At 64.2% G+C, this 52,193-nt stretch carries 47 protein-coding genes and 1 tRNA gene; 24 read left to right on the forward strand and 24 right to left on the reverse strand.

Going from position 1 to position 52,193, the window contains the following annotated elements; genetic code table 11:
• Nucleotides 1–123 precede the first annotated feature (123 nt).
• Nucleotides 124–606 (forward strand): SsrA-binding protein SmpB, encoded by a 483-nt coding sequence (gene smpB, locus ABWP89_RS13985; protein ID WP_353230032.1) that lies wholly within the window; start codon nucleotides 124–126, stop codon nucleotides 604–606.
• A 135-nt stretch (nucleotides 607–741) separates the two neighbouring features.
• Here smpB and ABWP89_RS13990 read toward each other — a convergent pair whose 3' ends face one another.
• Both ABWP89_RS13990 and ABWP89_RS13995 read right to left on the reverse strand, forming a co-directional pair.
• Nucleotides 742–1,164, reverse strand: a complete 423-nt coding sequence (locus ABWP89_RS13990) for a GNAT family N-acetyltransferase (RefSeq protein WP_353230033.1) — start codon at nucleotides 1,162–1,164, stop codon at nucleotides 742–744.
• Between the two features lie 5 nt (nucleotides 1,165–1,169).
• Nucleotides 1,170–2,225, reverse strand: a complete 1,056-nt coding sequence (locus tag ABWP89_RS13995) for a fatty acid desaturase family protein (protein WP_353230089.1) — start codon at nucleotides 2,223–2,225, stop codon at nucleotides 1,170–1,172.
• Between the two features lie 394 nt (nucleotides 2,226–2,619).
• Here ABWP89_RS13995 and ABWP89_RS14000 point away from each other — a divergent pair, with 394 nt between their 5' ends.
• The 3 genes from ABWP89_RS14000 to recA all read left to right on the forward strand — a co-directional run bounded on the left by ABWP89_RS14000 (nucleotide 2,620) and on the right by recA (nucleotide 6,940).
• Nucleotides 2,620–3,156 (forward strand): DUF2062 domain-containing protein, encoded by a 537-nt coding sequence (locus ABWP89_RS14000; protein WP_353230034.1) that lies wholly within the window; start codon nucleotides 2,620–2,622, stop codon nucleotides 3,154–3,156.
• Nucleotides 3,153–5,582, forward strand: a complete 2,430-nt coding sequence (locus ABWP89_RS14005) for a hybrid sensor histidine kinase/response regulator (protein ID WP_353230035.1) — start codon at nucleotides 3,153–3,155, stop codon at nucleotides 5,580–5,582. Before ABWP89_RS14000 ends, ABWP89_RS14005 begins: the two co-directional genes overlap by 4 nt.
• A gap of 287 nt (nucleotides 5,583–5,869) precedes the next feature.
• The gene (gene recA, locus ABWP89_RS14010; protein ID WP_353230037.1) at nucleotides 5,870–6,940 is read left to right on the forward strand and encodes a recombinase RecA; all 1,071 of its coding nucleotides are present in this window, start codon (nucleotides 5,870–5,872) and stop codon (nucleotides 6,938–6,940) included.
• A 170-nt stretch (nucleotides 6,941–7,110) separates the two neighbouring features.
• Here recA and ABWP89_RS14015 read toward each other — a convergent pair whose 3' ends face one another.
• Nucleotides 7,111–7,569, reverse strand: a complete 459-nt coding sequence (locus ABWP89_RS14015) for an Lrp/AsnC family transcriptional regulator (RefSeq protein ID WP_353230038.1) — start codon at nucleotides 7,567–7,569, stop codon at nucleotides 7,111–7,113.
• Between the two features lie 100 nt (nucleotides 7,570–7,669).
• Between ABWP89_RS14015 and ABWP89_RS14020 the strand changes: the two genes are divergently transcribed.
• Nucleotides 7,670–8,854 carry an aminotransferase class I/II-fold pyridoxal phosphate-dependent enzyme gene (locus tag ABWP89_RS14020; protein WP_353230039.1) on the forward strand — a complete coding sequence of 395 codons (1,185 nt, stop codon included), beginning with the start codon at nucleotides 7,670–7,672 and terminating at the stop codon, nucleotides 8,852–8,854.
• Between the two features lie 27 nt (nucleotides 8,855–8,881).
• Here the strand turns inward: ABWP89_RS14020 and ABWP89_RS14025 are convergent, their stop codons facing one another.
• Nucleotides 8,882–9,061, reverse strand: coding sequence for a hypothetical protein (locus ABWP89_RS14025; RefSeq protein ID WP_353230040.1), 180 nt, complete (start codon nucleotides 9,059–9,061; stop codon nucleotides 8,882–8,884).
• A gap of 97 nt (nucleotides 9,062–9,158) precedes the next feature.
• Between ABWP89_RS14025 and ABWP89_RS14030 the strand changes: the two genes are divergently transcribed.
• The 9 genes from ABWP89_RS14030 (at nucleotide 9,159) to ABWP89_RS14070 (ending at nucleotide 18,965) form a co-directional block, all read left to right on the forward strand.
• Nucleotides 9,159–9,536: a DUF3592 domain-containing protein gene (locus tag ABWP89_RS14030; protein WP_353230042.1), complete on the forward strand. Its 378-nt coding sequence runs from the start codon at nucleotides 9,159–9,161 to the stop codon at nucleotides 9,534–9,536.
• Between the two features lie 122 nt (nucleotides 9,537–9,658).
• Nucleotides 9,659–9,781 (forward strand): hypothetical protein, encoded by a 123-nt coding sequence (locus ABWP89_RS14035; RefSeq protein ID WP_353230044.1) that lies wholly within the window; start codon nucleotides 9,659–9,661, stop codon nucleotides 9,779–9,781.
• 12 nt (nucleotides 9,782–9,793) lie between these two features.
• A complete protein-coding gene (gene rsgA, locus ABWP89_RS14040; protein ID WP_353230045.1) occupies nucleotides 9,794–10,810 on the forward strand; it encodes a ribosome small subunit-dependent GTPase A in 1,017 nt (338 codons plus the stop codon).
• An 11-nt stretch (nucleotides 10,811–10,821) separates the two neighbouring features.
• Nucleotides 10,822–10,977: a hypothetical protein gene (locus ABWP89_RS14045; protein ID WP_353230047.1), complete on the forward strand. Its 156-nt coding sequence runs from the start codon at nucleotides 10,822–10,824 to the stop codon at nucleotides 10,975–10,977.
• Between the two features lie 76 nt (nucleotides 10,978–11,053).
• A complete protein-coding gene (locus ABWP89_RS14050; RefSeq protein WP_353230048.1) occupies nucleotides 11,054–11,677 on the forward strand; it encodes a glutathione S-transferase family protein in 624 nt (207 codons plus the stop codon).
• Nucleotides 11,674–12,504 carry a class I SAM-dependent methyltransferase gene (locus tag ABWP89_RS14055; RefSeq protein WP_353230049.1) on the forward strand — a complete coding sequence of 277 codons (831 nt, stop codon included), beginning with the start codon at nucleotides 11,674–11,676 and terminating at the stop codon, nucleotides 12,502–12,504. Before ABWP89_RS14050 ends, ABWP89_RS14055 begins: the two co-directional genes overlap by 4 nt.
• 50 nt (nucleotides 12,505–12,554) lie before the next feature.
• The gene (alaS, locus tag ABWP89_RS14060) at nucleotides 12,555–15,212 is read left to right on the forward strand and encodes an alanine--tRNA ligase (protein WP_353230051.1); all 2,658 of its coding nucleotides are present in this window, start codon (nucleotides 12,555–12,557) and stop codon (nucleotides 15,210–15,212) included.
• Between the two features lie 86 nt (nucleotides 15,213–15,298).
• A complete protein-coding gene (locus tag ABWP89_RS14065; protein WP_353230052.1) occupies nucleotides 15,299–17,353 on the forward strand; it encodes a S9 family peptidase in 2,055 nt (684 codons plus the stop codon).
• 7 nt (nucleotides 17,354–17,360) lie between these two features.
• A complete protein-coding gene (locus ABWP89_RS14070) occupies nucleotides 17,361–18,965 on the forward strand; it encodes a tetratricopeptide repeat-containing sulfotransferase family protein (protein ID WP_353230053.1) in 1,605 nt (534 codons plus the stop codon).
• A gap of 41 nt (nucleotides 18,966–19,006) precedes the next feature.
• Here ABWP89_RS14070 and ABWP89_RS14075 read toward each other — a convergent pair whose 3' ends face one another.
• Complete coding sequence (locus tag ABWP89_RS14075) at nucleotides 19,007–21,505, reverse strand: TonB-dependent receptor (RefSeq protein ID WP_353230054.1); 2,499 nt, start codon at nucleotides 21,503–21,505, stop codon at nucleotides 19,007–19,009.
• Between the two features lie 338 nt (nucleotides 21,506–21,843).
• Nucleotides 21,844–23,067 carry an NADP-dependent isocitrate dehydrogenase gene (locus ABWP89_RS14080; protein ID WP_353230055.1) on the reverse strand — a complete coding sequence of 408 codons (1,224 nt, stop codon included), beginning with the start codon at nucleotides 23,065–23,067 and terminating at the stop codon, nucleotides 21,844–21,846.
• A 233-nt stretch (nucleotides 23,068–23,300) separates the two neighbouring features.
• Between ABWP89_RS14080 and ABWP89_RS14085 the strand changes: the two genes are divergently transcribed.
• On the forward strand, nucleotides 23,301–24,074 hold the full coding sequence (locus ABWP89_RS14085) for a crotonase/enoyl-CoA hydratase family protein (protein WP_353230056.1): 774 nt from the start codon (nucleotides 23,301–23,303) through the stop codon (nucleotides 24,072–24,074).
• Between the two features lie 104 nt (nucleotides 24,075–24,178).
• Here ABWP89_RS14085 and ABWP89_RS14090 read toward each other — a convergent pair.
• A tRNA-Val gene (locus ABWP89_RS14090) sits at nucleotides 24,179–24,253 on the reverse strand.
• Between the two features lie 144 nt (nucleotides 24,254–24,397).
• Entirely contained in the window at nucleotides 24,398–24,787 is a 390-nt protein-coding gene (gene cpdR / locus ABWP89_RS14095; RefSeq protein ID WP_353230057.1) for a cell cycle two-component system response regulator CpdR, read from the reverse strand.
• Nucleotides 24,788–24,985: 198 nt separating this feature from the next.
• Between cpdR and ABWP89_RS14100 the strand changes: the two genes are divergently transcribed.
• Entirely contained in the window at nucleotides 24,986–26,017 is a 1,032-nt protein-coding gene (locus ABWP89_RS14100; RefSeq protein WP_353230059.1) for an N-formylglutamate amidohydrolase, read from the forward strand.
• Nucleotides 26,018–26,310: 293 nt separating this feature from the next.
• On the opposite strand, the gene ABWP89_RS14105 is transcribed toward ABWP89_RS14100, so the two are convergent.
• From ABWP89_RS14105 to ABWP89_RS14115, 3 genes are all read right to left on the reverse strand, one after another.
• On the reverse strand, nucleotides 26,311–26,583 hold the full coding sequence (locus ABWP89_RS14105; protein WP_353230060.1) for a hypothetical protein: 273 nt from the start codon (nucleotides 26,581–26,583) through the stop codon (nucleotides 26,311–26,313).
• Nucleotides 26,584–26,756: 173 nt separating this feature from the next.
• A complete protein-coding gene (locus ABWP89_RS14110) occupies nucleotides 26,757–27,536 on the reverse strand; it encodes a SapC family protein (protein WP_353230061.1) in 780 nt (259 codons plus the stop codon).
• Between the two features lie 409 nt (nucleotides 27,537–27,945).
• On the reverse strand, nucleotides 27,946–29,406 hold the full coding sequence (locus ABWP89_RS14115) for an FAD-binding oxidoreductase (protein WP_353230062.1): 1,461 nt from the start codon (nucleotides 29,404–29,406) through the stop codon (nucleotides 27,946–27,948).
• Between the two features lie 248 nt (nucleotides 29,407–29,654).
• Here ABWP89_RS14115 and ABWP89_RS14120 point away from each other — a divergent pair, with 248 nt between their 5' ends.
• The 4 genes from ABWP89_RS14120 to ABWP89_RS14135 all read left to right on the forward strand — a co-directional run bounded on the left by ABWP89_RS14120 (nucleotide 29,655) and on the right by ABWP89_RS14135 (nucleotide 32,797).
• Entirely contained in the window at nucleotides 29,655–30,248 is a 594-nt protein-coding gene (locus tag ABWP89_RS14120) for a hypothetical protein (protein WP_353230063.1), read from the forward strand.
• A 278-nt stretch (nucleotides 30,249–30,526) separates the two neighbouring features.
• Nucleotides 30,527–32,095, forward strand: a complete 1,569-nt coding sequence (locus ABWP89_RS14125; RefSeq protein WP_353230064.1) for a DEAD/DEAH box helicase — start codon at nucleotides 30,527–30,529, stop codon at nucleotides 32,093–32,095.
• A gap of 169 nt (nucleotides 32,096–32,264) precedes the next feature.
• Complete coding sequence (locus ABWP89_RS14130) at nucleotides 32,265–32,459, forward strand: Flp family type IVb pilin (RefSeq protein WP_353230065.1); 195 nt, start codon at nucleotides 32,265–32,267, stop codon at nucleotides 32,457–32,459.
• A 143-nt stretch (nucleotides 32,460–32,602) separates the two neighbouring features.
• Nucleotides 32,603–32,797 carry a Flp family type IVb pilin gene (locus ABWP89_RS14135; protein WP_353230066.1) on the forward strand — a complete coding sequence of 65 codons (195 nt, stop codon included), beginning with the start codon at nucleotides 32,603–32,605 and terminating at the stop codon, nucleotides 32,795–32,797.
• A gap of 105 nt (nucleotides 32,798–32,902) precedes the next feature.
• Here ABWP89_RS14135 and ABWP89_RS14140 read toward each other — a convergent pair whose 3' ends face one another.
• Together ABWP89_RS14140 and ABWP89_RS14145 are read right to left on the reverse strand one after the other, a co-directional pair.
• Entirely contained in the window at nucleotides 32,903–35,164 is a 2,262-nt protein-coding gene (locus tag ABWP89_RS14140; protein WP_353230067.1) for an ATP-dependent helicase, read from the reverse strand.
• 92 nt (nucleotides 35,165–35,256) lie between these two features.
• On the reverse strand, nucleotides 35,257–36,654 hold the full coding sequence (locus ABWP89_RS14145) for a methyl-accepting chemotaxis protein (protein WP_353230068.1): 1,398 nt from the start codon (nucleotides 36,652–36,654) through the stop codon (nucleotides 35,257–35,259).
• Between the two features lie 175 nt (nucleotides 36,655–36,829).
• On the opposite strand from ABWP89_RS14145, the gene ABWP89_RS14150 reads away from it, so the two are divergent.
• Entirely contained in the window at nucleotides 36,830–38,104 is a 1,275-nt protein-coding gene (locus ABWP89_RS14150; RefSeq protein ID WP_353230070.1) for an MFS transporter, read from the forward strand.
• On the opposite strand, the gene rsmD is transcribed toward ABWP89_RS14150, so the two are convergent.
• On the reverse strand, nucleotides 38,105–38,650 hold the full coding sequence (gene rsmD / locus ABWP89_RS14155; protein ID WP_353230071.1) for a 16S rRNA (guanine(966)-N(2))-methyltransferase RsmD: 546 nt from the start codon (nucleotides 38,648–38,650) through the stop codon (nucleotides 38,105–38,107).
• Nucleotides 38,647–39,486 carry a pseudouridine synthase gene (locus ABWP89_RS14160; RefSeq protein ID WP_353230072.1) on the reverse strand — a complete coding sequence of 280 codons (840 nt, stop codon included), beginning with the start codon at nucleotides 39,484–39,486 and terminating at the stop codon, nucleotides 38,647–38,649. Before ABWP89_RS14160 ends, rsmD begins: the two co-directional genes overlap by 4 nt.
• Nucleotides 39,487–39,603: 117 nt before the next feature.
• Here ABWP89_RS14160 and ABWP89_RS14165 point away from each other — a divergent pair, with 117 nt between their 5' ends.
• Entirely contained in the window at nucleotides 39,604–41,271 is a 1,668-nt protein-coding gene (locus ABWP89_RS14165; RefSeq protein WP_353230073.1) for an AmpG family muropeptide MFS transporter, read from the forward strand.
• A gap of 98 nt (nucleotides 41,272–41,369) precedes the next feature.
• Here ABWP89_RS14165 and ABWP89_RS14170 read toward each other — a convergent pair whose 3' ends face one another.
• The 9 genes from ABWP89_RS14170 to purB form a co-directional block, all read right to left on the reverse strand.
• Nucleotides 41,370–42,677 carry a bifunctional folylpolyglutamate synthase/dihydrofolate synthase gene (locus ABWP89_RS14170; RefSeq protein WP_353230074.1) on the reverse strand — a complete coding sequence of 436 codons (1,308 nt, stop codon included), beginning with the start codon at nucleotides 42,675–42,677 and terminating at the stop codon, nucleotides 41,370–41,372.
• 16 nt (nucleotides 42,678–42,693) lie between these two features.
• The gene (gene accD, locus ABWP89_RS14175) at nucleotides 42,694–43,542 is read right to left on the reverse strand and encodes an acetyl-CoA carboxylase, carboxyltransferase subunit beta (RefSeq protein WP_353230075.1); all 849 of its coding nucleotides are present in this window, start codon (nucleotides 43,540–43,542) and stop codon (nucleotides 42,694–42,696) included.
• A complete protein-coding gene (gene trpA, locus ABWP89_RS14180) occupies nucleotides 43,539–44,342 on the reverse strand; it encodes a tryptophan synthase subunit alpha (RefSeq protein WP_353230076.1) in 804 nt (267 codons plus the stop codon). The genes accD and trpA overlap by 4 nt, the downstream gene beginning before the upstream one ends.
• Entirely contained in the window at nucleotides 44,339–45,553 is a 1,215-nt protein-coding gene (gene trpB / locus ABWP89_RS14185) for a tryptophan synthase subunit beta (protein ID WP_353230078.1), read from the reverse strand. The genes trpA and trpB overlap by 4 nt, the downstream gene beginning before the upstream one ends.
• 185 nt (nucleotides 45,554–45,738) lie before the next feature.
• Nucleotides 45,739–46,380: a phosphoribosylanthranilate isomerase gene (locus tag ABWP89_RS14190; RefSeq protein WP_353230079.1), complete on the reverse strand. Its 642-nt coding sequence runs from the start codon at nucleotides 46,378–46,380 to the stop codon at nucleotides 45,739–45,741.
• A gap of 8 nt (nucleotides 46,381–46,388) precedes the next feature.
• On the reverse strand, nucleotides 46,389–46,916 hold the full coding sequence (locus tag ABWP89_RS14195; protein WP_353230081.1) for a GNAT family N-acetyltransferase: 528 nt from the start codon (nucleotides 46,914–46,916) through the stop codon (nucleotides 46,389–46,391).
• Nucleotides 46,917–46,927: 11 nt separating this feature from the next.
• Nucleotides 46,928–47,602 carry an orotidine-5'-phosphate decarboxylase gene (gene pyrF, locus ABWP89_RS14200; protein WP_353230082.1) on the reverse strand — a complete coding sequence of 225 codons (675 nt, stop codon included), beginning with the start codon at nucleotides 47,600–47,602 and terminating at the stop codon, nucleotides 46,928–46,930.
• Between the two features lie 15 nt (nucleotides 47,603–47,617).
• Nucleotides 47,618–47,977: a LapA family protein gene (locus tag ABWP89_RS14205; RefSeq protein WP_353230083.1), complete on the reverse strand. Its 360-nt coding sequence runs from the start codon at nucleotides 47,975–47,977 to the stop codon at nucleotides 47,618–47,620.
• Between the two features lie 85 nt (nucleotides 47,978–48,062).
• Nucleotides 48,063–49,376 (reverse strand): adenylosuccinate lyase, encoded by a 1,314-nt coding sequence (gene purB, locus ABWP89_RS14210; RefSeq protein ID WP_353230084.1) that lies wholly within the window; start codon nucleotides 49,374–49,376, stop codon nucleotides 48,063–48,065.
• Nucleotides 49,377–49,527: 151 nt separating this feature from the next.
• Between purB and ABWP89_RS14215 the strand changes: the two genes are divergently transcribed.
• Together ABWP89_RS14215 and ABWP89_RS14220 are read left to right on the forward strand one after the other, a co-directional pair.
• A complete protein-coding gene (locus ABWP89_RS14215; RefSeq protein WP_502915297.1) occupies nucleotides 49,528–51,888 on the forward strand; it encodes a TonB-dependent receptor in 2,361 nt (786 codons plus the stop codon).
• A gap of 73 nt (nucleotides 51,889–51,961) precedes the next feature.
• Nucleotides 51,962–52,193, forward strand: a 232-nt coding sequence (locus ABWP89_RS14220) for a hypothetical protein (protein ID WP_353230087.1), incomplete at its 3' end; no start/stop codon positions are given.

The raw sequence follows: 52,193 nt of genomic DNA on the forward strand, positions 1-52,193 counted from the left end.
CGCCCATTCAAGGTATCCTGTGGGCGGATGGGCCGGGGGTGCGGGGCGGTGGGCGGCACTTTTCAAACAGACTCTCATGCACCTTTGCAATTGTGCGCGCATCACCCTACATGCGGCCAAACCATGGCGCGCCCCACTCCTCCCGAATTCGAAAAGACCAAGATCGTCGCCGAAAACCGGCGTGCGCGGTACGAATACTTTATCGACGATGTTTATGAGGCGGGGATCGCGCTGACCGGGACCGAGGTCAAATCGCTGCGGTTTGGCCAGGGGTCGATCGCCGAAAGCTATGCCGAGGTGAAAAACGGCGAAGTCTGGCTGGTGAATTCCAACATTCCCGAATTCAGCCACGGCAACCGGTACAACCACGAACCCAAACGCGTGCGTAAACTGCTGTTGAAAGAGCGCGAGATCGCCAAGTTTCACGGCGCGGTCGAACGCAAGGGCATGACGCTGGTGCCGCTGTCAGTCTATTTCAACAGCCGCGGCCGCGCCAAGGTCGAACTGGCATTGGCCAAGGGCAAAAACGCCGCCGACAAACGCGCCACCAGCAAAGACCGCGACTGGCAGCGCGACAAAGCGCGCATCATGCGCGAACACGGGTGATTGGGGTGGGTTGGAGCAGGCCCGCGTACTGACCCTGCCAGTTTATTGCCACATTATCCAGATCAGCTCAGCCTGAGCGGAGTTTTTTATATTTGAAATATTTAGTCGCTGGAAACAGGCCATCGAACCACCGCGCTACAACCGCTTCATCATGAAATAGCGGTGCTGCCCGGTCGGATAATCATCCAGCGTGCCGAACAGGCTGAACCCAAGCTTTTCGTAAAACCCGCGCGCCTGAAATTCGAACGTATCCAGCCACATGCCGTTGCACCCGGCATCGCGCGCGATCGTTTCGGCCTGCGCCATCAGCTGTCGGCCCAGCCCCTGGCCGCGCGCGTCTTCGGGCACCACCAGCAGTTCGACAAACATCCAGTCAAAACCAATGCGGCCCCACAGCCCGCCGGCGGTCGCGCCATGATCGTGATGCAGCAGGATCGCCACGGGCCGGATGCGCGGATCGCCCGCCTGCGCAATGTTGAATGCTCTTAACGGCGCCAGCACCGCTTCGCGGTCGGCGGTGTCGGGATGATCGGGAATGGTCAGGCGATAGGGTGGCATGGGTTTCACTGCGGACGCGCTGGCCCCTGCGCCCGCGCGGTCGTGCTGGCCCACAAACGCCCCAGCAACCCGCGCAAGGTGGGGTAATTGGCGCGCGCATAGGTCGAATGGGGTCCCATCGCCGCCACGATGCGGCGGTGCGCGGTGGGCAATGCGTGATAGGGCAGGCTGGGCAACAGGTGGTGCAGCGCGTGAAAGCGCAGGCCGACCGGCGCCCACAGCCACGGCAGAAACCCGTCGGGCACATTGGTGCTGTCCAGGAACTGGGCGGTTACTGTCAGCGGATCGCCTTCGTTTTCCCAGCGGTGCGCGACCAATGTGCGCGCCTGGTTCAACAGCGCGACGCCCGCGATGACTGCGCCATAGACCAGCAGCGCGTGCAGCGGCAGCAGACCGGTCACCGTGGCGCCGATAATCGATACCGCCACCACCGATGCGCCCAGTTCCTGCCAGAACCATTGGCGGGCAAATTCACCTTCGGGCGGGCGGCGGCGATAGAGCGGGTTCATCTGCAGCCCGGAAAACCGTTCCAGCACCACCCGACGCAGCGGCGGGATAACCACTGACAGCGGGCCCAGCACGCCAAACCGCACGATCAACCCGATCGGCATGAACACCGCGACGATGAAAAACAGTGGTAGCGACCATGGCTTCATCAGCGCCAGTGGCAGGTATTCGGGGTCTTCGGCGGTGCCATATTTCACGCGGGTGTGGTGCTGGGTATGGATGCCTTCGTACATGAATGAGGGCAGCATCGTCGGCACGCCGACCACGGCGTTCCATACCAACCGGAAACCGGGCAGTGCGGCGTGGTTCAGGTGGGTGATTTCGTGAATGAACAGGGTGGCGCGGTACAGCGCCAGCACCGCTACCAGCCCGCACGCCAGCGCGATCCACGGCGAATGCGCAAAAATCGCGCCGGCCACCATGGCATAGCCCAGCAGCGCCGACCCCAGGGCATCGGGCCAATAGATGCGCGGGTTCGGGCGTTGCAGATCGCGCGTCAGTTCGGCCGCGGTGCGCAGCAGATCACGGTCATCGGCCACGCCAGACAGCACGATGCGCGACGCCGGCGGCGGGGCACTGGCGGTGCCATTCGCGGGCTGACGCGGCAGAATCGTGGCAGGTGGCAAAACAAAATTCTCCGTATGTACGCGGGGATCGGTCCGGCGCGGCGCGTCACGCATTGGGCCTGACACACATTAACGGCGGCAATATGGCGAAGTGGTAGCCAAATTACAGCCGTGGCGAAGGCAAAATCAGCCCGATCGGGCCAAAATTGCGCAAAAGTACCCCCAAGGGCAGGGCGCGTGCGGTGCAGCGATGCGGGCGGTGACCGCGCAACGCACACGCTTTGCCGGTGATTGCACAGCGGGGGGCTGTACCTTTGCCCACCGATTGGCCTAACCGTGTGGGTTCATGAAAGATCGAATCCTTGTCCGGGCCAAAGCCCTCATGCCGAATCGTGACGGCCTGGCGCGTCACCGGCTGTTCGGTCCGATGTTCGCGCCGCTGGTCGCGCGCGGGCAATTGTGGCGGTTTACCCGCCGCACCGTGCCGCGTGGCGTGGCGGTGGGATTGTTTGTCGGCATCTTTGTGATGGTGCCGGGGCTGCAGGTGGTTGGCGCTGTGCTGTTGTGCGTGCCATTGCGCGCCAATATCCCGGTTGCCGCGGCCAGCACTTTTGTGGCGATCCCGCCGACCATCGTGTTCATGATCCTGCCGGCGGCGGCGATGATCGGCAACCGGTTCGGCTATCACGCTGACCTTGCCGCGATCACCGCGATGATCGACCGTGGCGCATCGCGGGCCGAATGGCTGGCGTGGATCGGCAGCGATGCCGCGCCTGCGCTGGGGCTGGGGTTGATCGTGCTGGCGGTGATCATGTCTGTGCTCGGCCATGTGGTGGCGGCGCGGTTGTGGCGCTGGCGCGTCGCGGTGCGGCGTCGGCAACGGCTGCATACCGGGCGTGCGCGGATTTCCGGCCAATGAGCGCTTTGCCCCGCGATGCCGATCCGGTGCGGCACCCGTGGCGCGATGGTGTGCTGATCGGGCTCTTGCTGTGCATCAGCGTGGCGACCGTGGGCCTGGTGGCGCACAGCATGCTGATCGCGGCGGGCTATGGCGGTGGCGTGGTGGTGCTGGGCGCGGTCATGGCCGCCGGGCTGGCGCTGCGGCCGCGGCCGGCGGTGGCCGAACTGGCCGGCCCCGACTGGTCGGTCACCCATGCCGCGCTGGACCATGACAGCGTGGGCGTGGCGATTACCGATCGCGCCGGGCGGCTGGTCTGTGCCAATGCGCGGTTTACCGAATGGTTTGGCACGGCGGCGCCGCCGCGCCTGCCGCTGGGCGCGGCGGACCCGGCCCGCGCGGATGAAGCGGCGCGTGTGGCCTGGCGCGATGGCGCCGCGCATGTCAACGCGGTGACCGCGGCCAGCGGCACGTTTTCACTGTCGGTGCTGCGCGCCGGGCGGGGCGAAGACCACCTGATCTGGCGGCTGGCCCCGGTCGTGCGCGCTGATCCGGTCGCCGATGCCATGGCCGCGATTGGGGGCAAGCCCGGCCGCGCGCTGGGCCGCGAAGGCATTCAGGCCGCAGTGGTCGCGCCCGATGGCCGCATTCTGATCGCCAACCGCGCCTTTGCCGCGCGTGCCACCGGCTCTGACGCCGGCGATCTGGCGGGCAGCGACTTTGTCGGTTATTTTGAGGCGGACGCCCAGCAGGACATCTATTTTGCGCAGGAACACGGCGCCGGGCTGCCGGTGCGGTTTCTGCACGTGCCGATTGCCGATCCCGATGCGGGCGAACCGGTCGACCCGGCCAAAGTGCCCTCGCTGTTCCTGATCATCGACAGCAACGCCGGGGTCGGCGATGCCCGCGCCGGATTGCCACAGATAGAAGCGCTGCTGTCACGGCTGCCACTGGGGCTGGCGATGGTCGATCGCGACGGGCGTTTTGTCTTTGCCAATTCGGCGTTCTTGCGCGTGGCCGGGCATGATGGCCCCACGCCGCCACCCTATCCATCGGATCTGGTGATCGGTGAGGACAAGGGGGCGCTGGCCGATGCAGTGCGGCGCCATACCCAGGGCGCGACCACGTCGGGCGATGTTGCGGTGCGGTTGCACGCCACCCCGGACGAACCGGTGCTGATGGGGCTGGCGGCGGTGCGCGGGCTGGGCGATTGCGCAGTGCTGCTCAGCCTGAAGGATTCGAGCGAGGAAACCCGGCTCAAACACCAGATCGCGCAGGCGTCGAAAATGCAGGCGGTCGGGCAATTGGCGGGCGGTGTTGCGCACGATTTCAACAACGTGCTGACCGCGATCATCGGCTATTGCGATCTGATGCTGATGCGCCACACCCCGGGTGACAGCGATTATGACGACATCCAGCAGGTCAAAGCCAATTCCAACCGTGCCGCCAGCCTGACCCGGCAATTGCTGGCCTTTTCGCGCCAGCAGACCTTGCGCCCGCAAGTGCTGCAATTGCCCGACGTGGTGGCAGAGGTTTCCACGTTGCTGAAACGTCTGATCGGCGAACGCATCACGCTGGAGGTGACGCATGATCGCGGGCTGGGCGCGGTGCGTGCCGATCCGGTGCAATTGGAACAGGTGCTGCTGAATCTGGCGGTCAACGCGCGCGATGCGATGGCCGACAGCAAAGTGCCCGGCGTGCTGAAACTGATCACCCGCCGCGTGACCGCCGACCAGGTGCGCGCGATGAAGAACGATGTCCTGCCGATCGGCGATTACACCGCGCTGATTGTGGAGGACACCGGCCACGGCATCCGGCCGGCGCAGATCGACAAGATCTTTGAACCGTTTTTCACCACCAAGGACCGCGGCAAGGGCACCGGCCTGGGCCTGTCGACGGTCTATGGCATCGTCAAACAATCGGGCGGGTTCATTTTCGTCACCAGCGAACCCGGGCAGTGGACCCGCTTTACCATTTACCTGCCGGTCCATGTCTCCAACGCGGCCGAACTGGCCGAGGCGGCGCGCGCGCAGTTGCCAGAGCCGCGCCGGCAGAAATGGACCCACGGCGGGCGCGTGCTGCTGGTGGAAGATGAAGACACCGTGCGCGCCGTCGCCGAACGCGCGCTGGTGCGGCAGGGGTTTGAAGTGGTGACCGCGTCCGATGGCGAAGAAGGGCTGGAAACGCTGGTCCGCACCTATGAAGCGGGCGGCAAGTTCGACATGATCGTGTCCGACGTGGTCATGCCGACGATGGATGGCCCGGCCATGGCCCGCGAAATCCGCGCGCGCCGCCCCGAATTGCCGTTCCTGTTCATGTCGGGTTATGCGGAGGAAACGCTGCGGCGCGAAATCAACATTCCCAACATGCATTTCCTGCCAAAACCGTTTTCGGTGCAACAGATCGTGACTGCGGTCGAAGACGTGCTGCGCGGCGTGGCGACATAGGATCACCGATTCGCGTGCCATGGGGGTGACCGGGCCGCATCCGGCGCATGGCAACGCTGCGTTGTGCAGGGCCAAAGCCCTGTTGCGGCTGCAACCTGCCGTCCAACCGCGTTGGCTGGATCTGCGGCGTGGCCATAAAAAGGCCATTGCTGCTAAGTGCTTGCGATCATTTGCCGCGAATTTGGCGAAAAATATTTGTTCCCCTCTTGTTCTAACGGAACGAAGCGGGTACAAAGCTGGTGTTGACGGTCCTAGTCGGCCAACTCTAGCAAGGGAAGTGCAAAGCCATGGCGGCCCAGCTCAAGCTCATTCAGGAAGGCAAAGACAAAACAATGGACCGGCAGAAGGCGCTCGATGCAGCGCTCGCCCAGATCGACCGGGCATTCGGCAAGGGCTCGGTGATGAAACTGGGCCAAAAGGAAACCATGCAGATCGAGGCGGTGTCCACCGGCTCGCTCGGGCTGGATATCGCGCTGGGCATCGGCGGTGTGCCGCGCGGGCGTATCGTCGAAATCTATGGCCCGGAAAGCTCGGGCAAAACCACGCTGGCGCTGCATTGCATTGCCGAGGCGCAGAAGATTGGCGGCACCGCCGCGTTCGTCGATGCCGAACACGCGCTTGACCCGGCCTATGCCAAAAAGCTGGGCGTCGATATCGACAACCTGATCGTGTCGCAGCCTGATACCGGTGAACAGGCGTTGGAAATCGTCGACACGCTGGTGCGGTCGAACGCGGTCGATGTGCTGGTGGTCGATTCGGTCGCCGCGCTGGTGCCACGCGCCGAAATCGAGGGCGAAATGGGCGACAGCCATGTCGGCCTGCAGGCGCGTTTGATGTCGCAGGCGCTGCGCAAGCTGACCGGCTCGATCAGCCGTTCGCGCTGCACGGTGATCTTTATCAACCAAGTGCGCATGAAAATCGGGGTGATGTATGGCAACCCCGAAACCACCACCGGCGGCAACGCGCTGAAATTCTACGCCTCGGTCCGGCTCGACATCCGTCGCATCGGCCAGATCAAGGATCGCGAAGAAATCGTCGGCAACACCACCCGCGTCAAAGTGGTCAAGAACAAGGTGGCCCCGCCGTTCAAACAGGTCGAATTCGACATCATGTATGGCGAAGGCATTTCCAAGATCGGTGAAATCCTCGATCTGGGGGTCAAGGCCGGCATTGTCGAAAAGTCCGGTTCGTGGTTCAGCTATGATTCGACGCGGATCGGCCAGGGCCGTGAAAACGCCAAGACCTTCCTGCGCAACAATCCCGAAATGTCCGACCGCCTCGAAGCTGCGATCCGCAGCCGCACCGATGTGGTCGCTGAAGGCATGATGGCCGGTCCGGACGCGGACGACGATTCATGACCTTCGGGCGGTGATCCCTCCCGATCTGCGGCGCTGACCCGGGACAATTGTCCCGGACCCATCGCCAATCACCGCCAGTCCAAAGACCGGCGCGTTCCCCGGAAGGAACGCGCCGGTTTCTTTTTGCTCAAGAGTGCGTGCCGATACAGTTCAGGTATTGCGCATCGCCATCACACTGCACTGTGCATGGTCGCGCGTTTTACGCAGCGCATTTCCACCATCGTTTCCACCCGTTGCACCGGCGAACCGCTGAACAACCGGTCCGACATCGCTTCATATTCCGCCATGCTGGCAACGCAGATCGTTGCCAGATAGTCCGCCGGCCCGGTCACATAGTGGCACGACAGCACTTCTGGAGCGGTGGCGACGATCGCCCGGAACGCACGGTGCGCCTCTGCCGCATCGCGGTCGAGCGTGACCAGCACATGCAGGGTGATGTTCAGGCCGATCTTGCCCGGATCGACAATCGCGACATCCGCCACGATCACACCTGCCTTGCGCAGCGCGGCCAGACGGCGGCGGCAGGATGACGGTGACAGGCCGACACGCGCACCCAGCGCCTCATGGGTGATCTGGTTGTCGCGCTGCACAACCTGCAGAATCGCGTGATCAAGCGCGTCGAGCAACAAATGAGACCTCCCCGGCGGATTTCGCCGCATCCCTGCCGGAAATAGGCGCCAAACGCCAGCCAGGGTTGTTAAACCGGCCGGACACAACCCGGAGATTCCCATGCTGCGCAACGAACTTGGCCTGTCGACCCTTGCCGCCTGGGGCGGCGAACAGCAGCCCCATGGTTATGGCGCAGCGCAAGTGCCGATCGTGCAGAGCGCGCCCTTTGCCTATCCCGATGTTGCCAGTTGGCGCGCCGTGATCGACGGTGATGCCAAGGGCGATATCTATAGCCGCAACACCAATCCAACCGTCGCGGTGTTTGAGGAAAAGTGCCGCCTGATGGAAGGTGGTGAGTCCGCGATCGCCTTTGCCAGCGGCATGGCAGCAATTTCCAACACCCTGTTTGCCGTGCTGCGTGCCGGTGATCACGTGGTGTCGATCAAGGATGCCTATGGCGCGACCAGCCGCATCTTTATGGAATTGCTGGAACCGATGGGTGTGACCGTCACGCTGGTGTCAACCGACGATGCCGATGCGCTTGAGGCTGCGGTGCGCGCGGGGTGCCGCCTGGTCTATGTTGAAACTCCGACCAATCCCACGCTGAAGGTGATCGATCTGCATCGCATGGCCGCCGCCGCGCGGTCGGTCGGCGCGCTTTTGATGGTGGACAACACCTTTGCTTCGCCGATCAACACGCGGCCGATCGCGCTGGGGGCCGATCTGGTCGTGCACAGCGCCACCAAATTCCTGGGCGGGCACGACGATGCGATTGGCGGCGTGCTGGTCGGGCGGCGCGATCTGGTCGATACCGTCTATCGCTATCGTGAAATCACCGGTGCGGCGCTGGCTCCGTTTGCGGCCTATTTGCTGTTGCGGGGCATGAAAACACTGGCGCTGCGGGTGGAACGCCAGAATGCGACCGCGCTGGCTGTGGCACAGCATCTGGAACGCGATCCGCGCGTGGCGGCGGTGTTCTATCCGGGTCTTGCCAGCCACCCGTCGCATCACGTGGCGGCCAAACAGATGAGCGGATTTGGCGGGGTGCTCAGCTTTGAAATGGTTGGCGGTGAGGCCGCGGCGATACGCCTGCTGGACGCGCTCAAACTGGTTCACCGCGCCGCCAGCCTTGGTTCGGTCAATACGCTGGCTGGTCTGCCGGGCATGACCAGCCATGTCGAGGTGACACCGCAGGACCGCGCCGCGCTTGGCATACCAGAAGCGCTGATCCGCTATTCCTGCGGGATTGAGGATGCCACCGACCTGATCGACGATCTTGATCGCGCGCTGGCATCGCTGGATTGATCCTACCGGTTGCCGATGAGCCGGGCGTCAGCGCAATTTGTTGATGCCCAGCTGATCGGCCTTGGCGCGCTCCTTTACCGATTCCTCGCTGCGGGTCAGCGCCTTGGCGATGGCCTTCAGCGCCATGCCCTTTTTGGCCAGGGTATGCAGCTTCTGGATTTCATCGGGGGTCCAGGCCTGGCGATGGCGTTCAAACGGTTTGGTCATAGGGCATTGGCCTAGCGGATGGGTCGTCGCTTATCCAGTGCCACCATCGGTGCGGTTCTCTCACCAATTCGCAACCATGCGCTGGTATCGCCGTGGCATGAGGCAGGCGATGGGCTGGATTGGCGTGGCGCTGGTGCTGTTTGCGCTGTGGGTTACCGCGCGGCGCGACTGGGTGCGGCTGACCCGTGCCAGCGTTCGCGTGCCGGCAAAGGTCGTTGGGCACAGCACCAGTTGGGACGATGGCCAGCGCGCCTATGCCGCACGGCTGGTGTTCGATCTGGATGGCCAGTCGATCGAAGTGGTCGATCAAGTGTTCAGCAGTCGGCCCAACCCGCCGATCGGTGCCGAATTATGGCTGAATTACCCGATCGGGCGGCCCGATCTGGCGCGTATACCGCGCCCCGTAACCTGGCTGTTGGTCTATGCCGCGCTGCTGACGATGCTGGTTTTGCTGGGCATGGTGCTGTGGGCGTGATTGCCCGGCGCGCGATCAGCGCTTGTCAGCCGCACCGGTTTATGACCAAGGGGTCGCACCCGCGCCGGTGTCATTCCGATTGGGCACGCGCAACCGCTGAAAATCAGCAGACAGGATACCCCATGCCCAATATCCGTTCGGTCAACCGTCGCCACAAGCGCGCCATCGTTTCCAATCTGGCCCGTGCCAAGGCCGCCGAACGCGCCGCACTCGCCCCCGTTGAGCCGGTCAAGGCGCCGGAATAACGCGCATTGCCCGTGGACACGATCGACCCCGCGCTTGCCGAACTGGGCTGGAAACCGTTTTTCAGCGCCCAGGTTTCGGCGGACGAGGGGCATACGTGCCTGCCGGTGCGGGTCATGACGGTGCATCGCGGCATGATCGCGGTCGCCGGCGCCGGGCTGGAATGCACGATCCCGTCGCATCTGCCCGCGTCCACTGGTGAAGAGGACCGCCCGACGGTCGGCGACTGGCTGCTGATCAGCCGCGACGCCCGCACACCTGTGCGCATCCTCACCCGCGCCAGCCTCTTCAAACGCCGCGCGCCCGGTGGTGACCATCGGTTGCAACTGGTGGCGGCGAATGTCGATACGCTGTTCGTGGTCGCGTCGTGCAACCAGGATTTCAACATTCCCCGGCTCGAACGTTATCTGGTGCTGGCGCGCGAGGTTGGCGTCACGCCGGTCGTGGTGCTGACCAAGATCGACCGCGCCGATGATCCGGAACACTATGCCGATCAGGCGCGCGCGCTGCAGCCGGGGTTGCAGGTTGAACTGGTCAACGCAAAAGACCCCGCCAGCGTGGCGCGGCTGGCCGCTTTGTGCGGACCCGGTGAAACGGTCGCGTTGCTGGGATCATCGGGCGTTGGCAAATCGACCATGGTCAACACCATGCGCGGGACCGACACCATCGCCACGCAGGCAGTGCGCGAACACGATGGCAAAGGCCGCCACACCACCACCGCACGCGAAATGCATAGGCTGGCGCGCGGCGGCTGGTTGATGGACACGCCGGGGATGCGTGAATTTCAGATTGTCGACGCTGCCGAAGGGCTGGCCGAAGTGTTTGACGATGTCGTCGCGCTGGCATTGGACTGCCGTTTCACCAATTGCAGCCATGAAACCGAGCCGGGGTGCGCGATCCGCGCGGCAATGGTACAAGGCACACTCACGCCCGAACGCCTCGCCCGCTGGCGCAAGCTGACGGCGGAAGACGACAGCAACACCGGCAGCCTGGCGCAGCGCTATGCGCGCAGCCGCAAGGCGCCGAAATAAGGACCCGCACCATGGCTGATCTCTATCTGAAAGCACTGGAGGCCGAACGCAAAAGTCTGTGGGCCGCCTGCCGCCTGAAAGGCCTGCCCAAAGGTACGCCCGAACGCATGCGGATCGACGAACTGGATGAACTGCTGGCCGCGCACAAGGCGAAGAAGGCCGGATAACGCGCTGGCCCACTTGACCACGCCGCCCGGTCGGGCTCTGTTGCGCGCCAACAGCGCATCGCGGGAGAGCAAGGTTATGGGTATCGTCGTCCACCATCTGAACAACAGCCGGTCGCAACGCGTGCTGTGGCTGTTGGAAGAGCTGGGTGTGCCGTATGAAATCGCACACTACCAGCGCGATGCGGTGACCAATCTGGCGCCACCCGAATTGAAGGCGGTGCACCCGCTGGGCAAATCGCCGCTGCTGGAAATCGATGGGCGCATGATCGAGGAATCGGGCGCGATCGTGCAAGTGCTGTGCGAACGCTATGGCGCGGATAGCTGGCTGCCGGCGCCGGGCAGCGATGATGCGCTGCGCCACCTGGAACTGATGCATTTTGCCGAAGGTTCGGCGATGACCCCGATCCTGCTCAACCTGTATGTTTCGCGGTTGGGGGAGGGCGGGGCACCGCTGCAGCCGCGCATCGATGAACAGCTGGCGGCGCATTTCGGCTACCTCGAATCGATCCTGCGCCCGTCGGGGCATTTTATCGGCGATGGCTGGACCGGCGCCGATGTCATGCTCAGCTTTCCGGCGGAAATTGCGGCGATGCAGGCGGCAGCGACGTATCCCAAATTGGCGGCCTTTGCCGCCGCCGTTCATGCTCGCCCGGCGTGGCAGCGCGCCCGCGAAAAGAGCGGGGTCTATTTCGGGTCATGACCGGCGGGGCGGAATGGCAGGGCCGCGTCGGGCGCGCCTGGGCGGATGAATGGCGGCGCACCGATCGCAGCTTTGCCGCGTTTACGCCGCATCTGCTGGCGGCGATCGCGGCACAGGCTGGCACCCGCGTGCTCGATATCGGCTGTGGCGCCGGTGATTTGAGCCTGGGTGTGGCCCGCGCGCGGCCCAACGCCCAGGTGACCGGCATCGATATCTCCAGCGATCTGATCGCCGCTGCCAGCCAGCGTGCGGCCGAAACCGGCGCGCGCCATGTGCGCTTTCGCCACGCCGATGCGGCGGAATATCGCGATGCCGATGGCGCGCCCGATCTGCTGGTCAGCCGCCACGGCGTGATGTTCTTTGCCGATCCGCCCGCGGTGTTCCGCCATCTGGCCGCGCAATCGGCACAGGGTGCGCACATGGTGTTCAGCTGTTTTCGCGGGCGCCAGCACAATCCGTGGGCCAATCTGTTTGATGGCGTGCTGCCGGCGGCAATTGCCGCGCCGGCTGATCCCCTGGGGCCGGGTCCTTTTGCCTTTGCCGATCCCGATCATGCACAGCGCTGTCTGGCAGGATGGGCCAACCTGACGTTCACGCCGGTGGATTTCACCTACGTGGCGGGCGCGGGCGATGATCCGGTGGCCGATGCGATCGGCTTTTTTGCACGGATCGGCCCGGCAGCGGCGCGCCTGGCCACAGTGGCGGGGGATGACCGGGCGCAGCTGCTGGCCGCGATGGCGGGCGTGCTGGAAACGCACCTCCACCACGGTCAGATCGCATTGCCGGCGTCGGCGTGGATCGTGACCGCGCAATCCGATCACGCATAACGCTGAAACCCGCTTGTTCCTGCGCGCCTGCTCGCCTAATCGACCATGCCATGACATCAACGAACGAAATCCGCCGGTCCTTTCTCGACTACTTTGGCGCACAGGGCCACGACATCGTGCCGTCGGCGCCGCTGGTGCCGTACAACGACCCCACGCTGATGTTCACCAATGCGGGCATGGTCCCGTTCAAGAACGTGTTTACGGGGCTGGAAACGCGGGCCACGCCGCGCGCCACGTCATCGCAGAAATGCGTGCGCGCCGGGGGCAAGCACAACGATCTGGACAATGTCGGCTATACCGCGCGGCACCACACGTTCTTTGAAATGCTGGGCAATTTTTCGTTCGGCGATTATTTCAAGGAACAGGCGATCACCCATGCGTGGACGCTGCTGACGCGGGAATGGGGCCTGCCCAAGGACAAGCTGCTGGTCACGGTCTATCACACCGATGATGAGGCGCACGCGCTGTGGCAGAAAATCGCCGGGATCAGCGAAGACCGCATCATCCGCATCGCCACCAAGGACAATTTCTGGGCGATGGGCGATGATGGCCCGTGCGGGCCGTGTTCCGAGATCTTTTACGACCACGGCGACCACATCTGGGGCGGCCCGCCGGGATCGCCCGAAGAAGACGGCGACCGCTTTATCGAGATATGGAATCTCGTGTTCATGCAGTTTGAACAGACGGCGGGCGAAATCACCGGCAGCCTGCCGCGCCCCAGCATCGATACCGGCATGGGGCTGGAACGCATCGCCGCGGTGATGCAGGGCCAGCATGACAATTACGACACCGACACCTTTCGCGCGCTGATCGCCGCCAGCGAAAGCCTGACCGGGGTGAAGGCAGAGGGTGAAAACCGCGCCAGCCACCGCGTGATTGCCGACCATCTGCGGTCGTGCAGTTTCCTGCTGGCGGACGGCGTGCTGCCATCGAACGAAGGGCGCGGCTATGTGCTGCGCCGGATCATGCGCCGCGCCATGCGCCATGCGCATCTGCTGGGTGCTGCGCAACCGCTGGTGCACCGGCTGGTGCCCGCGCTGATCACCGAAATGGGCGCCGCCTATCCCGAACTCGGCCGCGCCCGCGCGCTGATCGAAGAAGTGCTGGAGCGCGAAGAAACACGGTTCCGCCAGACCCTGGCCAACGGCATCCGCCTGCTCGACGATGCCACCACCGGGCTGACACAGGGCGACAAGCTGCCCGGCGAAACCGCGTTCAAACTGTATGACACGTTTGGTTTCCCCTATGACCTGACCGAGGACGCCCTGCGTGCGCGCGGTATCCATGTCGATCGCGCCGGGTTTGACGCGGCGATGGCGCAGCAAAAGGCTGCCGCGCGCGCCGCGTGGAAGGGCTCGGGGCAATCGGCCGACAGCGAAGTGTGGTTCGACATTGCCGAACGCACCGGCGCCACCGAATTTACCGGTTACACCGCCACCACGGGTGAGGCGCAGGTGGTCGCGCTGGTGCGCGATGGCCGCGAAGTGGACGAAGCCACCACCGGCGATACAGTCACCGTGCTGACCAACCAGACGCCATTCTATGGCGAATCCGGCGGGCAACAGGGCGATGCCGGCACGATTGCGGGCGCTACTGCCGCCGCCGGCCTGGTGATCGCTATCAGCGACACGCAAAAACCGCTGGGCAAACTGCACGCGCATGTGGGCGTGATTGCCAGCGGCACCGTGCGCACCGGCGATGTCGTGCGGCTGGCGATCGACACCACCCGCCGTGATGCGCTGCGTGCCAACCATTCGGCCACGCACCTGTTGCACCAGGCGCTGCGCAACCGGCTGGGCGGGCATGTCACGCAAAAGGGCAGCCTGGTTGCGGCCGAACGCCTGCGCTTTGACTTTTCGCAACCGGTCGCGCTGACGCCCGATGATATCGCGGTGATCGAGGCCGAAGTGAACGCGCAGATCCGCGCCAACACCCCGGTCACCACCCGGCTGATGACCCCCGACGAAGCGATCGAGGCCGGCGCGATGGCGCTGTTTGGCGAAAAGTATGGCGATGAAGTGCGCGTGCTTACGATGGGCACGACCGATGGTGATCACGCCTATTCGCTGGAATTGTGCGGCGGCACCCATGTGCGCGCGCTGGGCGATATCGGCGTGTTTCGCGTGATTTCTGAATCCGCGGTATCATCAGGTATCCGCCGGATCGAGGCGCTGACCGGCGAAGGCGCGCGGACCTGGCTGGTCGGGCGTGACGAAGCGTTGAAGCACACCGCCAGCCTGCTGCGCACCACCCCCGATGAGGTGGAGGCGCGCGTGGCTGCGCTGCTGGACGAACGGCGCAAGCTGGAACGCGAACTGGCCGAGGCGAAAAAGGCTTTGGCGCTGGGCGGCGGCACGTCCGGCGCGGGCACAGCGGATGAAACCGTCAATGGCGTGCAGTTCAGCGGCCAGGTGCTTGACGGGCTTGATCCCAAAGATCTGCGCGGGCTGCTCGATGCGGCCAAACAACGGCTGGGTTCGGGCGTGGCGGCGATTGTCGCGGTCAACGATGGCAAGGCCAGCATTGCCGCCGCGGTCACCGACGACCTGGTTGGCCGGGTCAGCGCGGTCGATCTGGTGCGCGCCGGCGTGGCCGCGCTGGGCGGCAAGGGCGGCGGTGGCCGGCCCGACATGGCGCAGGGCGGCGGGCCCGATGGTGGCAGTGCGGCGGCGGCGATTGCCGCGGTGCGCGCCGTGATCGCCGGCTGAACCCGCCAACCTTTTCGGGCACCCCCCTTGGCGGCACGCGCTACTGCCCGTAACCTGCTTTCATGCAACGAAAAGCGGGGGAAGCGATGCGTACCAGTAAACTGCGTAAATGGGCTGCTGCGGCGGTGGCTGTGGCCTTGCCCGGAATCGCGCTGGCAGGCGCCGGGGCGCCAGCGGCACGCCACGCGGTTACCCCCGATGATCTGATGGCGCTGGTCAGCGTGCATGGCCTGGCCTGTTCGGCCGATGGGCGCACCGCGGCCTGGGTGACCACCACCAGCGATCTGAAGGCCGACAAGCGCCGGTCACGCATCTGGCTGGCCGATCTTGCGGTTGGCGCGCCGCGCGCGATCACCGCTGCCGAAAGCGACGCCGGCAGCCCGCAGTTCAGCCCGGACGGGCGCAGCATCGCCTTTACCGCCACGCGCGGCAAGGATGAGCATGATCAGATCTGGCTGCTCGACCGGCAGGGGGGTGAGGCTGAACGCCTGACCGCGCTGGAGGGTGACATTTCGGCTTTTCGTTTTTCGCCCGATGGCAAACGGCTGGTGATTGCAATGACCGATGCGGCGCCCAAACCGCCGGCGGATGATCCCAAACGCCCGCTGCCGCTGGTGATCGATGATGTGCAGATCAAACAGGATACGGTCGGGTTTCTGACCGCGACCAGCCATGATCACTTGTGGCTGTTCGACATGACCACGCGCAAGCTCAGCCGCCTGACCGCGCCGGGGCCGTGGGACGAAAGCGCAATGGAATGGTCGCCCGATGGCCGCGAAATCGCGTTTGTGGCCAGCCACCGCACCGATCCCGCCGCGCCTGATACAGCTTGGCTGGAGGTCGTGGCAGCAGTTCCCGATGCCCAGACCTCCAATGTGCAACCGCGCGTGGTCGCGCGTTTCGGCAGCACCAGCGGGCAGGCGCTGGTGTGGTCGGCCGATGGCAGGCGGATTGTCCATACGGTCGGGCTGTCGACGCCAAAGACCAGCGATTACAGCCAGCCTTTGCTGTCCGAAACCGATCTGGCCACTGGTATCACGCGGTCGTTGCCGGCGGCGGTGGACAAGGAAATCGCCAATCCGGTACCCCTAGGCAAAGGGCTGGTCGGCGGCCTGCTGAGCGAGGATCGCCGGGAATTCGCGGTCACGATCGACCCCGCAACTGGTGCTTTTCAGCGGCTGAACACCCCGGTCGTGGCCATCGCTGACCAATGCGCAGCCACTGACGGCGGCAAGGGCCCGCGCGCGGTCATCGCCAGCGCCGATGGCAGCCCGAGCGAGGTCCACGTGCTGAACGGTGGCAAGCTGACGCGCCTGTCGGCGCACAACGTGGCAGTGTCCGACGCCGTGGCGTGGAGCGTGCCAGAAGATTTCAGCGCGCGCGCCAGCGATGGCAATGATGTGCACGGCATGCTGTTTCGCCCGGCCGGGTATCAGCCGGGCAAGCGCTATCCCACGGTGCTGTGGATTCACGGTGGCCCGACCGGGCAGGATGCGCACGATCTGGAACCGGGTGCCGAAAATTCGCTGCGGCAGATGCTGGCGGCGCAGGGCTATGCCGTGCTGGCGGTCAATTACCGCGGCAGTTCGGGGCGCGGGCAGGACTATTCCGCCACCATCGCCGCGGATTGGGGCAACAAAGAGGTGAAGGATCTGGATGCCGCTGTCGATTGGGCGGTGTCCAGTGGCATCGCCGATCCCGACCGGCTGATGGTTGGCGGGTGGAGCTATGGCGGCATCCTGACCGATTTTCTGATCGTGCGCGAACCCCGGTTCAAGGCGGCGATGAGCGGTGCGGGCGAAGGCAACATCCTGGCGTTGTTCGGCGTCGACCAGTATGTGCACCAGTACTGGCAGGAAATCGGCCTGCCGTGGCAAAACCCGGATCTGTGGCTGAAACTGTCTGAACCGCTGCTCCATGCCGACCGGGTCCGCACGCCAACGTTGTTCATGGGCGGCATGGCCGATGACAATGTGCCGTTGGTCGGTGGGCAGCAGATGTACCAGGCGCTGCGGCTGACCGGGGTGCCGACCCGGCTGGTGGCCTATCCGGGCGCCTTCCACGGCATCCACCGGCCCAGTTTCATGCGCGACCGGATGGATCGCATCATCGCGTGGTTTGCCGGCCATCAGCCCAAATGAGCCACCAATGAGTCAGGGCCCGAATGCGCCTGCGCTGGTCGCGGCACGTCTGGCGCTGGGCACCGGGGATTTTGCGCGGGCGGCGCAGATTGCGGAAGGCTTGGCGCGGGCCGATCCCGCACTGGCGGAGGCGCGGTTCGTGCTGGGGGTCGCGCTCGCGGAAACCGGGCATATGGTTCATGCCTTGGGGCAGGTGCAGCGCGCGGCCGATCTTGCGCCCGACAATGCCGAATACGCCGCCCAGCTGGCCCGGCTGCTGATCCAGTTGCAGCGGGATCAGGCGGCGCGTGATGCGGCGGTGCTGGCGATGGCGCTGCCGACCGATGATCCGCTGGTGCTGGATACGCTGGGCTGTGTGCTGGCGCGGCTGGGCGATCATGGCGATGCATTGCCGCTGTTTGCGCGCGCGGTCGGGGCCGAGCCGGACGTGCTGTCGTTTCGGTTCAACTATGCCAGCAGCCTGGGATTTTTTGGCGAGACCGAAGCGGCCGCTGTCCAGTATGAGGCGATGATCGCGCGCGATCCGGCCAATGGCGCGGCGCATTACGGGCTGGCCGGATTGGCGCGGCAAACGGCGCAGCATAACCATATTGCACGGATCGAGGCGGTTCTGCCCGCTGCGCGCGACCATGGCGAACGGGTGCGCCTGCACTATGCCGCCGCCAAAGAGCACGAGGATCTGGGCGCCAGTGACGCCGCGTTTGCGCATCTCGATGCCGCCAACCGCGCGCACAAGGCCCATATCGGCTATCGCGCCGATGCCGATGCGGCGGTCTTCGCTGCCTTGCAGGCCAGCTTTGCCGACCTTTCGTATTTCTCCGGGTCTGCAGGCGCGTCGGCGGGCAGCGCGCCGATCTTTATCGTGGGATTGCCACGGACGGGCACCACGCTGGTCGATCGCATTCTGGGGGCGCAACCGCTGGTGCACAGCCTGGGCGAATTGCAGGCGATGCCGCTGGCGATAAAGCGGCTGACGCAAACGCCGTCACGGCTGGTGCTGGATGACCAGACGATTGTGGCGGCAGGCACGGTTGAACCCGCCGCAGTCGCCGCTGCCTATATGGCGCAGGTGGCGACACAGGCCGGCGCGCAGGCGGCGATCGACCGGGGAGCGCACCTGGTCGACAAATTTCCGCTGAATTTTCTGTACGTTGGCTATATCGCGCGGGCGTTTCCCGATGCGCGGATCGTGTGTTTGCGGCGCGATCCGATGGACAGCGTGTGGAGCAATTTCAAACACCTGTTCGCGCTTGCCTCGCCCTATTACGGGTACAGCTATGATGTGGCTGATACGGCGCGCTATTATGCGGGGTTTGCGCGCCTGATGGCGTTCTGGCGCACGCAGTTTCCCGCATCCGTGATGGAACTGCGTTATGAAGACCTGCTGGCCGATCCGGAGGCGCAGACCCGCGCGCTGCTGGCGCATTGCGGGCTGCCGTGGGATGCTGCGTGCCTGGATTTTCACAAGTCCGGCGGCGCGGTCGCCACCCCCAGCGCGCAACAGGTGCGTCGCCCGATCAACAGCGATTCGCTGGGCCGGTGGAAACGCTATGCGGCGCACATGGCACCGGTGCGCGATGTGTTTCGCAAATGCGGGATTGCCGTCGATTGACTGGCACGGTGGCTGGCGTACCCGCCACCGCGCCGGCCCAATCAGAACGTCTTGGTCAATTCGATCCCGGCACGACGCGGGGTCAGCACGCTTTGGGTGTAAAAGCGTGAGGCAAAGCCGTTATCGATGATGCGGTTGCTGAGGTTGTTGCCAACCCCGGTCACCGCGTATTTGTTGAACAGGTTGTCGGCATAGAGCTTCACTTCAAAGTCCTGATCGACAAATTTGTAGCCGATTGATCCGCGGCTGGTAACATAGGCAGGCAATTTCTGGCCGAAACCCTGATTGCCCGGGCGTGTGAACACATCACCGTTATAAGTGGCCGACATGTTGAAGTTCAGGCGATTCATTCCCACTGGCACATCATAATCGACGGCCAGCGTGCCAGAATGCTTCGCCGAGCCTGGCAGGCGACCGCCCGCCAGTGCGTCTGTCGATGTCTTGCCACCATGGCCATAGTGGATCAGATTCGGCACGTTTGCAGTCAGATGGGCATCGTTATAGGAATAGTTGCCGCTAATCGTCAGGCCGTCTGTCGGCTTGGCGGCGAACGTCATTTCGATGCCCTTGGACACGGCCTTGCTTCCGTTGACAGTGATGCCGATCGCGCCGTTCACGGTCACTGTAGCCAATTGCGGCCCGTTCCACAGGATGGTGTAGGCCGCCAGCGCACCACGCAGTTTGCCACCAAAAAGCGAGTAACGGATTCCGATCTCCTTGTTGTACGTAATATCGGGGCCATAAATCAATTCGTTAGGCAATGCGCACAAGTTTTGCTTGTCGGGATCAAGCACGGGCGGGCACGGTGCGACATCGTTGATGCCGCCAAGCCGATAACCCTTTGAAAAGGTGAAATAAGCCAGAAAATCGCGGCTGAATTTGTATGAGGTATTCAACTTCCATACCGCGCCGCTTTTTGATGTCTCGCCCTGTGCACCTTCATAAGGGACATCGGGATAGGGCGCGTAAAGTGGTAATGTTGAACCACCGTTGATTATGGCCTTGTAATGGAAATAGCGAAGTCCGCCGGTGATCTGGAATTTCGGCGTGAAGTTTACGGTCGCTTCACCAAAGGCCGCCTTTTCTTCGTTGGAGCTGCGCACGAACGATGCATATTCCCATTCGTCGGGGCGATCGACGCCAGCAAAGGCCGGGAAACCCGGGACCACTTCGTGATAATTGCTGGCATAACTCATCTTGTTGTAAAAACCGCCCAGTGTCCAACTGATTGGGCCACCGTGTTTGGAAACCAGTCGAATTTCCTGATTGAACTGAATGCGGCTGGTGTTCTGAAGGTTGTAGCTGGTAAAATTTGGAAACTGTTCGTAGCCATAATTCAGGTCGAGCAACAGATCGGTGTTATCGCGCTGACGAAATGTTTTCTGTTTGGTCCACGCGGTGTCAGAAACCAGTTGCGCCAAATGGCCAATATCAGCCTCGATCTCGATCGCATAAAGATCGGCTGTGCGCTGTTCGGGCTCAATATAGCGCTTTGAAGCCTCATACCGACCGGTGCCAAGCACGCCGCCACTGTTGATCTGATCGCCGTTGGTGCGTGTCGTTTGATGCGCCCATGTCAGATAGGCGCGCAGGCCATCGACCGCAAAGATGCCCAGCGTGTGGCGCATCGAAAAGGTCTCTTCAAAATTGACGCCATTCACAGTGTGAACATTTGCCGCCATTTGCGCGGGCGTGGCGTTGTTGACGTTCCAGCCTACCGGCGCCGCACCAGTGACCGGGTCGGCGCCGACGATGACGCCCGGTGCTTCGGGGAAAGCGGCAGTCGACGTATAGGGACCACCAATCTGGCCACCGGGTTGTGGATTGGACACGCCGGGTTGGTTGACGATACCGACATAGTCGATGAAACCGGGATTGTTCCAATAACCAACCGATGACCGCAGCGCCAGTTTGCCCGCAATCAGCGGAATGTTGACCGTGCCATCGACATCGGCGCCGGGCGAATGCGCGTGGCTTTCGCCAAACATGCGCATGTTGACGCGGCCTTCCCACTTGTCGGGGTTGGGGCGGTTGGGCAGATAGCGGATCGCCCCGGCCAACGTGCCTTCGCCGTAGAGCGTGCCCTGCGGCCCCAGAAGAGTTTCGACCCGTGCGATGTCCATGAATTTAAAATCGGCATAAATCGGGGTTTCGCCAAGATAGATCGCCAGCGCATTGTCATAGTCGTTGCCCTGCGATGATGTGTCATTGGCAGATAGGCCGCGCATGATCACCGTACCGTTGCTGCTCGGCCCGGTGTCGCGGATTGTCAGCCCGGGTGTGATGGCCCCCAGATTGTGCACATCGTCGATATGCTGCGCCTGCAGCGCCTGCGACGAAACCGCGCTGATGTTGATCGGCACGTCCTGCAGCGAGGTGGAGCGGCGGGTGGCGGTTACCACAATGGTCTGTTCGTTCGTGTTGGTGGACGCGGCCGCGGCGTCGGGTGCCGCGTCGGCAGCACAGGCGGCAATTGGCCCCAGGCCGAACAGGGTGGTGGCGGACAGCAAAGCCCAGCGGATGGCAGTTCGATTGGTCATGCGGCCCTCATGGTCTTGTGTTCTTTTTCTATCCGGCAGGTTCCGTGGCGCTTGATCTGGCGCTGGTGCTTGCCGGTTACCGATTGCTGCTGCGGGTTTGGAAATGGCCGTCGCAGGTTTACTTTTGTTAATTTTGCCTATGGGAAACAACCGCTTCGCCGCCTATGCGTCATTTAACGTATGCGACGTGGGTGCCGCCGCCGCTGGCACCAAAGGGCAGGTCGGCAATGGCGGGCCGTGGGGGCCATCCGCAGAAAGCACAAAGAAAAGGGGGCCCCGGTCGCCGACCGGGGCCCCCTTTTTGAAAGATGTGCGGGCCCAGGCGGGCCGGCGCGCGGTCAGGCCGGTGTGGCCATCGCGGTACCCAGGTTTTCGACAATCGCGTCGAAAAACTTTTCGGTGGTCATCCATGGCTGATCGGGGCCGATCAGGATCGCCAGATCCTTGGTCATCTTGCCGCTTTCAACGGTTTCGATGCATACGCGTTCCAGCGTTTCGGCGAACGCCACCACATTGGGGGTGTCGTCAAAGCGGCCGCGGTAGATCAGCCCGCGGGTCCACGCAAAGATCGACGCGATCGGGTTGGTCGAGGTCTGCTTGCCCTGCTGGTGCTGGCGATAATGGCGGGTAACGGTGCCATGCGCCGCCTCCGCCTCGATCGTCTTGCCATCGGGGCTCATCAGTACAGAGGTCATCAGGCCCAGCGAGCCGAACCCCTGGGCAACCGTGTCTGACTGCACATCGCCGTCATAGTTCTTGCACGCCCAGACAAACTTGCCCGACCATTTCAGCGCCGATGCGACCATGTCGTCGATCAGGCGGTGCTGATATTCGATGCCGGCGGCGGCAAACTTTTCCTGGAATCCTTCGGTCTCAAAGACTTCCTGGAACAGGTCCTTGAACCGCCCGTCATAGGCCTTCAAAATGGTGTTCTTGGTCGACAGGTACACCGGCCAACCCAGGTTGAGACCATAGTTAAGGCTGGCGCGCGCGAAATCGCGGATCGAATCGTCCAGGTTGTACATCGCCATGGCGACGCCCGCGCTGGGGAAATCAAACACGTCGAGGTCGATTTTTTCGCCGTTGTCGCCATCCCACACCAGCCGCAGCTTGCCCGGGCCGGGGATCAGCGTGTCGGTGGCCTTGTACTGGTCGCCAAAGGCATGGCGGCCAACCACGATCGGGTCGGTCCAGCCCGGCACCAGCCGCGGCACGTTGCGGATCACGATCGGTTCGCGAAACACCACCCCGCCCAGAATGTTGCGAATCGTGCCGTTGGGCGATTTCCACATTTTCTTAAGGTGGAATTCTTCGACGCGCTGTTCATCGGGGGTGATCGTCGCGCATTTTACACCGACACCGTACTGCGCAATGGCATTGGCCGAATCGATGGTGATCTGGTCGTTGGTTTCGTCGCGTTTTTCGACCGACAGGTCATAATATTTCAGGTCGATATCGAGATACGGAAGAATGAGCCGTTCACGGATCCATTGCCAGATGATCCGGGTCATTTCATCGCCGTCGAGTTCGACGACCGGGTTTTTCACCTTGATCTTCGCCATGTCGGTGCTGTGCTTTCGTGCGTAGGGTGCGTGGGCTGGCTACCGGCCCCGCCAGCGCGGCAGATCCAGCGTCATCGCCCGTCCCTTAGCAGGTGCAACGCCCGGTGCAAGGCGCGGCGCGTGATGGTTTGCACCGGGTTTTCGATAAGGGTGCGGCCGGGTTTGGCACTGGACAGCGGTGGGGTTTGCCGCCTAAACCTTAATCAAGCGATTAACACTCTATGGAGGATGCGATGAGCGATACCCAGACCGCCGAAGTTCTGACGCATGTGGAGGGCAATGTCCTGATCGTCACGATCAACCGCCCAGAGGCCAAGAATGCCATGAACAAGGCCGCAGCCGAAGGCATCGCGGCGGCGATGGACCGGCTGGATGCGGACGTCGATCTGCGCTGCGCGATCCTGACCGGTGCCGGCGGCACGTTTTGTTCGGGCATGGATCTGAAAGGTTTCCTGCGCGGTGAATCGCCGCATGTGCCCGGGCGCGGGTTTGGCGGGCTGGCGCAATGGACGCCGAAAAAACCGATCATCGCCGCGGTTGATGGCTATGCACTGGCCGGCGGGATGGAACTGGCGCTGTCGTGCGACCTGATCGTGGCCAGCGCGTCGGCCAAATTCGGCATTCCCGAGGCCAAGCGGGGCCTGGCGGCGGCGGCCGGCGGGCTGATCAAACTGCCCCGCCAGATTCCCCCGCGCGTGGCGATGGAACTGGCGCTGACCGGCGATTTCATCACCGCCCAGCGTGCCTATGAACTGGGTTTCATCAACCAGATCAGCGAAGGCCCGTCGCTGGATGCGGCCAAGGCGCTGGCCGCACGCGTGGCGGAAAACGGCCCGCTGGCGCTGATTGCGTCAAAGGCGATCGTCCGCGAATCGCACGATTGGACCGAGGCCGACATGTGGGACAAGCAGTCTGCGCATATCCAGCCGGTGTTCAGTTCTGCCGATGCGCGCGAAGGTGCATCGGCCTTTGCCGAAAAGCGCAAGCCCAACTGGCAGGGGAAATAACCGCGGGACGCACCCGGCCCGGCCCTTTCCACAAGGGGCCGGGCCAGTGCCGGCCATGAAAAAACCCGCCTAAGCGCTTGGCTTGGCGGGGTTTTTTCGTGCGATGGTGGGCGTAGCAAGGATTGAACTTGCGACCCCTACGATGTCAACATAGTGCTCTACCACTGAGCTATACGCCCGACACCATCGGCAGAATTGCGGTTGCCTTGCGGCATCCGGGACCGGCGCTTTAGCCACGCTTTATCGGCCTTGCAAGGGGATATTGGCCAGCGGGATGGACCGTTGTCCCGTTACGCCAGCGGGTTCCCGCTGCCGGCGTCCGGTTACGACAGCGGGTTCCCGCTGCCGGCCAGCGGGTGATCGATGAACAGGCGTTCCACCTCCATCACCAGGTCCTTCAGGTGAAACGGTTTTGACAGCACGCGCGCCTGCGGTGCCTCACGGTTGGCCTTCAGTGTGACGGCGGCAAACCCGGTGATGAACATCACCTTGGTCGCCGGGCTGAGATCGGCACAGCATTGCGCCAGTTCGATGCCATCCATTTCGGGCATGACAATGTCCGACAGCAACAGATCAAACCGCTGGTGGGTCAGCAGCGGCACTGCCGCGGTGCCGCGATCGACCGCCACCACATCAAACCCGGCGTTTTCCAGCGCGCGCGCCAGATAGGTGCGCATGGCTTCGTCGTCTTCGGCCAGCAGGATGCGGATCATGGTCACCTTCTTTGTTTGCGACGGTCCCGGGGGTGCCGGCGGGGGATTTGGCCGACACCTGCGTCGCGATTCCTGTGGTTATAGAACGGCCCGGTTAAAATTGTGCCGACGAATCGCTCCGGATAATTGGTCGTGCGGCACGATTGGCCATACGTCGCAGCTTTGACACAATCGCCGTTCGGTTGCAGCCTGTGTTTCATGTCAGTGACACGCGATTTTGCCAACGATTCGCAAGGGCGATTCGCGCCGGGAGGCGTGGGTTCAACCACGGCTGCCCTGCGTGGCGGCCACATTCCCGGGCTGCCCGGTGCGCCGGCGTTTCGCGGGCGGATGGCCGACGCCGCGGCGATGCCGGTGGTGCTGGCCGCGCCACATGGTGGGCGCAGCTATCCCGGTGATGTGCTGGCGGCGTTGCGCGCACCCGAACATGTGTTGCTGCGGCTGGAAGACCGCCTGATCGACCGGTTGACCGACGCGGTCGCACACGAAACCGGTGCACCGTTTCTGGTGGCAGAGGCGCCGCGCGCGATGATCGACCTGAACCGCGCGGGTGAGGATATCGATTGGGACATGGTCGCCGATGGGCCCCGTCCCGATCAGCGGCATGATTTGCACCGGTCCACCACGCGCCATGGCACGCTGCTGTCCACCAGCCATTCGGTGCACCGCGCGCGCAACGGGCTGGGGCTGGTGCCGCGCCGGTTGCCTGGGGTGGGCGAACTGTGGCGCGGGCGGTTGCGGTATGATGACCTGCGGCAACGCATCAGCGGCATTCATCAGCCCTATCATGCCACGCTGGGCCAGATGCTGGCCGCGGTGCAGGCGCAATGGGGCGCCGCGCTGCTGATCGATCTGCATTCGATGCCGCCCTTGCCAGGCAATGGCGGGCCACCGCCGCAAATGGTGATTGGCGACCGGTTTGGCACAGCGTGCGATGGTGAACTGATCGCGGCGATGTTCGCGCACCTGTCCGCCGCGCGCTGCCCGTTTGCGCACAACCGGCCCTATGCTGGCGGTTTCGTGCTGGATCACCACGCTCGCCGCAGCGACGGCATCCATGCGGTGCAGATCGAGATCGATCGCACCGCCTATCTTGACGCGGGGCTGGCCAATCCCGGGCCGGGGTTCGATGCGGTGGTGGCGTTGCTGGTGGCGATGGTGCGGCAAATGGCCGGCCATGTCGCCGACCTTGGCCGTGACCGCCTGCGCTGGCGCACCGCGGCCGAATAGCGCCGTAGCACCTAAAAAAACCACCTGGAGCGAAGCTCCAGGTGGCCAAGGTTCAGGGAGGAGGTGCGTCCGAAAACGCACCAGTCGCACCGGGCCATGAGGGGAGCACCGGCACAACACAGCAAATATACGCAAGCACATGCCATAGCGCAAGATTTTTTGCATGAACGGCGCGAAACGTGGTGTTCATCCGGGGGCAAGGTTTGTCGCGTTGGGTCGCGTGACATCATGTCAAAGTTCACGGACGTGAACGCATGCCGCCCGCCCCGGACGCCGTGGCAGGTGATGTCGTGTCAGGTAAAGCGGTTCGACCCTGGCGGATCGCTCGCGGGATAGCTTTCATCGCTGGCCTGATCCACCTTGTCCCAATGCGGCTGGTCACCCGCCATGGCGTCCGGCCCGGCATTGCGGACGTTCACCGCGCCGGGGGTCGATTCGCCGGTTGCAAACGCGGATGGCGGCGGTGCGGCATCTGCCCCGCGTCGGAACGTGACACAGCGATACAGCCCATAGGCAGCCGCAGCGGCGACGCTGATTGTCAGCAGGGGCGTCTTTAACAGGATCATGGCGGCTCTTTCGGTGCGAGGCATGCCTGTTCAATGCTTGTGGCGGCGATTGGGTTCGTCGGCCTGCGCGAAAAAATGCCTGCACCCGCTATGGGCGCCCGGGCCGCGATCCAACAGAAAAGGGGCCGCCGGTCACCCCGGCGGCCCCCATCAATCGGTATGTCGGTCTGAAATCAGAACGTCGGCAGCGGCGGCGTGGGTGCCTGCGGGCCTTTGCCCTGCGCCGCCTGCAGCGCAAACACGCTGCTGATCAGTTCCAGCGAAAAGATATGGGCATACAGCAGCGGCAGCAGGCCGCTTTGCGCCCAGCCGCGCAGGATATCGCCGCGCATATTGCGCAGCTTTTCCTGATCGACCATTTGGAACCCGCGATAAACGAACGGGGGCGTGCCTTCCGCGCCCTGGATCGACACTTCGCCTTCCATCAGCAATTCGTGCTTTTTCAGCTCTTCGATAAAGGCCTGCGTGCGCTGGCCAGCCTGTTCGAACTGTTCGCAGAAATTCAGCGCGGCCTGTGTGGCGGCGGAGGGCGCTTCACCGTCGAACAGCGGGTTGCCATCGGCAAAATCGCCGATCAGGCCCGATGTCGGGTCAAAACACAGCGACAATTCTTCCGAAGTCGGCTGCAGCTTGGCCAGCATGAACGGATAACGGCGGCCATAGGCGGGCAGATAGACGTTGTTGATAACCGTGCCATCGTCTTCGACAAACACGTTCACGCCTTCGTTCAGCCCCATCAGCGCCAGCGGCACGGTGTTTTCGCCGCTGGCGAATACGATCGGGAAATGGCGGCCAGCCTGCGGAAATTCTTCGACCGTCAGCGGCACGGCATGCTGGTTGACCAGCCAGGCGGCCTTGTCCACGTTGCGCGCGCGCCAGGTGGCGTGGTCGCGCGTGTTCAGCGGGACCAGATCGTTGTAAAACAGGGGCAGGTTGGCAGGCGCGCTGGCCATCGGTCACTCTCCGTCAATCGCTGTGCACTTGCAGTGGCAAAGCTGGGTCTGATGCTGATCCGGGCACCCGCGCCCCCCAGCGAACGAGCGCCGTTTAGGATAGGCGCGATAGGCGCGCAAGGCCACCTGCAACACCCCTGTCACATTGCCGCAAAATAGATTTGTGTGCGATGCAGGCGGGTGTCACGCGTTCCTATGCGAACCGTCCAACGCGATGACGTATTGAGGTGACCCCGCCGTCAATAGAATTCGTCATTCCCGACGGGATCGGGAATCCAGCAAACATCAGACGCGGCAGCGTCTTTGCCGCATGGGAATCTGCCAAACGGCTGGAATGCTAACGCATTCAATGTTTGCTGGATTCCCGATCCCGTCGGGAATGACGAGTCAAAGCAAATGACGACTGGTATTACACCAGTTTCCCCGGATTAAGCAGGCCGCGCGGGTCAAGCGCCGCTTTAACCGCGCGCAGCATGTGCATCGCGGCCGGGTCGCCCAGCCGGTCCAGTTCATCACGTTTCAGCTGGCCAATCCCGTGTTCGGCCGAAATCGATCCGCCCCATTCGGTTACCAGATCGTGCACCCGGCGGCTGATCGCCTTGCCGGCGGTGGCCGACCATGCTTCGCCATCGACGCCGGCCGGGGCCAGGATGTGGAAATGGATGTTGCCATCACCCAGATGGCCAAATCCGACTGCGCTGGTGCCGGGAAATTCGCGTTCCATCAGCGGCGCGGCATAATCGATGAAATCGGCCATGCGGTCGACCGGCACGCTGATGTCGTGTTGCATCGCCGCGCCCTTTGCGCGTTCGGCCGGCGCGACCGAATCGCGCAACCACCAGAACGCTTCGGCCTGCGCCTCGTTGGCGGCGATCGTGGCGTCGGCCACCAGCCCCGCCTCAAACGCGCTGACCAGCAGCGTTTCGGCCAGCGCGGGCAGGGCGTCTGCCGCGGCGGCATCGGCCACCAGTTCGATCAGCACGTGCCAGGCATGGTCGCCCTCCAACGGTGCGCGTGCGGTGGGAAGATAGTCGAGCACGGCGTGCAAGGCATGGGCCGGGATCACCTCAAACCCTTCGAGCGCAGGCCCCGCCTGGTCCTGCGCATGCAGCAGCAGCGCACGCGCGGCCTGTACCGTGGGCACCCCGGCCCACAGCACTGCGCGCGCCGCAACCGCCGGTTCCAGCGCCAGCGTGGCGGCGGTGATAATCCCCAGTGTGCCTTCGGATCCGATGAACACCTGTTTCAGATCAAACCCGCGGTTGTCCTTTTTCAGCGGAACCAGCTGGTTGAACACCGATCCATCGGCGAGCACCGCCTCCAGCCCCAGCACTTGCGCGCGCATGCTGCCATGGCGCAGCACTTGCGTGCCGCCGGCATTGGTGGAGATCAGCCCGCCGACCGTGGCCGATCCTTTGCCGCCCAGCGTTAATGGAAAGCGCAAGCCCTGGCGTTCAACCGCCTCGTGCAGTGTCTGCAGGATCACGCCGGCTTCGCATTCCACCTGGCGCCCGGTCGCATCGATCCGGCGGATCGCATCCATCCGGCGCATGTTGATCAGCAGTGCATGGCCGCTGTCATCGGGGGTGGCGCCGCCGCACATGCCGCTGTTGCCCCCCTGCGGCACGATCGGCACGCCATGGCGCGCGCACAGTTGCACCACACTGGCGACTTCGGCAGTGGTGGCGGGCGTTGCCAGACCCAGTGCGCGCCCGGTATAGCGGCCACGCCAGTCGGTCAGCCACGGGCCGATCACATCGGGATCGGTGGTAAAGCCGCGTGGCCCGAGCAGGTCCATCGCCGCGGCGATAAACGCCGCAGGCGCTGCATCGGGGGTGGTGGTGGCGGTGTCGGTTACAAGTGTGGTCATCGGCAAACGGCTACCGCCGGGGCGATGGCCGGGCAATATATTTTTGCTTGGGCTTTTGTCGGCAGGGTTCTTAATTGGCGCTGGGTTAAGCGGTCATTCAATTGGCGCGGGGCATTCACCATCCCGTGGCCCGGCAAACGACCGACCGATGGCCAGAGGATAGTAACAAGCGTCAGCATGATGGGTCACACAAACACGATCGGGCAAGGCCACTGCAACCGCGCAGCAGCATCGCGTGCAGCGCCGTGGTGCGGCAGGTTGCTGGCTGGTGCGCGGCCTGCACCGGCCGGGCTGGCGCGTTGATCCATCGCCGCATCTGGATGGTGGCCGCAGCGCTGCTGGCGCTGGCCGGGGCGTTTGACGGGTTTCCGGCAGCGGCGGTGGACGCGGGCAGGCTGCTGGTGCCCGGGTTTGCCGGTCCGGCCGGCAGCGCGCAGAACCTGGCGCGCGGGCTGGCTGATCGGGATTGGCGCCAGGTGCGGATTGAACAACAGCTGATCATTCGCATCACCCCGGGTGAGCCGGATCGCGAATTGCCACCGCCCATCCCGCTACCGCCGCCCGAACGCATGCGCGAACGGCGCATTCCCCCTTGTGTGCCGGTCGCGGCGATTGCCGGGGTGCGGCCGCTGGCCAACAACCGGCTGGTACTGTTCATGCACAACCGCCGGATGATTGCCGCGGATCTGGCGCGCAATTGCAGCGCGCGCGATTTTTATCTGGGATTTTATGTCAGCCCGACTGCCGATGGGTTGCTGTGCGCGGTGCGCGACACCATCCATTCGCGCGCCGGGGCGACCTGCATGATTGCCGAGGTGCACGAACTGGTGCCCCGCAACTGACCGACGGGTCTTTCCCGTCACCCCTGCGCCGGCCGTACCCGTGATTACCACTGGCATGCGGCTTTTGTTGACTTTCGCGGGATATTCGGCATAGCGCAGGCAGGTTTTTCACAGGCGCGCCTGCTATCCGCGGGGCATCGGTGATGCGGGCTTGTTCTGCCGGGTTTTGCACACCCTACGGGGCTGATCGTCCGCACCTGAACATCCTCAACTGCCCCAGGGGGCGGCCAGTCCGCCCGAAATTTTCAATCCGTTCGTTACAGGATAACCGTTTCCTTATGAAGTTCGCCGATCTCGGCCTGTCTGACCAGTTGCTCCAGTCGGTGCTTGATGCCGGCTATGATGAGCCGACACCCATTCAGGCGCAGGCGATCCCGTCGGTGCTGATGATGCGCGACATCATCGGCATCGCCCAGACCGGTACCGGCAAGACCGCCGGGTTCGTGCTGCCGATGATTGACATTCTGGCGCATGGCCGCCGACGCGCGCTGATGCCGCGGTCGCTGATCCTGGAACCGACTCGCGAATTGGCCGCGCAGGTTGCGGAAAATTTTGAAAAATACGGCAAGAACCACGATCTGAAGATGGCGCTGCTGATCGGCGGCGTGCAGATGGGCGACCAGGTCAAGGCGCTTTCGGATGGCGTGGACGTGCTGATCGCCACCCCGGGCCGGTTGATGGACCTGTTCGAACGCGGCAAGATCCTGCTGACAGGTTGTGAATTGCTGGTGATCGACGAAGCCGATCGCATGCTCGACATGGGGTTCATCCCCGATATCGAAACGATCTGCGCCAAATTGCCGACCACGCGTCAGACGCTGCTGTTTTCCGCAACGATGCCGCCGCCGATCAAGAAACTGGCCGACCGGTTCCTGTCGAATCCCAAATATATCGAGGTCGCGCGCCCTGCCAGCGCCAACATCAACATCGCGCAGTACAAACTGCGCGTGCCGGCCCGCAACAAGCGCGATGCCTTGCGCGAAATTCTACAGGCGGATGATGTGACCAACGCCATCATCTTTGCCAACCGCAAGACCACGGTGCGCGACCTGGCCACCACCCTGAAACGCGCCGGGTTTGCCGCGGGCGAAATCCACGGTGACATGGACCAACCCGCGCGCAATGCCGAATTGCAGCGGTTCAAGGACGGGGTGATCACCATCCTGTGCGCATCCGACGTGGCCGCGCGCGGGCTCGACATCAAGGGTGTCAGCCATGTGATCAATTTTGACACGCCCTGGCATCCCGATGACTATATTCACCGCATCGGCCGTACCGGTCGCGGCGGGGCCAGCGGCCGCGCCTATACGCTGGTGTCGGATGAAGACCTGGAAGCGATCGGCAATGTCGAAAAGCTGACCGGGATGACCATTCCCGAAATGACCCTGCCCAGCAGCGCGGCGCGTGGTGCACAACCTGCCACGGTCGATGACAGCGCGCGGCCGGTTCGCGATGATGCGGCTGCCAGCGATCAGCCGGCGGGTGAACGGCGGGGACGCCGGCGCAGCAGGGACCGCGCCAAACCGCAGGATGCCCAGACCGCCCGCGCCGAAACCGCGCCAGAATCAGCGCCAGAATCCGCGCCCGCAACCGCCCCCGAACCCGGTGCGAAGCCAAAGCGCGAATCGCATAAGGCGGAATCCCGCGCGCCCGCGGAAAAGCGCGTTACGCCGGCTGCCCCCGAACGCTCGACGGCCGATCGTGATGGTCCGGTCCAGGCCGTCACCGCACCGGCGCCGCGCGCACAGCGGGCCGCCGCAGCATCCGCATCTGCCGATGATCTGGGCGTGTGGAACGGCCCGATCCCCGGTTTCCTGCAGGTTTCGGCCTTGTCCGAAGCGGCCTGAACCAGCGCAATCGTCACAGGTTTGGCCCCCGCCTACCCCTGGGGGTGCGCGGGGGCTTTGCATGACGGGCGACATTCCGACAAACTTGGCTGACCGTTAATGAACTTTTCGTAATGTTATGCGAATCCCCCAGCATGGTCGAACGGGACATCGATCAGGGGAACGTACGATGCGAAATGGGAAACAGCTTCTGAGCGCGCTGGCCGGCGATGAAACCGGCGCCACCGCGATCGAATATGGGCTGATCGCGGCGCTGATCGCGGTCGCGGCAATCACAGCGATGGGGTCGCTGGGCAATGCGCTGTCCAACACCTTCACGATGGTCAGCGGCAAAATGGTGAGCGCGCAGTCGGGTAAGCTGTAACCAGGGCGGAGCGAATGTTGCGGGGCCAGATTACACTGGGGAAAGCTGGGCCTGGCAACATGACCAATGTTTAATCAAATCTTCGGTTTCTCATGCGACATCCACGTTCGGGGACTATCAGGGTTACGAACGAGGACGATATGATGAAGGGCTGCCAAAACTTTTTCCGCGCCTTGGGCCGCGATACTGCCGGTGCGACTGCCATTGAATATGGCCTGATGGGCGCGCTGATCTCGGTCGCCGCGATCACCGCGATGGGTGCACTGGGCAATTCGCTGGTCAACACCTTCAACTATGTATCGGCGCAGGAAACCGCAGCCCAGGCCGGCAAGCTCTAAGCCGAAGCCGCGCTGCAGCGCAGTCGTGGCGACCCGCCTGGCAACGCCGGGCGGGACAACGTTTTGTTCGGCAGTTCATGCGCGTGCGCAGCGCGTTCGCGCGCGTCAGGCCGGCCTGACGAAACTGTCGAGCACGCGTTTGCGCCCGCCGCTGTCAAAATCGATTTCCAGCTTGTTGCCATCCTGCCCGGCAATTTCGCCATAGCCGAACTTGTCGTGAAACACGCGCCGCCCGGGGCCCAGATCGGTGCGCGGGCGCGCGGCAAAGCTGGCTGCGCTGCGCGTCGGTTCGGCAATGCGGCGCGGGGTCACATCGATCGGCGCGGCGGCGGCGCGCTGCCAGCCGGGGCCGCGGCTGGCCACCTTTGACGGGTTGGTGCGCACTGCATCGGCAAACGGATCGGCATGTTCGGACCAATGCGCGCGCCACAGCGATGCGCCGCCGGTCATCGTGGTTTCTTCCTCAACATGGTCGGCCGGCAATTCGCCGACAAACCGCGACGGGATCGAACTGGTCCACTGGCCATAGATGCGGCGGTTGGCCGCGTGCAGGATGGTACAGCGTTTGCGCGCGCGGGTGATCGCGACATAGGCCAGCCGCCGTTCCTCTTCCAGGCTGGCCAGCCCGCCTTCATCCAGCGATCGTTGCGACGGGAATACGCCTTCTTCCCACCCGGGCAGGAACACCTGGTCGAATTCCAGGCCCTTGGCGGCGTGCATGGTCATCAGTGTGACCTTGGCGTCGCTGGTATTGGCATCGTTGTCCATCACCAGGCTGACATGTTCCAGAAAATCAGACAGCGTCGCGTATTCTTCCATCGCGCGCACCAGTTCGGACAGGTTTTCCAGCCGTCCGCTCGCCTCGGCACTGTGTTCGTTCTGCAACGCGGCGGTATAGCCGCATTCGTCCAGCACCGTGCGCGCCAGTTCCGCCGGGGTCAGCGTGGCCGCGCTGTCACGCCAGCGCGCAAAATCACGCACCAGCGTCGCCAGCGTGGTGCGCGCCCGCGCGGGCAATTCATCGGTATCGATCATGTCATGCGCCGCGCGCAACAGCGGCACGCCCTGCGCGCGGGCAAACCGGTGCAGTTTTTCCAGCGTTTTTTCGCCCAAACCACGTTTGGGCGTGTTCCAGATCCGTTCAAACGCCAGGTCATCCGACGGTGATCCGACCAGCCGCAGATAGGCCAGCGCGTCGCGCACCTCTGCACGTTCGTAAAAGCGGAAACCGCCAACGATGCGATAGGCCAGGCCAATCGACAGAAACCGTTCTTCAAATTCGCGGGTCTGGAATTGCGCGCGCACCAGGATGGCGATGGCGTCCAGCGGGCAGCCTTCGCGTTCCAGCCGTTCAATTTCTTCACCCACGCGCCGCGCTTCTTCGGGGCCATCCCACACCCCGATCACGCGCACCTGGTCACCGCCAGCGGCCTGCGTCCACAAAGTCTTGCCCAGCCGTTCGGAATTTTCGGCAATCAGCCCCGATGCGGCGGCCAGAATGTGCGGCGTGGAACGGTAATTCTGTTCCAGCCGGATCACCGCCGCGCCAGGAAAATCCTTTTCAAACCGCAGGATATTGGCGACTTCTGCACCGCGCCAGGAATAGATTGACTGGTCATCATCACCCACCACGCATATGTTGCGGCGGACTTGCGCGATCAGCCGCAGCCACAAATACTGCACCGCGTTGGTGTCCTGGTATTCGTCGACCATCACATAGCGAAAGCGCTGCTGCCACGATTCCAGCACATCACGGTGGGTGCGAAAAATGTTGAGCATGTGCAGCAGCAGATCGCCAAAGTCGCACGCGTTGATGGCGCGCAGGCGGTCCTGATACAGCTGGTAAAACCGCTGGCCTTTGCCATTGGCCCAGGATTCATTCTCCATCGCATCGAGATCGGCGGGGTTGAGCCCGCGATTTTTCCAGCGGTCGATCAATCCGGCCAGCACTTTGGCGGTCCAGCGCTTGTCGTCCAGCCCGTCGGCCTGGATCAGCTGTTTGATCACCCGCAACTGGTCATCGGTGTCGATGATCGTGAACGTCGCTGTCAGGCCCACCAGTTCGGCATGGCGGCGCAACATCTTGGCCGCGATCGAATGAAACGTGCCCAGCCACGGCATGCCCTCGACCGCGGGGCCGATCAGCGCGCCCACGCGTTCACGCATTTCGCGCGCGGCACGGTTGGTAAAGGTCACGCACAGGATTTCGCTGGGCCAGGCCAGCCGCTGGCGCAGCAGCCAGCCCAGCCGTGCGGTCAGCGCTGCGGTCTTGCCAGTGCCCGCGCCCGCCAGCATCAGCACCGGGCCGTCGGTCGTCAGCACCGCCTCTCGCTGCGGCGGATTGAGCCGGTCGAGCCAGTCGGGCACAGCGGTGGAATCAGTGCGGGCAGGGGGGGCGGGGGATGTCGTCACCCGGAACAAGTAGGGAACTTGGCCGGGCTAGGCAACCGTCAGCGCGGTTAAAACTCGCTCCAGTCGTCTTGCGGCAGCGATTTTATGGCCAGATTGCCGCGGTTGATGGCTGGCGCTCTGGTAGGCCGCTGGGGTGCAGCACTGGCCGGTTGTGCGGGGCGATGGCTGCGGCCGTCGTTCAGTTGGAATCGCGTGACATTGCCGGCCAAACGACCGGCTTCGTCGGCCAGGCTTTGCGCGGCGGCATTGCTCTGTTCGACCATTGCCGCGTTCTGCTGCGTCATGGTGTCCATCTGCTGTACCGTGGTCGATACCCCTGCCAGCATTTCCACTTGTTCCTGCGCGGCCTGGGCGATGCTCTGGATCAGGTCCGATACTTCGCCAACACGCGTCACGATCTGGCCCAGCGCCTTGCCGGTGGCGCCCACCAGCTCCACGCCCTGGCCAACATGCTGCCCGCTGGTGTTGATCAGGTTTTTGATTTCGCGCGCGGCATCGGCGCTGCGCTGCGCCAGCGCGCGCACTTCGTTGGCCACCACGGCAAAGCCCCGGCCCGATTCGCCGGCGCGCGCCGCCTCCACCCCGGCGTTGAGCGCCAGCAAGTTGGTCTGAAACGCGATGGCGTCGATCACGTTGATGATCTGGCTGATTTCCTGCGATGAAGTCTGGATCTTGGTCATCGCCGCAACCGCGTCTTCGACAATTTGCCCGCCGTTCGTGGCCTCACGATGCGCGGCGGCGATCGACTGGTTCACCTCGGTCACGCTGGCAGCGTTGCGCGCGACCAGCCCGGATACATTGCCCATGGCGCGGCTGGCATCCTGGATCGATGTCGCCTGCGCCTCGGTCCGGTTGGCCAGATCGTGCGAGGCGGAGCGGATTTCACCCGAAGCATTGGCGATCGATTGCGACGAATGCGAAACGACCGTCAGCGTATCCGCCAGTGAGGCAATCGCGCTGCTGAAATGGTCGCGCAACGGTTCGGCGCGGGCCGGCAAAGGTTCAGCCAGCACGGTGGTCAGGTCGCCATCGGCCAGCCGTGCCAGCGCGCTGGCCAGCGCGGTGACAACCTGTTCCTGGTCCAGAGCGGCAGCGTGGACAGCCTGCGCATTGGCGCGAAACACCATCATCGCCTGGGTCATGCGTCCCACACAGTCGGTATGGTCGGCAAACCGGATCGGACTTTCCAGATCACCCCGCGCCAATGCCTCCATCCGCACCACCGTCGCCACATAGGGGTCACAGATTTGCTGGCCGCTGGTCGCCACCGTCACCAGCACGCCCAGCAAAGCCGCGCCCGCGATCAGGCCGGGATAGAACGCCCCGCCACCCAGCCCGGCCCAGAGCGTCGCGGCCAGCGCGACCCCGGCCCATCCGCCGTGCACCACCATCAAAACCCGGAATTTCACCCGGATCGGGGCATATTGCCTGAACCATTCGATCATTGTTACGGGCCTTGTCCATGGCGCATGCGTTGGCGTTTTTTGCGCGTTGGGTCCGGCTTAGCCGCTGCAGGGTTGCAACTTTCAACCGCGCTCTTGCGCAAATTTACGGATGACTTAACGCTGATGATCGCAAATCCGGCGCCATAGCGTTTTCGGCAGAGGGTAGTGGGGGATCATGATCGCGCGGCAAATCCATCCGGTGCGTCAGCACGCGCGCATCCTGGCCGCCAGCCTGGTCGGCACGGCGGTCGAGTTTTATGATTTCTACATTTACGCGACCGCGGCCGCGCTGGTGATCGGGCCGCTGTTTTTCCCGGCGCAATCGCCCGCCGCGCGCACGCTGCTGGCGTTCATGACGTTTGGCCTGGCGTTTGTCGCACGCCCGGTCGGGGCGGTGGCGTTCGGGCATTTCGGTGATCGGGTCGGGCGCAAATCGACGCTGGTGGCATCGCTGCTGCTGATGGGCGCATCGACCTTTGCCATCGCCTTTCTGCCGACATACGCCATGGCCGGGCCGCTCGCGCCGGCGCTGTTGTGCCTGTTGCGGTTTGGCCAGGGTTTTGGCCTGGGCGGCGAATGGGGCGGGGCCAGCCTGCTGGCGGTGGAAAACGCGCCGCCCGGGTGGCAGGCGCGGTTTGGCGCCGCGCCGCAACTGGGCGCGCCGGTCGGTTTCCTGTTTGCCAACGGGCTGTTCCTGATCCTGTCGCTGACGCTGCCACCTGCTGCTTTTGCCGCGTGGGGCTGGCGCGTGCCGTTTCTGGCCAGCGCGCTGCTGGTCGGGGTCGGGCTGTGGGTGCGGCTGAAAATCGGGGAAACCGCGGTGTTTCGTGCCGCGATCGCGCATGTGCCGCCGCCGCGTGTGCCGATCGGGCAATTGCTGCGCTATCATGCCGGGGCGGTGGTGGCGGGCACCGCCGGGGTGGTCGCCTGCTTTGCGATCTTTTACCTTTCCACCACATTTGCGCTGTCATTCGCCACCAGCCACCTGGGCTATACCATGCAGGGTTTTCTGGCGGTGCAACTGGTCGCCAATTTTGCGCTGGCCGTGGGCATCGTGCTGGCCGGCTATTGGGCCGACCAGACCAGCCCGGCGCGCGTGCTGGCGATCGGTGCCGCGCTGACCATGGTGGTCGGGCTGGTGTTCGGCAGCGGGCTGGCATCGGGATCGGTGCCGCTGGTGCTGGCCACGCTGGCGGGCGCGCTGCTGGTGATGGGGCTGGCCTATGGCCCGCTGGGCGCCTGGCTGCCGACGCTGTATCCGACCGGCGTGCGCTATACCGGTATATCCATCGCGTTCAATTGCGGCGGCATCCTGGGCGGGGCATGCGCACCGTTCGTGGCCAGCTGGCTGGCGCTCGCGGGCGGGGTTGCCTATGTCGGGCTGTTCCTGACGCTGGCGGGCGCAGTGACGCTGACAGGGGTGCTGCTCGCCCCCAAACAACGCATGTGATCAGGGTGTTACACGCAGTAGCGTGATTTTTGCCTTGCCCACCTTGCGTTCCACATCGATCGTGCAACCGGTGATCTCGATCGCTTCGTCCAGTGCGGTTTCCAGGCTGATCCAGGTTGCCGGGCCGATCCAGCCCAACCGGGTCAGCTTGTCGATCGCCACCACGCCCGCGCCGCTGCGATAGGGCGGGTCCATCAGCACCAGATCAAACGCGCTGCGCGCCGGCCCCAGCGCCAGCACCGATCCTGCGCGCACCGTGGCGCGCGCACCGGCATCCAGACTGGTGATATTGGTGCGGATCGCGGCCAGTGCTTTCGCGTCGCTTTCCACCAGCAGCGCGCTGCCCGCGCCGCGCGACAGGGCCTCCAGCCCCAGCGCGCCCGACCCGGCAAACAGATCGCCCACCGCCAGCCCGGAAAAATCGCCCAGCCGGCTGACCAGCATCGAAAACAGCGTTTCGCGGGTGCGATCGGCGGTGGGCCGGGTGGTATCGCCGACCGGCGCAATCAGCTTTCGGCCGCGCCAGTCGCCGGCAATGATCCTCATAGTTTCAGCGCTTTGCGGAAGGTTTCGACATCGTTCTGGCGCACTTCGACCGCGGCCCCGCGTGGCAGGTCGCCCAGCGGAAATGGGCCATAGGCGGTGCGGATCAGCCGCGACACTTGCAGCCCCAGGTGTTCCAGCACGCGGCGCACTTCGCGGTTCTTGCCCTCGGTCAGCGTCATTTCCACCCACTGGTTGCGCCCGGTACGGCGTTCCATGTTGGCGTTGATCGAACCATAGCGCACGCCCTCGATCTCGATCCCTTCGCTCAGGTCCTCCAGCCGCGACTGGCTGATGTCGCCAAAGGTGCGCGCACGATAGGTGCGCGGGATGCCCGATGCCGGCAGTTCCATCGCCCGTTTCAATTCGCCATCGTTGGTCAGCAACAGCAGGCCTTCGGTGCTGAGGTCTAGCCGCCCGACCGGCATCATCCGCGGCGTGCCCTTTGGCAGGGCGTTGACCAGCGCGTTATAGATCGTCGGTCGTCCGGCCGGATCGCGCTCGGCGGTGATCAGACCTTCGGGCTTGTGAAAGCGGAACAGTCGCGCCGGGGCGGCGGCGGCCACCATCTTGCCATCGACGCTGACCCCGCGCAGGTTTTTCAGCACGGTGGCGGGCGTGGTCACCACTTCATCGTTCAGCCGCACGCGGCCTTCGCCGATCAGGCGTTCCACCTCTCGCCGGCTGGCGATCCCGGCGCGCGCCAGCAGCTTGGCGATGCGTTCGCCTTCACGCGGGGGCGCATCCGGATTGACGGTGACGGGCGTGGTGGCACGCGGGGCATGGATAGCGGCGGGCCGTCGCGGCGGGCTGCTACCGGGTTTCAAAGGGCGAGACATCGCGCGCCCATACGCTGATCGCGGGCTTGCGTCACCCCCTTCATCAATTGGGGCTGGCACCCGCCCCGATCGCGGTTAGGGATGGACCGCAGCATTCGCACAACGCACAAGGTGGCCATGGTCCAGCAACAGAGCATTCCGGCGGCAAAGCCCGTGCAACATCCGCGCGGGTTGCGCGTGCTGGGCGTGGCGCTGCGCAGCCGCAAGGCGGGAACGATGCTGGCGCTGGGGTTTTCATCGGGGCTGCCTTATGCGCTGCTGATCGGCACGCTGAATGCGTGGCTGGGTGATCGCCATGTGGCGATGGCGACGATCGGCGTGCTGGCCTGGATTGGCCTGGCGTACAGTTTCAAATTCCTGTGGTCGCCCGTGGTGGACCGGCTCAGCCTGCCGGTGATCGGCGCGCTGGGGCGGCGCAAGGGATGGATTCTGGCGTGCCAGATCACGCTGGTAGGGGCCTTGGCGGGGTTGGCGCTGACCGACCCGGTCGCGGCGCTGGGCCGGTTTGCGCTGATCGCGCTGATCGCGGCGCTGGCATCGGCGACGCAGGACGTGGCGATCGACGCGTGGCGGATCGACGTGGCGGATGAGGTGGTGCCGGTCGAATTGCTGTCGTCGCTGTACCAGTTCGGTTACCGTCTGGCGGCGCTGATTGGCGGCGCGTTTGCGCTGATCCTGGCGGCGCGGCTGCCCTGGCCTACGGTCTATGGCATTATGGCCGGGCTGATCGCGGTGGTGGCGCTGATCACGCTGGGCGCGCCCGACACGCCGCGCCCGTCCAGCGCGGCCGACGATGCCATGGTCGATCAGCCCGCTCCGCTGCTGCGCGCCGGGGCGCTGGTGGTGGTCGCATTGGGCTGGGGCTGGGCGATCGGCAGCATCGGCCTGTTCATGGCGGCGATGCTGTCACCCGCGATGCCGGGCGTAACGCGGCCATCGGTGGGCGATTTTACCCGCAGCCACGCGCCCTTGATCGTGCTGGCCACCGTTGGCCTGCCGCTGCTGGTTGCCGCGCTGACCAACCGCGCACGCCGGCATGACGGGGCATCGCACAAAGGCCCGGTGCTGGCGATTGATCACCTGTGGCTGGCGCTGGTCGCGCCGCTGGCAGAACTGTCGGCGCGGCTGGGCTGGCGCGTGCTGGTGATGATCGGGATGATCCTGACGTATACCCTGTGCTACAATGTCTGGGGCAGTTTTGCCCTGCCGTTCTATCTGGATTTCCTGCATTATTCAAAGGACCAGGTGGGGGTCGCCTCAAAGATTTTTGGCATTTTCATGACCATGGCGGGCATTGCGCTGGGCGGTGTGCTGTTCGTGCGGCTGGGGCGCATGCCGACCATCCTGATCGGTGCGGTGCTGCCGATGCTGGGCAATTTCGTCTATGCCGATCTGGCCGACGGGGCGGCGCATATCGACGCCTTTGCCAATGCCACCGGGCTGTCGGTGGTGGGTGCCACGGTCGGTATCGATGCGCACCTGCTGCGGTTGTATGTCGTCATCAGCGTTGAAAACATCGCCACCGGCATCGCCGGGGCGGCGTTCGTCGCCTATCTGTCGGGCCAGGTCAGTCGCAGCCATACGGCGGTGCAATATGCGCTGCTGTCGTCGATGACTTTCCTGATCGGATCGCTGGGCAAGGGCATTGCCGGCGAAACGATTGACCATCTGGGCTATGCCACCATGTTCCGCTGGACCGCTGCGGCCGGGCTGGTGGCGGTCGGCTTCGTCCTGCTGGAATGGGCCACGATGCGGCGCGCAGCGCCACAGATTCGGCAGGAATAAAACTTTACACAATGTCCGTTCGTGCTGAGCCTGTCGAAGCACAAACGGACATTGGGCATGGTTGCGCTGGTAAATTGGGCACTGCGGCCGAACAGGCCTTAGTCGGGAATTTCGTCATTCCGGCTTAGCACATCGCCGGCCAGATAGAGCGAACCGGTGATCAGCACATCGCCGCCCGGTGGCAACGCCGCCAGCGCGGCGGCCACATCGGGCGCGGCTGATACCGGCACCGCGCTGAACGGGGCAAAGGCATCGGCGTGGTGCGCAGCGTGGCCGGGGGCGGGCACGATGGTGACTGACAGCACGCCATTGCCCAGCGGGCGCAGGATCGCGCCAGGGTCTTTGCTGGTCAGCATGCCGATGATCACGTGCACCGGCGGCTGACCGGCCAGGTGCTGTGCGATCGCCAGGCCGGCATCGGGGTTGTGCCCGCCATCCAGCCAAACGGTGCGCGGGCCGGCCAGCATGGTCAGCGGGCCGGGTGCCAGCCGTTGCAGCCGCGCGGGCCAGCGCGCGGCGACAATTCCGCGCGCCATCGCCTCGGGCGAAACCGTAACTGTGTTCTGATGCCGCAGCATCGCCACCGCCAGCGCGGCATTGTCGGCCTGGTGCGTGCCGGGCAGCGTGGGCAGGGGCAGCGTCAGCGTTCCACGCCCGTCGTGATAGGCAATGGTGTCGGTCATAGTGGCGTGCCATTGGTGGCCGCGCATGACCAGCGGCGCCCCGCGCGTGGCGGCTGTGGCGATGACTGCGGCGGCCGCCACGTCGGGATAAGCCTGCGTCACCAGCGGTACGCCCGGTTTGCCGATCGACGCCTTTTCAAACGCGATGCGCGCCAGCGGCGCCTGCGGCACGTTGTCTTCGGGTACCAGCAGAAACGCCTCGTGATCGATGCCCAGCGTGGCGATGCCGCAGACCGCGGGCGCGCCCAGCACATTGGTGGCATCGTGCCGCCCGCCCAGCCCGGTTTCGATCACGCAGGCGTCGGCCGGCACGCGGGCAAAACCCATGAACATCGCCGCCGTGGTCACTTCGAAAAAGCTGGGGGCCAGGTCTTCGCCCGCATCCAGCGCCTCGGCCAGCAGCGCGGCCAGCAGGGCATCGTCGATCAGCCGTCCGGCCAGCCGGATGCGTTCGTTGTACCGCACCAGATGCGGCTTGGTGGCGGTGTGCACGATCAGGCCCTGCGCCTCCAGCATGGCGCGCAGAAAGGTGCAGGTCGATCCCTTGCCATTGGTGCCCGCGACATGGAACACCGGCGGCATGTGGTCATGCGGATTGCCCAGCCGCGCCAGCAGCGTGCGCACGGTGTCCAGCCCCAGCCGGCCTTGCGGCACTGACAACTGCCCCAGCCGGTCAAGCTGTGCCTGCACCGCCGGGTCATCGGAAATGGCAAAGTCCTTCACGCCCGAAACCGTCGGTTCAGGCGGCCCGCGCGGCGGTCAGGTAATCGATCAGGTTGGCCAGCGTCGCCTTCATTTCGTGGCGGTGGACAACCATGTCGATCATGCCGTGGTCATACAGGTATTCCGCGCGCTGGAACCCGGGGGGCAGCTTTTCACGGATGGTGTCCTGGATCACGCGTTGCCCGGCAAAACCGATCAGCGCGCCCGGTTCGGCAATCTGGATATCGCCCAGCATGGCATAGCTGGCGGTTACCCCGCCGGTGGTCGGATCGGTCAGCAGCACGATATAAGGAAGCCCCGCCGCGTGCAGCCGGCTGATCGCCACGGTGGTGCGCGGCATCTGCATCAGCGACAGGATGCCTTCCTGCATGCGCGCGCCGCCGGCCGCGGTTACCGCGACATAGGCACACTTTTCGCGGATCGCGAGTTCAACCCCGGCGACAAAGGCATTGCCCACCGCCATGCCCATCGATCCGCCCATGAACCCGAAATCCTGCACACCGACCACCGCCGGCTTGCCATCGATCGTGCCATAGGCATTGGTATAGGCATCGTTGTGCTGGTTGGCGCTGCGCGCCGCCCTGATGCGGTCGGCATAGCGTTTGGTATCGCGGAATTTCAGCGGGTCTTCGCGCACCACCGGCGCGGGCATCAGCGCATACCCTGCGTCCATCAACTGATCCAGCCGCACATCGGTGCCGATCCGGCCATGGTGTCCACAGCGCGGACAGACCGACAGATTGTCGGTATAATCCTTGATGAACAGCATTTCGCTGCACCCCGGGCATTTGATCCACAGGGTGTCGGTGGTGTCGCGCTTTTGAATGAACGACAGCGAATTGCGAACCTTTGACAGCCAGCTCATGCCGGAACACTCCGCGCTTCATGGACGGCCTGCGCCAATTGCGCGACCAGCGCACGCACCGGTTCGGCCGCAGCCGCGCCGTGGGTGGCAACCAGGTCGACAATCGCCGATCCCACCACCACGCCATCGGCGACGCGCGCGATCGGCCCGGCCTGTTCGGGGGTGCGCACGCCAAACCCGACCGCGATCGGCAGATCGGTGGTGGCCTTCAACCGCGCGACCGCGTTCTCGATCGAGGTCAGCGCCGCCGATTGTTTGCCGGTGATGCCCGCCACTGACACATAATACACGAACCCCGATGAACCGTTCAGCACCACCGGCAGCCGCGCGGCATCGGTGGTCGGCGTCGCCAGCCGGATCAGGCTAAGGCCATGCGCACGCAGGGCGGGGCCCAGCTCGGCATCCTCTTCGGGTGGAATATCGACACAGATCACGCCATCGACGCCCGCAGCGGCGGCGGCATCGGCAAACCATTCGGGGCCACGGATGGTCATCGGGTTGGCATAGCCCATCAGCACCAGCGGCACTTGCGGATGGCGCGCACGAAACCCGGTGGCAATGTTCAGGATCGCCGCGGTGGTCGTGCCCGCACCCAGGCTGCGCAGATTGGCGGCCTGGATCGCCGGGCCGTCGGCCATCGGATCGGTAAACGGCATGCCCAGTTCGATCACATCGGCGCCGCCCGCCACCAGCGCGTCCAGGATCGCCGGGGTGGCCGCAGGCGTGGGATCGCCGGCGGTCACAAAGCACACCAGCGCCGGATGCCCTTTGGCAAAGGCGGCTGCCAGCCGCGCGCTCACAGGGTCACCCCCAGGTGTCCGGCGACGGTAAAAATGTCCTTGTCACCACGCCCGCACAGATTGGCCAGGATGATGGTATCCTTTGGCAATGTCGGCGCGATTTTCTGCACGGCGGCAATCGCGTGCGCGGGTTCCAGCGCGGGAATGATCCCTTCGGTCCGGCACAGCAGCTGAAATGCGCCCAGCGCCTCATCATCGGTCACCGAGGTGTAATCGACCCGGCCGTTTTCCTTCAGCCAGGCGTGTTCGGGGCCGATACCGGGGTAATCCAGCCCGGCGCTGATCGAATGGCCTTCGATGATCTGGCCATCGGCGTCCTGCAACAGATAGGTCTTGTTGCCGTGTAGAATGCCCGGGCGTCCGCCCGCCAGGCTGGCCGCGTGATCCTTGTCCAGGCCATACCCTGCGGCCTCAACCCCCAGCATCTTCACCGATGGATCATCCAGGAACGGGTGGAACAGCCCGATCGCGTTTGATCCGCCGCCAATCGCCGCCACCAGCAGATCGGGCAGGCGGCCGGTGCGCGACAGCATCTGCGCGCGCGCTTCACGCCCGATCACGCTTTGAAAATCGCGCACCAGTTCGGGATAGGGGTGCGGGCCGGCGGCGGTGCCGATAATGTAGAACGTGTCTTCGACATTGGCGACCCAGTCGCGCAGCGCCTCGTTCATCGCGTCTTTCAGCGTTTTGGCGCCAGCCTGCACCGGGATCACCTCTGCGCCCAGCAGTTTCATGCGGAACACGTTGGGCGCCTGCCGCTCAACATCGGTCGCGCCCATATAGATCACGCAAGGCAGGCCGAATCGCGCGCAAACGGTGGCGGTGGCCACGCCGTGCTGGCCCGCGCCGGTTTCGGCAATGATGCGGGTCTTGCCCATGCGCATCGCCAGCAGGATCTGCCCGATGCAATTGTTGATCTTGTGCGCGCCGGTATGATTCAGCTCGTCGCGCTTGAACCAGATCTGCGCGCCACCCAGCTCTTCGGTCAGGCGCGGCGCGAAATAGAGCGGGCTGGGGCGGCCGACATAATGTTCGAGCAGATCGTCGAATTCGGCCTGGAATGCCGGATCTTCCTTGGCGCGGCGATACTCCGCCTCAAGATCCAGCACCAGTGGCATCAGCGTTTCGGCGACATAGCGCCCGCCAAACTGACCGAAATGGCCGCGTTCATCGGGTTGGTTGCGGAAACTGTTGGGGTTTTGAGTGGTCATGCGCTGATGCTTTACTGAAGCCCGGCAAATTGTCCAGATGGCCGCAAACGGCATGCCCCATTAGCCGCCAGACCGCTTCAGGAGCGCGCCGGTCGGCCCATTCAGCTCCGCGAAAGCAGCAACTGCCTAGGCGGAGTCTGCCACGTCGTGAAGGCGGCTCCGTTTCGGCGGGGCCGCCTTTATCGTTATCCGCGCGCGGCCGCGCAGAACGCCGCGATCCGGCCTGCATCTTTTACGCCAGGCGCAGATTCCACACCCGATGATACATCGACCGCGGGCGCGCCGGTCACTGCGATGGCCTCGGCCACGTTGTCGGGGTCCAGACCGCCGGCCAGCATCCACGGCAGCGCCGGCCGCACACCCTTCAACACCGACCAGTCGATGCGCAGGCCGTTACCGCCGGGCAAGTCGGCACCGGCGGGCGGCTTGGCATCAAACAGCACGCGTGTTGCCGCGCCGGCAAAGGCATCGGCGGCGGCGACATCATCGCGGCTTTTGACGCCGATTGCCTTCCACACCGAAATGCCGTGGTGCGCGGCAATCGCGGCCACTTGCGCCGGGTTTTCGCGCCCATGCAGCTGGATATGGTCCAGCCCGACGGTGGCGATCACGCTGGCCAGAAAATCAGGCTCCGGATCAACCAGCAGGCCGACCACGCCCACCCGACCGGCGGCGTATGCCGCCAGTTGGGCTGCGAAAGCCGGTTCGACATGGCGCGGGCTCTTGGCGAAAAACACCAGCCCGATGAAATCGGCGCGCGCGGCAATGGCGGCATCCATCGCGGCCATGCTGTTGATGCCGCAGATCTTGATCAGGGGGGCGGGCATGGTTTGCGTCAAGCCAGATCGCGGGTCAGCACGACCATCGCAAAGGGATGGTCGCCCGGCACCGGAAACGGGCGCACTTCGCCGCTGTCGCGATAGCCGCGCCGCTGGTACCACGCGATCACGTCTGCACGCCGGTCGATCACGGTCATTTCCATCGTCTGCGCGCCGAATTCGCGCTGTGCCGCCTGTTCGGCAGCGGCGATCAGCGCGCTGCCGATGCCGCCGGCCTGGCAGGCCGGATCGACGCACAACATGCCCAGATAGGAAAGCGATCCGCCGCAATCGGTGATGGTGACCGTGCCGATCAACACGTTGTCGTGATACCCCAGCAGCACGCGCGATGCCGGATCGGCGATGGTGGCGGTCAGATCGGCGTGCGTCGTGCGTTCATCGTCCAGCAGATCGGCCTCATGCGTCCAGCCGGTTCGCGCGCTGTCACCGCGATAGGCGCGTTCGACCAGCGCCCGCAGCGTGGGCACGTTGTCTGCCGTGGCGTAGCGCACGGTCAGGCCTGTCAGGGTCGTGCCGGTCGTCATCATGGCACCGGTTACAGCGTGCCTTCGATCGCACGGGCGGCGGCCACCGGTTCTTCGGCATGGCTGATCGGACGGCCGATCACCAGCACGCTGGCCCCGGCATCGCGCGCGGCGCGCGGGCTGACCGTGCGTTTCTGATCGGCGGCCACGCCATTGCCGGGGCGCAGGCCGGGCACCACCAGATAGCCGTGCTTCCACCGCTTGTGCACCGCGGCCACTTCGTGGCCAGAACAGACGATACCGTCCAGCCCGGCCTCTTGCGCCAGATCGGCCAGGCGCAGCGCCTGATCATAGGCACTGCCGCCCACGCCGATCGCCGCCATGTCATCATCATCCAGGCTGGTCAGCACGGTCACCGCGACCACACGGGTGTTTTCGCCTGCAGCGGCCTTGGCATCCTCCATCATCGCGCGCCCGCCGGCGGCATGGACGGTGACGATCGCCGGTTGCAGCACGTGGATGGCCTGCATTGCGCCGGCCACGGTATTGGGAATGTCGTGCAATTTCAGATCGAGAAAGATCGGCAGGCCGATTTTGGCGATTTCATGCACACCGTGCTGGCCATGCGCGCAAAAAAATTCCAACCCCAGTTTCAGCCCGCCCACATGCGCGCGCACTTTGGTGGCCAGCGCGATTGCCGCATCGAGCCGGGGCAGATCGAGCGCGAGGTAGATCGGGTTGCTCACTGGTTCAATCGTCCTTCAGATGGGATCGTGGTTTGGCATGGCAGACAGATCGACGGTGCGGCGGGCGTCATCGGCGGCCCGCGCCTGAGCGTTCGACTGAGCGTTCGACTGTGCGTTCGTCATGGCGATGGTCTGCGTCGCCAATGTCGCCTCCAGCGCGGCAATCCGGCGGTTCAGCCGCCATTGCGTCGCGCGGTTGATCAGCGATGTCGGCACAAACCCGATCAGCAAGGCGCCGATCACCAGCGCCGATGCCTTCGTCTCCCAGATCAGACCCGGCCAGATATGCACCGCAATCGGATCAGGATTGGCATAAGTAAACGCAAACAGCACCACCACCAGCAGCACCACCCACCCGATTTTCAACCCGCGCATGACAGTCCCCTTATGAAAAGAGATGCCCCCCTACACCCCGTAGATCATCGCGGGGCGTTCAGGGAAGCGGTTTTCGCCGATGACGTCATTCACCAAAGACGCGGGCAAACATCGTGTCGATCGCCTTGAAATGGTAATCCAGGTTGAACTTGTCCTCGATCTGCGCGGGGCTGAGTGCCGCGCTGACCTCCGGATCGGCCTTCAGCAGTTCGAGCAGCGACAGCTGACCATCGGATTCCCACACTTTCATGGCATTGCGCTGGACCAGCCGATAGGCATCGTCGCGCGACAATCCCGCCTGCGTCAGCGCCAGCAACACGCGTTGCGAATGGACCAGGCCGCCCATGCGATCCAGGTTCTTCTGCATGCGTTCGGGATAGACCACCAGCTTGTCGATCACGCCGGTCAGCCGCGCCAGCGCAAAATCCAGCGTGATGGTGGCATCCGGGCCGATGAAGCGTTCCACCGATGAATGCGAAATGTCGCGTTCGTGCCACAGCGCCACGTTTTCCAGCGCCGGGGTCACTGCCGATCGCACCACGCGTGCCAGCCCGGTCAGGTTTTCGGTCAGCACCGGGTTGCGCTTGTGCGGCATGGCTGAAGAGCCTTTTTGCCCGGGCGAAAAATACTCCTCCGCCTCCAGCACTTCGGTGCGTTGCAGATGGCGCACTTCGATCGCCACGCGCTCGATCGAGCTGGCAACCACGCCCAAAGTGGCAAAGAACATCGCATGGCGGTCGCGCGGGATGACTTGCGTCGACACCGGCTCCACCGCCAGGCCCAGCGCCTGCGCCACATGCTCTTCAACCGCCGGGTCGATATTGGCAAAGGTGCCGACCGCGCCCGAAATCGCACAAGTTGCGATTTCGGCGCGCGCCGCCACCAGCCGCGCGCGGTTGCGCGTGAATTCGGCATAGGCCTCGGCCAGTTTCTTGCCAAACGTGGTCGGTTCGGCGTGGATGCCATGGCTGCGGCCGATCGTCGGCGTGTGCTTGTGTTCATAGGCGCGGCGCTTGATCGCGGCCAGCAGCGCATCGATATCGGCAATCAGCAGGTCGGCCGCACGCGCCAGCTGCACGCTCAACGTGGTGTCCAGCACGTCGGAACTGGTCATGCCCTGGTGCATGAAGCGCGCCTCTGGCCCCACTTGCGCGGCAACCCAGTCAAGGAACGCGATCACGTCGTGTTTGGTCACCGCCTCGATCGCGTCGATCGCGGGCACATCGATCACCGGATCGGTCGCCCACCACGACCACAACGCCTTGGCCGCGCTGTCTGGCACCACGCCCAGCTCGGCCAGTTTGTCGGTCGCGTGCGCTTCGATTTCAAACCAGATGCGATAGCGCGCCTGGGCGTCCCAGATCGCGGTCATCTGCGGGCGGGCATAACGGGGGACCATGGGCAGCCTGTCAATTTGGATGATGATGCCCCGCCGCTAGGGGCTGGGGTGGGGAAAGGCAAGTCTGGCCAAACATCGATGGTTGCCTCCGCCGTTCGAGCTATATACATAGGAATATAGGACGAACGGGAATGTCGGGGGCTGTTTGCATATGCACAGGGGTTTGACGGGGCTGCTGGCCGGATCGGCGATGGTTTTGGCAATGGGGACAACGTCCCGCGCTGCTGACGCATCCCCCACGCCCGATGCCGGCGGTGCCGCATCGATCGTGGTGACCGCGCGCCAGCGGCCAGAGGACGCGCAAACGGTGCCGGCCGCGCTGTCGGTGGTGGGCGGCGCCGCGCTCGACCGCAGCTATACCGTCAACACCCAGGGTCTGGCGGTGCTGGTGCCGGCGCACAACTACAGCTCGGCCAATCCGCGCAACACCGCGTTTACGTTGCGCGGGTTGGGGTCGAGCGTGGTCGCGGTCAGCCAGTCCAACGACGGGCTGGAAAGCGGCGTCGGCTTTTATGTTGATGGCGTCTATCACGCGCGCCCGGCCACCGCGGCGTTCGATTTTTCCGATATCGACCGGATCGAAGTGCTGCGCGGGCCACAGGGCACATTGTTTGGCAAGAACACCACTGCGGGCGCAATCAACGTGATTTCGCGCGCGCCCGAATTCACCCCCTCGGCCAGCCAGGAGCTGAGCTATGGGGATCGCAACTGGCTGCAAGTGCGGGCCAGCGCCACCGCGCCGCTGGTGGCGGACCGGCTGGCCTTTCGCCTGTCCGGCGCGATCACCCGGCGCGATGGCGTGATCCATAATGTCACCAGCGGCGCGGACCTGAACGGCGTGGGCACGCAGGCGGTGCGCGGGCAATTGCTGTTTCAGCCCGATGCCGCCGTGCGCGTGCGGGTGATTGCCGATTTCACCAATTTCGATGCCAGCTGCTGCACGCAGGTATTCCTGCGCGTCGGCACATCGCTGCGCGCAGCATCAAAACAGTATCCGGCGCTGGCCGCCGCCGCGCACTATGCCCCGCCCAGCACCAATCCCTATGACCGGCTGACCGACATCGATGCCCCGGTCAATTCGCGCACCAACGAAGGCGGCGTGTCGGTTAATACCGACTGGAACCTGGGCGCGGCGACCGTGACCGCGATCAGCGCGTGGCGATTCTGGAACTGGGATGCGGCCAATGACCGCGATTATACCGGGCTGCCGATCCAGTTGGTGCAGCATATCCCGTCGCGGCAGGATCAGCTGAGCCAGGAACTGCGCATCGCATCGAACGGCGATCATCGGCTGACGTATGTTGCCGGGCTCTATTATTTCCACCAGGTGCTGACCGGGCATCCGATCTCGATCTATGGCCCCTATGGCGCGCCGTGGCTGCTGGGCAAGACCACCGGCGCCAATGCCACGCCGGTGCCGGCCAATTTGCTCGACGGTTATGGCACGACCGGTGACACGCGGCTTTCCACCGACAGCTATGCCGCCTTTGCCGAAGTGAACTGGCATATTCTGCCCGGCCTGACCGCTACTGGCGGCGCGCGCTATACCCGCGAAGTCAAGGACGGCGCCTATGCCACCAGTGTGTCGGGCGGTTTGACCACCGCCAGCGCCGCGCTGAATGCCGCCAAACTGTCGATCCTGCGCCCGCAAAGCTATACCGCGCACGCGGTGGAGGGTAGCGCATCAGGCCGCGCCAACCTGGCCTGGCAGATCACGCACAGCACCATGGGCTATGTCAGTTGGGCGCGCGGTTTCAAATCGGGCGGGATCAACATGTCGGGCCTGCCGCTGGATGCCGGCAACAACCCGGTGCTGGCCACCGCAGTGGTGCGCCCCGAACGCCATGACGCGTGGGAACTGGGGGTAAAGACCCGATTGTTTGCCGACCGGCTGACCGTCAACGCCGATCTGTTTCAGACCAAAGTGCATGATTTTCAATCGACGATTGTCGACAGCAGCCAGACGGTCGCGCTGCGCGGCTATCTCGCCAATATTCCCGAGGTGACGGTCAAGGGCGTGGAGGCCGACGCCGCGCTGCACCTGGGCGGGCTGACGCTCACCGGATCGCTGGCCTATGCCGATGGCGTCAACACCAGCTATCCCGCCGGTCCATGCCCGCTGGAATTGCAGACCGCGACGACGGCGTCATGCAACCTGACCGGCAAATCATTGGTTGGCCTGCCAAAGTGGTCGGAATCGCTGGGCGCTGATTACACCCTGCCAATGCGCGGCGGCAGCGCCATCGTCCTGCACAGCGATACCGTCTGGCGCAGCAGCTATAACGGTGATCCCACGCTGTCGCAGTACACGCAGATCGACGGCTACAGCCTGACCAACGTCAGCGTGGGCTGGCGATCGCCGCACGGCTGGGAAGTGGCAGTGTTTGCCAGCAACCTGTTCAACGCCAACTATATCCAGAACCTGACCGTGCAGGCCGGCAATTCGGGGCTGATCCTGGGCACGCCCAGCATCCCGCGTATTATCGGAGTTACGTTCCGCGCGAAGGAATAAGCGCATAATTGCTACCGACATTGTGAATCAAAAAACAATCCGTTCGTGCTGAGCTTGTCGCAGCACACACGGGATGTTTGAATTTGCGCGCTTTTTACCTGCTTGTGGGCAACCGTTGGCGCGTGTGCTTCAACAGGCTCAGCTCGAACGGGTCCAGGCAGCGTTGACAAATTCCAGCCAGACGTTGAAAGCAGCTTACGGCTTTGCGGAGATCAAAACCTGCGTGTCGGCACACGCCCCAATTGCGGCCTTATACCAACGAGCGGTGAAGCTGACTCACGGTGGGGATTCCCAAGCGGCTGATT

This window comes from Novosphingobium sp., assembly GCF_040398825.1.
Classification (GTDB): domain Bacteria; phylum Pseudomonadota; class Alphaproteobacteria; order Sphingomonadales; family Sphingomonadaceae; genus Novosphingobium.

Coding starts and splice junctions, on each gene's coding strand:
- smpB (WP_353230032.1), top strand. CDS start 124: ATGGCGCGCCCCACTCCTCCCGAATTCGAAAAGACCAAGATCGTCGCC.
- ABWP89_RS13990 (WP_353230033.1), bottom strand. CDS start 1,164: ATGCCACCCTATCGCCTGACCATTCCCGATCATCCCGACACCGCCGAC.
- ABWP89_RS14000 (WP_353230034.1), top strand. CDS start 2,620: ATGCCGAATCGTGACGGCCTGGCGCGTCACCGGCTGTTCGGTCCGATG.
- ABWP89_RS14005 (WP_353230035.1), top strand. CDS start 3,153: ATGAGCGCTTTGCCCCGCGATGCCGATCCGGTGCGGCACCCGTGGCGC.
- recA (WP_353230037.1), top strand. CDS start 5,870: ATGGCGGCCCAGCTCAAGCTCATTCAGGAAGGCAAAGACAAAACAATG.
- ABWP89_RS14020 (WP_353230039.1), top strand. CDS start 7,670: ATGCTGCGCAACGAACTTGGCCTGTCGACCCTTGCCGCCTGGGGCGGC.
- ABWP89_RS14025 (WP_353230040.1), bottom strand. CDS start 9,061: ATGACCAAACCGTTTGAACGCCATCGCCAGGCCTGGACCCCCGATGAA.
- ABWP89_RS14030 (WP_353230042.1), top strand. CDS start 9,159: ATGAGGCAGGCGATGGGCTGGATTGGCGTGGCGCTGGTGCTGTTTGCG.
- ABWP89_RS14035 (WP_353230044.1), top strand. CDS start 9,659: ATGCCCAATATCCGTTCGGTCAACCGTCGCCACAAGCGCGCCATCGTT.
- ABWP89_RS14045 (WP_353230047.1), top strand. CDS start 10,822: ATGGCTGATCTCTATCTGAAAGCACTGGAGGCCGAACGCAAAAGTCTG.
- ABWP89_RS14050 (WP_353230048.1), top strand. CDS start 11,054: ATGGGTATCGTCGTCCACCATCTGAACAACAGCCGGTCGCAACGCGTG.
- ABWP89_RS14055 (WP_353230049.1), top strand. CDS start 11,674: ATGACCGGCGGGGCGGAATGGCAGGGCCGCGTCGGGCGCGCCTGGGCG.
- alaS (WP_353230051.1), top strand. CDS start 12,555: ATGACATCAACGAACGAAATCCGCCGGTCCTTTCTCGACTACTTTGGC.
- ABWP89_RS14065 (WP_353230052.1), top strand. CDS start 15,299: ATGCGTACCAGTAAACTGCGTAAATGGGCTGCTGCGGCGGTGGCTGTG.
- ABWP89_RS14070 (WP_353230053.1), top strand. CDS start 17,361: ATGAGTCAGGGCCCGAATGCGCCTGCGCTGGTCGCGGCACGTCTGGCG.
- ABWP89_RS14075 (WP_353230054.1), bottom strand. CDS start 21,505: ATGACCAATCGAACTGCCATCCGCTGGGCTTTGCTGTCCGCCACCACC.
- ABWP89_RS14080 (WP_353230055.1), bottom strand. CDS start 23,067: ATGGCGAAGATCAAGGTGAAAAACCCGGTCGTCGAACTCGACGGCGAT.
- ABWP89_RS14085 (WP_353230056.1), top strand. CDS start 23,301: ATGAGCGATACCCAGACCGCCGAAGTTCTGACGCATGTGGAGGGCAAT.
- cpdR (WP_353230057.1), bottom strand. CDS start 24,787: ATGATCCGCATCCTGCTGGCCGAAGACGACGAAGCCATGCGCACCTAT.
- ABWP89_RS14100 (WP_353230059.1), top strand. CDS start 24,986: ATGTCAGTGACACGCGATTTTGCCAACGATTCGCAAGGGCGATTCGCG.
- ABWP89_RS14105 (WP_353230060.1), bottom strand. CDS start 26,583: ATGATCCTGTTAAAGACGCCCCTGCTGACAATCAGCGTCGCCGCTGCG.
- ABWP89_RS14110 (WP_353230061.1), bottom strand. CDS start 27,536: ATGGCCAGCGCGCCTGCCAACCTGCCCCTGTTTTACAACGATCTGGTC.
- ABWP89_RS14115 (WP_353230062.1), bottom strand. CDS start 29,406: ATGACCACACTTGTAACCGACACCGCCACCACCACCCCCGATGCAGCG.
- ABWP89_RS14125 (WP_353230064.1), top strand. CDS start 30,527: ATGAAGTTCGCCGATCTCGGCCTGTCTGACCAGTTGCTCCAGTCGGTG.
- ABWP89_RS14130 (WP_353230065.1), top strand. CDS start 32,265: ATGCGAAATGGGAAACAGCTTCTGAGCGCGCTGGCCGGCGATGAAACC.
- ABWP89_RS14135 (WP_353230066.1), top strand. CDS start 32,603: ATGAAGGGCTGCCAAAACTTTTTCCGCGCCTTGGGCCGCGATACTGCC.
- ABWP89_RS14145 (WP_353230068.1), bottom strand. CDS start 36,654: ATGATCGAATGGTTCAGGCAATATGCCCCGATCCGGGTGAAATTCCGG.
- ABWP89_RS14150 (WP_353230070.1), top strand. CDS start 36,830: ATGATCGCGCGGCAAATCCATCCGGTGCGTCAGCACGCGCGCATCCTG.
- rsmD (WP_353230071.1), bottom strand. CDS start 38,650: ATGAGGATCATTGCCGGCGACTGGCGCGGCCGAAAGCTGATTGCGCCG.
- ABWP89_RS14160 (WP_353230072.1), bottom strand. CDS start 39,486: ATGTCTCGCCCTTTGAAACCCGGTAGCAGCCCGCCGCGACGGCCCGCC.
- ABWP89_RS14165 (WP_353230073.1), top strand. CDS start 39,604: ATGGTCCAGCAACAGAGCATTCCGGCGGCAAAGCCCGTGCAACATCCG.
- accD (WP_353230075.1), bottom strand. CDS start 43,542: ATGAGCTGGCTGTCAAAGGTTCGCAATTCGCTGTCGTTCATTCAAAAG.
- trpB (WP_353230078.1), bottom strand. CDS start 45,553: ATGACCACTCAAAACCCCAACAGTTTCCGCAACCAACCCGATGAACGC.
- ABWP89_RS14190 (WP_353230079.1), bottom strand. CDS start 46,380: ATGCCCGCCCCCCTGATCAAGATCTGCGGCATCAACAGCATGGCCGCG.
- ABWP89_RS14195 (WP_353230081.1), bottom strand. CDS start 46,916: ATGACGACCGGCACGACCCTGACAGGCCTGACCGTGCGCTACGCCACG.
- ABWP89_RS14205 (WP_353230083.1), bottom strand. CDS start 47,977: ATGCGCGGGTTGAAAATCGGGTGGGTGGTGCTGCTGGTGGTGGTGCTG.
- purB (WP_353230084.1), bottom strand. CDS start 49,376: ATGGTCCCCCGTTATGCCCGCCCGCAGATGACCGCGATCTGGGACGCC.
- ABWP89_RS14215 (WP_502915297.1), top strand. CDS start 49,528: ATGCACAGGGGTTTGACGGGGCTGCTGGCCGGATCGGCGATGGTTTTG.